This is a genomic window from Streptomyces sp. NPDC056452, from assembly GCF_042796085.1.
In the GTDB taxonomy this organism is placed as follows: domain Bacteria; phylum Actinomycetota; class Actinomycetes; order Streptomycetales; family Streptomycetaceae; genus Streptomyces.
This window is the reverse complement of record NZ_JBHTRI010000029.1, coordinates 1-57,671: the sequence shown is the minus strand read 5'-3', so window position 1 is coordinate 57,671 and position 57,671 is coordinate 1. Positions and strand designations below refer to the sequence as shown.

At 70.7% G+C, this 57,671-nt stretch carries 39 protein-coding genes (1 of these 39 running past the window's edge); 10 read left to right on the top strand and 29 right to left on the bottom strand.

Going from position 1 to position 57,671, the window contains the following annotated elements; all coding sequences use genetic code 11:
* From ACFQ6X_RS25975 to ACFQ6X_RS25965, 3 genes are all read left to right on the top strand, one after another.
* On the top strand, positions 1-2,758 hold the 3' portion of the coding sequence (locus ACFQ6X_RS25975; protein WP_383184797.1) for a BTAD domain-containing putative transcriptional regulator. Its footprint begins 239 nt before the window's first position; 2,758 of the gene's 2,997 nt are visible here — the last part of the coding sequence; the start codon falls outside the window, past its left edge; its stop codon occupies positions 2,756-2,758.
* A gap of 182 nt (positions 2,759-2,940) precedes the next feature.
* The gene (locus ACFQ6X_RS25970) at positions 2,941-3,123 is read left to right on the top strand and encodes a hypothetical protein (protein ID WP_383184795.1); all 183 of its coding nucleotides are present in this window, start codon (positions 2,941-2,943) and stop codon (positions 3,121-3,123) included.
* Positions 3,124-3,353: 230 nt separating this feature from the next.
* Positions 3,354-4,220 carry a 4'-phosphopantetheinyl transferase family protein gene (locus tag ACFQ6X_RS25965; protein ID WP_383184793.1) on the top strand — a complete coding sequence of 289 codons (867 nt, stop codon included), beginning with the start codon at positions 3,354-3,356 and terminating at the stop codon, positions 4,218-4,220.
* Between the two features lie 27 nt (positions 4,221-4,247).
* Here the strand turns inward: ACFQ6X_RS25965 and ACFQ6X_RS25960 are convergent, their stop codons facing one another.
* The 18 genes from ACFQ6X_RS25960 to fabG form a co-directional block, all read right to left on the bottom strand.
* Positions 4,248-6,104, bottom strand: coding sequence for a BTAD domain-containing putative transcriptional regulator (locus ACFQ6X_RS25960; RefSeq protein ID WP_383184792.1), 1,857 nt, complete (start codon positions 6,102-6,104; stop codon positions 4,248-4,250).
* A gap of 207 nt (positions 6,105-6,311) precedes the next feature.
* Positions 6,312-9,149: an amino acid adenylation domain-containing protein gene (locus ACFQ6X_RS25955; protein WP_383184791.1), complete on the bottom strand. Its 2,838-nt coding sequence runs from the start codon at positions 9,147-9,149 to the stop codon at positions 6,312-6,314.
* On the bottom strand, positions 9,146-20,077 hold the full coding sequence (locus ACFQ6X_RS25950) for an amino acid adenylation domain-containing protein (protein ID WP_383184790.1): 10,932 nt from the start codon (positions 20,075-20,077) through the stop codon (positions 9,146-9,148). Before ACFQ6X_RS25950 ends, ACFQ6X_RS25955 begins: the two co-directional genes overlap by 4 nt.
* Positions 20,078-20,163: 86 nt before the next feature.
* Positions 20,164-20,379: an MbtH family NRPS accessory protein gene (locus tag ACFQ6X_RS25945; protein WP_274553081.1), complete on the bottom strand. Its 216-nt coding sequence runs from the start codon at positions 20,377-20,379 to the stop codon at positions 20,164-20,166.
* 219 nt (positions 20,380-20,598) lie between these two features.
* A complete protein-coding gene (locus ACFQ6X_RS25940) occupies positions 20,599-23,088 on the bottom strand; it encodes an ABC transporter permease (RefSeq protein ID WP_383184789.1) in 2,490 nt (829 codons plus the stop codon).
* On the bottom strand, positions 23,085-23,864 hold the full coding sequence (locus ACFQ6X_RS25935; protein WP_329209914.1) for an ABC transporter ATP-binding protein: 780 nt from the start codon (positions 23,862-23,864) through the stop codon (positions 23,085-23,087). Before ACFQ6X_RS25935 ends, ACFQ6X_RS25940 begins: the two co-directional genes overlap by 4 nt.
* Positions 23,857-25,215, bottom strand: coding sequence for an MFS transporter (locus ACFQ6X_RS25930; protein ID WP_383184788.1), 1,359 nt, complete (start codon positions 25,213-25,215; stop codon positions 23,857-23,859). The genes ACFQ6X_RS25935 and ACFQ6X_RS25930 overlap by 8 nt, the downstream gene beginning before the upstream one ends.
* A complete protein-coding gene (locus tag ACFQ6X_RS25925) occupies positions 25,212-26,129 on the bottom strand; it encodes an ornithine carbamoyltransferase (protein ID WP_383184787.1) in 918 nt (305 codons plus the stop codon). Before ACFQ6X_RS25925 ends, ACFQ6X_RS25930 begins: the two co-directional genes overlap by 4 nt.
* Before the next feature lie 25 nt (positions 26,130-26,154).
* Positions 26,155-31,023: an amino acid adenylation domain-containing protein gene (locus tag ACFQ6X_RS25920; protein WP_383184786.1), complete on the bottom strand. Its 4,869-nt coding sequence runs from the start codon at positions 31,021-31,023 to the stop codon at positions 26,155-26,157.
* A gap of 65 nt (positions 31,024-31,088) precedes the next feature.
* Entirely contained in the window at positions 31,089-32,090 is a 1,002-nt protein-coding gene (gene sbnB / locus ACFQ6X_RS25915) for a 2,3-diaminopropionate biosynthesis protein SbnB (protein ID WP_383184785.1), read from the bottom strand.
* A complete protein-coding gene (gene sbnA / locus ACFQ6X_RS25910) occupies positions 32,084-33,097 on the bottom strand; it encodes a 2,3-diaminopropionate biosynthesis protein SbnA (RefSeq protein ID WP_329209906.1) in 1,014 nt (337 codons plus the stop codon). Before sbnA ends, sbnB begins: the two co-directional genes overlap by 7 nt.
* Positions 33,094-34,491 carry a condensation domain-containing protein gene (locus ACFQ6X_RS25905; RefSeq protein WP_383184783.1) on the bottom strand — a complete coding sequence of 466 codons (1,398 nt, stop codon included), beginning with the start codon at positions 34,489-34,491 and terminating at the stop codon, positions 33,094-33,096. The genes sbnA and ACFQ6X_RS25905 overlap by 4 nt, the downstream gene beginning before the upstream one ends.
* Before the next feature lie 3 nt (positions 34,492-34,494).
* Complete coding sequence (locus ACFQ6X_RS25900; protein WP_329209902.1) at positions 34,495-34,740, bottom strand: phosphopantetheine-binding protein; 246 nt, start codon at positions 34,738-34,740, stop codon at positions 34,495-34,497.
* Between the two features lie 82 nt (positions 34,741-34,822).
* The gene (locus tag ACFQ6X_RS25895; protein ID WP_329209900.1) at positions 34,823-35,785 is read right to left on the bottom strand and encodes a beta-ketoacyl-ACP synthase III; all 963 of its coding nucleotides are present in this window, start codon (positions 35,783-35,785) and stop codon (positions 34,823-34,825) included.
* Positions 35,786-35,818: 33 nt separating this feature from the next.
* The gene (locus ACFQ6X_RS25890; protein ID WP_383184872.1) at positions 35,819-36,733 is read right to left on the bottom strand and encodes a TauD/TfdA family dioxygenase; all 915 of its coding nucleotides are present in this window, start codon (positions 36,731-36,733) and stop codon (positions 35,819-35,821) included.
* Positions 36,734-36,846: 113 nt separating this feature from the next.
* The gene (locus ACFQ6X_RS25885; RefSeq protein ID WP_383184781.1) at positions 36,847-37,782 is read right to left on the bottom strand and encodes a TauD/TfdA family dioxygenase; all 936 of its coding nucleotides are present in this window, start codon (positions 37,780-37,782) and stop codon (positions 36,847-36,849) included.
* A gap of 37 nt (positions 37,783-37,819) precedes the next feature.
* Entirely contained in the window at positions 37,820-38,587 is a 768-nt protein-coding gene (locus tag ACFQ6X_RS25880; RefSeq protein ID WP_383184780.1) for a thioesterase II family protein, read from the bottom strand.
* The gene (gene fabG / locus ACFQ6X_RS25875) at positions 38,584-39,330 is read right to left on the bottom strand and encodes a 3-oxoacyl-[acyl-carrier-protein] reductase (protein WP_329209894.1); all 747 of its coding nucleotides are present in this window, start codon (positions 39,328-39,330) and stop codon (positions 38,584-38,586) included. The genes ACFQ6X_RS25880 and fabG overlap by 4 nt, the downstream gene beginning before the upstream one ends.
* 113 nt (positions 39,331-39,443) lie before the next feature.
* Between fabG and ACFQ6X_RS25870 the strand changes: the two genes are divergently transcribed.
* On the top strand, positions 39,444-40,160 hold the full coding sequence (locus ACFQ6X_RS25870; protein WP_383184778.1) for a 4'-phosphopantetheinyl transferase: 717 nt from the start codon (positions 39,444-39,446) through the stop codon (positions 40,158-40,160).
* Positions 40,161-40,186: 26 nt separating this feature from the next.
* On the opposite strand, the gene ACFQ6X_RS25865 is transcribed toward ACFQ6X_RS25870, so the two are convergent.
* On the bottom strand, positions 40,187-41,380 hold the full coding sequence (locus tag ACFQ6X_RS25865; protein ID WP_383184777.1) for a phosphatidylserine/phosphatidylglycerophosphate/cardiolipin synthase family protein: 1,194 nt from the start codon (positions 41,378-41,380) through the stop codon (positions 40,187-40,189).
* A 57-nt stretch (positions 41,381-41,437) separates the two neighbouring features.
* The gene (locus tag ACFQ6X_RS25860) at positions 41,438-42,751 is read right to left on the bottom strand and encodes a helix-turn-helix domain-containing protein (RefSeq protein ID WP_383184776.1); all 1,314 of its coding nucleotides are present in this window, start codon (positions 42,749-42,751) and stop codon (positions 41,438-41,440) included.
* A 378-nt stretch (positions 42,752-43,129) separates the two neighbouring features.
* Here ACFQ6X_RS25860 and ACFQ6X_RS25855 point away from each other — a divergent pair, with 378 nt between their 5' ends.
* Entirely contained in the window at positions 43,130-43,858 is a 729-nt protein-coding gene (locus tag ACFQ6X_RS25855; protein WP_383184774.1) for a DUF4232 domain-containing protein, read from the top strand.
* 90 nt (positions 43,859-43,948) lie between these two features.
* The gene (locus ACFQ6X_RS25850; protein ID WP_383184772.1) at positions 43,949-44,704 is read left to right on the top strand and encodes a DUF4253 domain-containing protein; all 756 of its coding nucleotides are present in this window, start codon (positions 43,949-43,951) and stop codon (positions 44,702-44,704) included.
* Positions 44,705-44,740: 36 nt separating this feature from the next.
* On the opposite strand, the gene ACFQ6X_RS25845 is transcribed toward ACFQ6X_RS25850, so the two are convergent.
* Together ACFQ6X_RS25845 and ACFQ6X_RS25840 are read right to left on the bottom strand one after the other, a co-directional pair.
* The gene (locus ACFQ6X_RS25845) at positions 44,741-44,863 is read right to left on the bottom strand and encodes a hypothetical protein (RefSeq protein WP_383184770.1); all 123 of its coding nucleotides are present in this window, start codon (positions 44,861-44,863) and stop codon (positions 44,741-44,743) included.
* A gap of 197 nt (positions 44,864-45,060) precedes the next feature.
* Positions 45,061-45,381: a hypothetical protein gene (locus tag ACFQ6X_RS25840; protein WP_383184769.1), complete on the bottom strand. Its 321-nt coding sequence runs from the start codon at positions 45,379-45,381 to the stop codon at positions 45,061-45,063.
* 124 nt (positions 45,382-45,505) lie between these two features.
* On the opposite strand from ACFQ6X_RS25840, the gene ACFQ6X_RS25835 reads away from it, so the two are divergent.
* A complete protein-coding gene (locus ACFQ6X_RS25835) occupies positions 45,506-45,865 on the top strand; it encodes a hypothetical protein (RefSeq protein ID WP_383184767.1) in 360 nt (119 codons plus the stop codon).
* A 59-nt stretch (positions 45,866-45,924) separates the two neighbouring features.
* On the opposite strand, the gene ACFQ6X_RS25830 is transcribed toward ACFQ6X_RS25835, so the two are convergent.
* The 7 genes from ACFQ6X_RS25830 to ACFQ6X_RS25800 all read right to left on the bottom strand — a co-directional run bounded on the left by ACFQ6X_RS25830 (position 45,925) and on the right by ACFQ6X_RS25800 (position 53,914).
* Complete coding sequence (locus ACFQ6X_RS25830; RefSeq protein WP_383184766.1) at positions 45,925-47,241, bottom strand: hypothetical protein; 1,317 nt, start codon at positions 47,239-47,241, stop codon at positions 45,925-45,927.
* 81 nt (positions 47,242-47,322) lie between these two features.
* On the bottom strand, positions 47,323-48,318 hold the full coding sequence (hemB, locus tag ACFQ6X_RS25825) for a porphobilinogen synthase (RefSeq protein ID WP_383184765.1): 996 nt from the start codon (positions 48,316-48,318) through the stop codon (positions 47,323-47,325).
* A gap of 125 nt (positions 48,319-48,443) precedes the next feature.
* Positions 48,444-50,111: a bifunctional uroporphyrinogen-III C-methyltransferase/uroporphyrinogen-III synthase gene (locus ACFQ6X_RS25820; protein WP_356429709.1), complete on the bottom strand. Its 1,668-nt coding sequence runs from the start codon at positions 50,109-50,111 to the stop codon at positions 48,444-48,446.
* Complete coding sequence (gene hemC / locus ACFQ6X_RS25815) at positions 50,108-51,094, bottom strand: hydroxymethylbilane synthase (protein ID WP_383184763.1); 987 nt, start codon at positions 51,092-51,094, stop codon at positions 50,108-50,110. The genes ACFQ6X_RS25820 and hemC overlap by 4 nt, the downstream gene beginning before the upstream one ends.
* On the bottom strand, positions 51,091-52,584 hold the full coding sequence (locus ACFQ6X_RS25810) for a glutamyl-tRNA reductase (protein ID WP_383184762.1): 1,494 nt from the start codon (positions 52,582-52,584) through the stop codon (positions 51,091-51,093). The genes hemC and ACFQ6X_RS25810 overlap by 4 nt, the downstream gene beginning before the upstream one ends.
* Entirely contained in the window at positions 52,581-53,366 is a 786-nt protein-coding gene (locus tag ACFQ6X_RS25805; protein ID WP_383184761.1) for a redox-sensing transcriptional repressor Rex, read from the bottom strand. Before ACFQ6X_RS25805 ends, ACFQ6X_RS25810 begins: the two co-directional genes overlap by 4 nt.
* A 272-nt stretch (positions 53,367-53,638) precedes the next feature.
* Entirely contained in the window at positions 53,639-53,914 is a 276-nt protein-coding gene (locus ACFQ6X_RS25800) for a glutaredoxin family protein (protein ID WP_383184760.1), read from the bottom strand.
* A 126-nt stretch (positions 53,915-54,040) separates the two neighbouring features.
* Here ACFQ6X_RS25800 and ACFQ6X_RS25795 point away from each other — a divergent pair, with 126 nt between their 5' ends.
* The 3 genes from ACFQ6X_RS25795 to ACFQ6X_RS25785 all read left to right on the top strand — a co-directional run bounded on the left by ACFQ6X_RS25795 (position 54,041) and on the right by ACFQ6X_RS25785 (position 57,609).
* Entirely contained in the window at positions 54,041-55,003 is a 963-nt protein-coding gene (locus ACFQ6X_RS25795; protein WP_383184759.1) for an HAD family hydrolase, read from the top strand.
* Between the two features lie 404 nt (positions 55,004-55,407).
* The gene (locus ACFQ6X_RS25790; protein WP_329209862.1) at positions 55,408-56,184 is read left to right on the top strand and encodes an ECF subfamily RNA polymerase sigma factor, BldN family; all 777 of its coding nucleotides are present in this window, start codon (positions 55,408-55,410) and stop codon (positions 56,182-56,184) included.
* 234 nt (positions 56,185-56,418) lie between these two features.
* Positions 56,419-57,609, top strand: a complete 1,191-nt coding sequence (locus ACFQ6X_RS25785; RefSeq protein WP_383184758.1) for a DUF5667 domain-containing protein — start codon at positions 56,419-56,421, stop codon at positions 57,607-57,609.
* Positions 57,610-57,671 lie beyond the last annotated feature (62 nt).

Below are 57,671 nucleotides of genomic sequence, written 5' to 3'. Positions count from 1 at the left end.
CGGTTTCCCCGGCGAGGTCATCGTCACCGCCCATCCCGGCTATCTCCTCCAGGTCGGCATGCACCAGCTCGACTCGGAGGAGTTCTCCGCACTGGTCTCGGCGGCCGAACTGGCCGTCAGGAACAACAGGCCCGCCGAGGCCGCCCGTTGCTATGCGGACGCCCTGAAACTGTGGCGCGGCCGGCCGCTGGCGGGTGTGACGGGACGGCTGGTGGAGGACGAGGCCCAGCGGCTCGAGGAACTGCGGCTCGACACCTACGAGAACGCCACGGCCGTGCACCTGCAGCTCGGCGACCACCAGAAGATCCTTCCCGATCTGGCGGCGATGGTCCGCGAGCATCCGCTGCGCGAGAGAGCCCGGCATCAGCTGATCACCGCCCAGTACCACTCGGGCCGGCGGGCCGAGGCCCTGGAGACCTTCCGGGACGGGCGCCGCTGGCTCATCGACGAACTCGGCCTGGAACCGGGCCCCGCCCTGTCCGAGCTGCACAACGCGATCCTGCAGGACGAACCCTCGCTGACCGCGCGCGGCCCCGAGGGCACGGGCGGCGAACCGCTCCTGCTGTCGAAGCCCGTCGGCGACCCGTTGGAGCTGCCTCCCGACGTATCGGGGCTGGCCGGCCGCAAGGAGGAGCTGGCCCAGCTCGACGAACTGCTCGAACTCGGCGCGGTGGCGCACGGCCCGGCCACGGGACTGATCACCGGGGTCGGCGGGGTCGGCAAGACGTGCCTCGCCGTCCGCTGGGCGCACAGCGTCTCCGACCACTTCCCCGACGGCCAGCTCTTCGCCGACCTCCGCGGCTACGACGAGCACCTGGAGCCCACCCCGGCGGGTGAGATCCTCGGCCGCTTCCTGCGTTCGCTCTCGGTGCCCATAGGCCAGATCCCGGCCGAGCCCGAGGAGCGCGCCGCCCTCTACCGCAGCCTGCTCGCCGACCGCCGGGTCCTGGTGGTGCTCGACAACGTGCGGACCTACGCCCAGGTGCGTCCGCTGCTGCCGAGCAGCGGAGGCTGCTGCGTCCTGGTCACCAGCCGGGAGCAGCTGTCCGAAATGGTCGCCTGGCCGCCGCAGGCCTGGGTGCGGCTCGGCCGGCTGTCACCGTACGAGGCGGTCGAGCTCCTCGGGAAGATCGTCGGCGAGGAGCGCATCGCCGCCGATCCGCCGTCCGCCGCCCGGCTCGTGGAGCTGTGCGACCTGTTGCCGCTCGCCCTGCGGATCGCCGGGGCGCGGCTCGCCTCCAAGCCGCACTGGACGGTGTCGCGCCTGGTGCGCCGGCTGAGCGACGAGCGGCTGCGGCTGGACGAGCTCAGCTCGGGGGAGTCGCAGGTACGCGCCAGTTTCACCCTGACGTACCGCGGTCTCTCCGCGCCGACGGCGCTGCTGTACCGGAGCCTGGGGCTTCTCGATGTGCCGGACTTCGGCGCCTGGGTCGCTGCGGCGCTCCTGGACACGGACCTGATGACCGGGGAGCAGCTCATCGAGCAGCTGGTCGACGCCCAGTTCCTGGACGTGGTCGGCCTGGACGCGACCGGGCATCCCCGCTACCGGTTCCAGAACCTGCTGCGGCTGTTCGCCCGTGAACGCGCCGAGGCGGAGGAGACCCCCGAGGAGCGTCAGGCCGCACGGCAACGCGCCTTCCGGGCCTATCTCTCGCTCGCCGAACAGGCCCACCGGCGTGCCTACGGGGGCGACTTCAGCATCATCCACAGTTCGGTGCCCCGCCATCCGCTGCCCGACGAGCTCGGTGCCGGGCTGCTCACCGCACCGCTCGACTGGCTGGAGACCGAGCGGCTCTCCCTGGTCGCGGTGGTCGACCAGGCCGCCGCCCTCGGTATGGACGAGCTCGCCTGGGATCTCACGATGTCCATCGTGGTGCTCTTCGAGACGCGCAACTACCTCGACAACTGGCGCGAGTGCAGCGAGCGGGCGCTCGCCGCGACGCGGGCGGCCGGCAACGCCCGTGGCCAGGCCGCCATGCTGCACAACCTCGGCGCCCTGGAGATGCGGCAGCGCAACTTCGGTGAGGCGTACACGTCGTTCACCGAGGCTCTCGCGCTCCACGACCGGGCGGGCGAGGAGCACGGCCACGCCCTCGTCCTGCGCAACATGGCCATGATCGACGAGATGCGGGGGGATCTGGAGACCGCCATGGACCGCAGTGCGCAGGCCCTGGCGACGTTCCGGGCGGTCGGCGACCTCTCCTCGGAGGCCCATGTGCTGAACAACATGGCGCAGATCGAGCTGGACCGTGGCCGTACGGATTCTGCGCAGCAGCTGAGCCTCGAGTCCCTGCGGGTCTCCACGGCGATCGGTGAGGGAGGGGCCCGCAGTCTGGCGCTCGGAACCCACCGGCTGGCCCGGGTGTACCTCGCGCAGAACGAGTACGGCCTGGCCGAGGAAGCGTTCCTGCGGATGATCCGGATCGTACGGGCCAAGGCCGACATGTTCGGTCTGGCCCATGGGCTCCTCGGGCTGGGCGAGGCCCGGCTGGGGGCGCGGAGCTGGGCGCAGGCCAGGGGAACCCTGCTGCATGCCCTGGAAATCGTCGGACTGGTCGACAGCGCCCTGGTTGAGGGGAAAATCAAACTGGCCCTCGGTGAGGCGTGCTGGAAATGCGGTGAGCACTCCGCTGCCCGGCAGTATTTCGCCGACGCCCGGGACGACTTCACCCGGATCGGTGTCGGGACGTGGGTGGAGCGGGCGCAACTGGCACTTGCCGGAACGCTTCCCCAGGAGGAGACGCCGGAAATCCCCTGACGGTTCCTCAATCCGCCACTTCATCGACCACTCGACCCCACCGCTCAAATCCGGCCGCCGGAATCCCGGAATCCCTTTCCCGCGATATCTGGTGTCCGGAAAACCGAAAGCGGAGCGATAATGAGCCGAAACCCTTGTGGCATACCGTTCATCGCATAGCAGGTTGACGACATGGGGGAAGAATGCAGAACGTCCGTAACACCATCGCCACCGTCGCGGTCACCACTGTTCTCGTGGGACTGTGCGCATTCGTGGGCGCCGGATCCGCGGCGGCCGCGCCGTCCGCCGGCAACGGGCTTGCCGTGTCGGCCGCCGGTGTCCCGGCCCAGGCTGCCGACGGCACGAATGACGAGAGCTGGCACTGAGCATCCGGGGCCGGAGCGGTACGCCCGGCCCGCGCAGGTGAACAGCGGGCGCCGGAGGACCGGCGCCCGCTCCGTGTGTCCGCTCCCGCAGACCACTCCCGCCGCCCTCCCCGCGCCCGCTTCCGGCGGCCGGGGCGGGGTCGTCCGGGCGGCGAAAAATATATCCGCGATATACGGGGACGGTACGGTCCGCGCCACGCAGTCAGCAGTCGAAATGACAGAGAGTGCCCATGGCGCCCCCTTACAACATGTTCGAGAACAGCGGCGGCCGCGGGGCTGAGGACAGCTCCGCGGCCGTGTTCCGCGCGCTCCGCGCCGGTGGTGACACGCATGTCTGGTGGTGGCGCCAGCCGTTGCGCACCGACCCCGCCGATCTCGCTCTGCTCAACACCGAGGAGTTCCGGCAGGCCCTGTGCCTCCACTCGGAGCGCGATGCCGCGGCGTACGTCCACACGAGGGCGACGGCCCGCAGGGCGATCGGGGAGCTCCTCGACGTCGCACCCGAGGACGTCGACATCGAGAAGCCGCTGTGTCCCGTCTGCGGGGACCCCGGGCACGGGCCCACGCGCCTGAGCCGCCCCGACGTGCCCCTGGCCATCAGCCTGGCCCGTACCGGCGGTCACACCGTTCTCGCGGTGGGGACCGGGGCAACGATCGGCGTGGCCGCGGAGCGCCTGCGGCCCGTGCGCCAGGACGTGCTGGCCGAGTCGTGGCTCACCGCGGACGAGGCGCTCCATCTGCTGGAGCTCCCGCGAGGTGCTGCCCGCGATGAGGTCTTCTACCGATGTTGGGCCCGGAAGGAGGCCGTCCTCAGAGCGCTGGGGCACGTACCGGACGGCGTCCGGCCGGACCAGATCGAGTCCTACCCGGCCACGACGGACACCGTGTTGATGCACTGTCCCGGCACCCCCGGCACCCCCGGCACCCCCGGCGAACCGCACCCCGACGGTCGGACCGCCTGGGTCGTACGGGATCTCGCGCTCTCCGGACGCGCGGCAGCGGCCGTCGCCCAGCCTGCCGGGACCGAGCCGGCCTGCGGCCCGGTACGGACGCACCTGCCCGGAGGCACGGCGCGCCCGTTTCCCGGCGCGCCGTGACACCGCACGTGCCGTGACACCGCACGCTCAGCGGGCGGCGGTGGCTTCGGGCTGTCCCCGGTGCGCCGTCTCCTTCAGCAACCCGGCGAGGAGCAGCACCAGTTCGTGGAAGCGGTAGAGCGGCCGGCCCTGGCGGTCGACGCCGCAGATGTCGAGCAGCGCCCCGTCCACCAGCTGTTCCAGGCGCTGCTCCGCGGCTGACTCCCGGGTCCCCAGATGCGCGGCCGCCCGCTGTGCGGGGAACGACCCCACTCCGATGTCCGCCAGCTGGATCAGCGTGGTCCGTGCCTGGTCCGATCCGGGCAGCTGCCGCAGCGCCGGCATCAGCGCGCCGACCACGTCGATCCCGCCGAAGGACAGCTCCCGGAGCCGGGTCTCCGGATCCGCCAGCCGGTCGGCGAGCCGTGCGACGGGCCAGTAGGGGCGTGCCGCGAGCCTGCTGCCGGTGATGCGCAGCGCGAGCGGCAGCCCCGCACAGTAGGCGAGCACATCGTCCGTGGCGTCGGGTTCGGCCAGCAGCCGTGCGCGACCCGCGGACGCGGCCAGCAGATCGAAGGCGGCGCCGTCGCCGAACGGGGCGAGCGCGGTCGTTCGCGCGCCGGTCACCTGGGTGAGCCGGGCGCGGCTCGTGATCAGGACGACGGCGTCCGGCGACCCGGACAGCAGAGGGTCGAGCCCGCGGCTGTCGACCGCACCGTCGAGGACCACCAGGAGCCGTCTGCCCGCCGTGCGCGCCCGGTAGAGGCGCACCAGCTCGTCCAGTTCGAGGCGCCCGTCCGCACCGCTGCCCGTGCCGCCTCTGCCGACATGTTCGCCCAGCCCCCGCAGGAGCGTCGTGAGGACCTCGGCGGGAGGTCTCGCCCGGCCGTCGGGCTGGGCGAGCTCGGCGAAGAGGAAGCCGCCGGGATAGTGCGCGGCGCTCGTGTGGGCGGCGTGCAGGGCCAGCGCGGTCTTGCCCACGCCCGCCATGCCGGTGACGAGCAGGTGGCGCGGTCCCCGCCCGGCCGCGGAGTCCGCCAGCTGGGTGCGCAGGGCGGCGAGTTCGGCCTGGCGCCCGATGAACTCCTCGGTGTCCGGCGGCAGCATCGCCGGGGCGTCGTCGTCCTCGTAGCCGGAGTGGTCGGGCTGCTGGATCCTGCTCCCGGGCCCGGGTCCGCGGTTGCCGGCGAGCACGGCCTCGTACGTCGATCCGAGGGCCTCGCCGGGGTCGATGCCCAGCTGGTCGGCGAGCAGGCTGCGGCCCTCGTAGTAGCTCTGCAGCGCGTCGCTCTGGCGCCCGCCCCGGTAGTACGCCGTCATCAGCTGCGCACGGAGCTTCTCCCGGAGGGGGAACTGCGCGACGAGCCCGGTGAGTTCGGCGGTCAGCTGCTCGTGCCTGCCGAGCGCGAGATCTGCCTCGATCCGGCTTTCGAGCGCGTGCATCCGCGCCTCCTCGAGCTGGGGAAGCTCGGCGTCCGCGAGGTGTTCGGTGACGTTGGAGAGCGCGCTTCCCCGCCAGTGACCCAGCGCCTCCGTGAGCAGCGCCCCGGCCTCGCCGAACCGCTTGCGGCGCAGCGCGGCACGCCCCAGCTTCTCCAGCCGCTCGAACTCCAGGAGGTCGACCCTGCAGTCCGGCGCCGCGAGCAGGTAGCCGGGCTGGCGGCGCTCGATCCTGACCTCGTCGCCGAGGAGTTTGCGCAGCCTGGACATGTACGTATAGATCTGTGCGCCGGACGTCGCCGGCGGCTCCCATCCCCACAGGAGCGTATTGAGTCGGGTGTCGGACACCACGCGGCCTCTGGCGAGCAGCAGAGTCGCGAGCACCGTGTGCACCTTGGAACCGGACAGCGCAACGCGTGTGCCGTCCTTGTGAGCTTCAACCGGGCCGAGGACTCGGAAGTCCATTCGGCACCCCCCGTCTGGCTAATACGAACGTGTGCTCGCTGCAGAAGCTATGCGGGGGCTTTATTCGCGGGTTATTCGTTCGGTAACGCCGTGGCCTTGGCCTTGTGACGAGGGGCTGGAAGCCTGCCCCCACGCCGGGTCCCCGGGCCGGGACGGGCCGCGCGGCAGAACCGGCGACCCGTCATCTCCACTGCTTCCACGTGCGGTTCAGCCCGCGGTGACCTCGACGTCACGGCCGAGGAGCGCCGCCACGACCTTGTGCACGTGCTTGCCGTTGTCGGAGTTCGTCATCACCACACAGCCGTTGCCGGACCGCAGTTGCAGCGAGGTCAGCGCACGGAACCCGGCGGTCTGACCGCCGTGCCCGAACTCCGGGTCGGCCATCGAGCCGTCGACGACGGTGCCCAGGCCGTAGAAGCTCCCGGGGAACGCCTCCGTGAGCATGACCCCGGCGGACTTGGCGGACAGCAGGTCCGAGAAGCCCAGATGGGCCTGCCGGATCTCCACCGCCAGCTGGGCCAGATCGGAGGGCGAGGACCACAGCCCGCTGCCCGCGAGCACCGGACGTACCCGGTAGCCGTCCAGGAGCGCACTGCCGTGCTGGTCGTGACCGTCGGCGATGTCCCGGCCGACGGCGTGCGGGTCCTCGGGAGCCAGGAAGGAACTGTCCCGCATGCCCAGGGGGCCGAACACCAGCTCCGCCGCCAGCTCCTGGAACTCCTGTGCGGTCACATCCGTCAGCAGCTGCTCGATCATGGCCCACTGGCTGCCCGCCTTGCGGAACAGCGCCCCGGGCTCGTGCTCGGCCTTCACCTCGTCCAGTACGGCGGTCAGCTTCGGCATGGCCTCACCCGGCCGCCACCAGGTGCCGGCGGTCTGGGACAGGCCGGCCGTGTTCGACAGCAGGTGGCGCAGCGTCAGCGGGCTGCCGCCCGCCGCCCTCGGTGCGCGGCGGCCGGTCAGATAGCCGTCGATGTCCGCGTCCAGGTCGAGCACGCCCCGGTCGACGAGACGCAGCGCGGCGAACGCCGTGACGTGCTTGCTGATCGAACCGGCCTGGAACCGGGTCCGCAGCGTCACCGGAGCACCGGTCCCGGTCGCCCTGATCCCGTAGGCCTGAACCCCGACCAGCTGGCCGTCCTTGAGGAGCGCGACCGCGGCCCCCGGCACTCCGTGGGCCTCCATCGCCCCGGCCACGTCGGACACGGCCTGCGGTCCTCCTGCGGTAGCAACCGTCATCGGCCTGCTCGCTCCCCCATCGGTCTCATCGGTCCCATCCGCCTTGGCGCCGTCGATCGTCAGCGCGAGGTCCTCGATCGTCTCGCTGTCCAGCAGCATGCGCAGGGTGAGGTCGAGCCCGGCCTTCCGCGCGGCGGCCATCACATGGACGATGCGCATCGAGTCGGCTCCCAGGTCCAGCAGCCGGTCCCGTACGCCCACTTCGGGCACCTGGAGCACCTCGGCGCACGTCTGCACCAGCAGCCGCTCGGTCCTGGTGCGCGGCGCCACGTACTCCCGGTCTGCGACCAGTGCGGTGCGGCCGGGTGCGGGCAGTGCCTTGCGGTCGACCTTGCCGGCCGCGTTCAACGGCATCGCGTCGAGCAGGACGAACGCGGCGGGCACCATGTACGAGGGCAGCGACGCCGCCAGATGCGCGCGCAACTGCGCCTGTTCGGCGGTCCCGCCGGTGACCGCGTAGGCGACGAGCAGCTTCTCGCCGTTGCCGTCCTCGCGTGCGATCACCGTCGCGTCCTCGACCTCGGGGTGGGCCAGGAGCACTTCCTCGATCTCGCCCAGCTCGATGCGGTAGCCCCGTATCTTCACCTGGTTGTCGATCCGGCCGAGGCACTCCAGCTCACCGTCCGCCCTGAACCGCGCCAGGTCGCCCGTCCGGTACATGCGCGAACCGGGCTGACCGCCGAACGGCTCCGGGAGGAACCGCCCGGCCGTCAGCCCCGGCCGGCCGACGTACCCGCGGGCCACACCGGCGCCCGCGATGTACAGCTCCCCGACCACACCCACCGGCACGGGCTGCTGAACGGCGTCCAGCACATACGCCCGGTAGTTGTGGATCGGGCGCCCGATCGGCACGCTGCCGGCGTCCGGCGCGACCTCCCAGGCCGTGGCCCAGACGGTCGCCTCGGTCGGACCGTACTGGTTGACCAGCCGGTCCACCCGGCCGCCCAGATCACGGGCCAGCGCGGGCGGGCAGTCCTCACCGCCGGTGATGGCGGTCAGCGGGACACGGCCGAGCCCGGCGGCGATGAGGAGCTTCCACCCCGCCGGGGTCGCCTGGGCATGGGTGACCCCGGCGGACTCGATCAGCCGCAGCTGCGCGGCCGCGTCGTGCACCTCGTCGTCATCGGCGAGGACCACCCTGCCGCCCGTGATCAGCGGCAGGTAGAGCTCGGTCGTCGAGATGTCGAAGGACAGCGACGTGGGCGCCAGCCAGACGTGGTCCGGGCCCGCCCCGTACCGCTCCCGCATCGAGAACAGGACGTTCAGCAGGGAGAAGTGCGCGATCTGCACACCCTTGGGGCGTCCGGTGGAGCCGGAGGTGAACAGCGTGTACGCGAGGCGGTGCCTGCGGGACGGGTCCTTCGGGTCCCGGTCCGCCGACGCGTCAGGACGGGTGTCGGGCCGGGCCGCGATCAGGGCACGGTCACGGTCGAGATCGATGACCTCACCGTCGTAACCTCCGCCGAGGCGCTCGTACAGGCCTCCCTGCGTGACGATCAGCCGGGCTCCCGCAGCGCCGAGCATGTAGGTCAGCCGGTCCGCCGGCAGCCCGGCGTCCAGCGGCAGATGTGAGCCGCCCGCCTTCCAGATCCCCAGCAGGCAGGGCAGGGTGTCCGGCCCCCGGTTCAGCAGGACACCGACCACGGACTCGGGCCCCACCCCGGCCTCGCGCAGCTGGTGCGCGATCCGGTTGGCCCGGGCGTCGAGCTCGCGGTAGGTGAGGGTCTCGGCGCCCACCTGCACGGCGACGGCATCGGGGGTGGCCGAGACGGTCGCCTCGATCACCTCGTGCACATATCTGCTCATCCCCACTCCACCTCGGTGTCGTTCCAGTCCTCGAGCACCTGGGTCAGCTCCGCCGTGGACAGGAGCGCTGCGTCCACGTCCCCGTCGGGGTCGGCCGCCATGGCCTCCAGCACCGCGCGGTACATGCCGGCGAGCCTCTCCGCGTTCGCCCGGTTCAGACCGGTGCTGACGGCCCGCAGGACCAGCCGCCCCGGCACGTTGGCGATCGACAGGGTGAACTCGTTGGAGCTGTCACCCGCCCCGCCCTGTACATCGACCGTCCCGGTGTCCACCTGATGGAAGTCCTGGTAGCGGTACATGATGTCGAACAGCCTTCGCCCACCGGCCAGGCGTTGCACCGCGGGAAGCGGATGGCGCCGGTGGTTGTACACCTCGGCCTCGCGGTCGAAGACCTGCCGGACCAGTTCGCTCCAGGTCCTTGCCGTGCGGTCGTGGGCGAACGGCAGCGTGTTGAGGTACATGCCGTAGACCCGCTCCGCCCCGGGAACCTCCGGGCGGGCGCTGTACAGCACCCCCGTGTGGAAGGCCGGCTCGTTGGTCACCGTGCTGAGCACCTTCAGGTGCGTGGCCAGCAGGACCGCCTTGAACGACGTGCCGCTGGACGTGGCCAGTGCGCGCAGGGCGGGCTCGATGTCGCGGAACTCCACCGACAGCTTGAAGTCCTCCCGCGGGGCGCCGTTGCCGTCGCCCCAGTCCGCGGGAAGTACACACATGGAGTGCCGGTCGACGATCCCCTGCCAGTAGTTCCGGTCCTCCTCCGACTTCAGGGACTCCTGTTCCGCGGCGATGAAGTCGGCGTAGCGCACGGCCGTCGGCTCCGGCTGTTCCGGCTCCTCACCCGCCGCGTACGCGTGGTAGACGTCGAGCACCTCCATCAGCAGCGACTGCTGGCTCCACCCCTCGGTGATGGCGTGGCAGTGCGTGAAGCCCAGGTGCCAGGCCTCGTCCGACTCGACGAGCGCGGCGATACGGAGCAGCGGAGGCCGCCCGAGCTCGAACAGCTCGGCACGTTCAGCCGCGATGTGTGCCCGGCGGGCGTCGGCGAACTGCTCGGCGTCCAGACCCCGCAGATCCTGCACGGTCACCGGAATGACGGCGCTCGCACGGACCAGCTGGAGGGGGATGTCGAACTCCTCGAGGGAGAACGACGTACGCAGCATCTCGTGGCGTTCCACGATCGTCTGCCCGGCCCGGCGCAGGGCGTCGGCGTCGAACGGACGGCCGTCCTTGATCCGGAACGTGGACGTGTTGTGGTACTTGTTCAGCCCGTCGTCGGCGAGCATCTCGACCAGCATGCCGAGCTGCACCTTGGAGATCGGGTACGCGTCGACCAGGCCGGCCGGGAGCGTCGCGCGGATCTCGTCCGACACCTGGGCGAACGGTGCGACCGCCACGTCCTCCTGACCGGGCTCCGTCCCGGCGAGCGCGGTGGCGAGTCCGGCGACCGTACGGTGCTGGAAGACGTCCCGTACCCCGGCTTCGAAACCCTCGGCGCGCAGGGCACCGACCAGGGCGATGGCCTTGATCGAGTGACCGCCCAGATCGAAGAAGTTGTCCTCCACCCCGACCCTCTCCAGCCCCAGAACACGGCGCCAGACAGCGGCGATGCGTTCCTCGGTGGGGTTACGGGGGGCGAGGTAGGTGTCCTCGGCAGACCCGTCGGGGTCGGGGAGGGCGCGTCGGTCGATCTTGCCGTTGGCGGTCAGCGGGAGAGCGTCGAGGCCGACGAAGACGGACGGGACCATGTACTCCGGCAGCGAAGCCCTGAGCCCTTCCGCCAGGTCTTCGGTGCTGCCGACGACGTAAGCGATGAGGCGCTGGTCCTCGGAGACCACGACGGTGGCGTCGGTGACCTGCGGATGAGCGACCAACGCGGCACGGATCTCACCCAGCTCGATGCGATACCCCCGCACCTTCACCTGGTCATCGATACGGCCCAGGAACTCAACCGCACCATCACTGCGCCAACGCACCAGGTCACCAGTGCGGTAGAGACGCGCACCCGCCGGCCCGAACGGGTCAGGCACGAACCGCTCAGCGGTGGCGCCTGGGCGGTAGGCGTAACCACGCGCCACACCCGTACCACCGACGAACAGCTCACCCACCGCACCCACCGGCACCGGCTGCAGACCCGCATCCAACACCCGCATGACCATGTTCGGCAGCGGACGCCCGATCGGCACCACACCCTCGAACGCCTCGACCAGCGGGAACACACACGTACCCACGGTCGCCTCGGTCGGACCGTACTCGTTGAGTACGCGGCCCTCGCCGAGCAGCACCCGCCAGCGCTCCACCAGACCACCGGGCAACGCCTCACCCGCAACCACCACACGAGACGTCAGGGACTGGATCTGCTCGTCCGACAACTGCCCGGACAGCACTTCCAGATGGCCGGGAGTCAGCTTCATGAAGGAGAACGGGCCCGCCGCCGCCAGGCTCTCACCCAGCTCCGTCAGCTCACCGTCCCACAACCACGCACGCTGACCCGCAGCAAGCGGAGCCCACACATTCGGCACCACCAGGTCGAACGCCACCGACGAGAACACCGGCGCACCACCCGAACCCGACGCCACCAACTCCCGCACCGCCCAGTCCACATGATTCACCAGACTGCGATGCGAAACCTGCACACCCTTCGGCCGCCCCGTCGAACCCGACGTGAACACCGTGTACGCCACCGAATCCAGATCAACAACCACATCCGGAGCCGACTCCGGGAACGACGACACACCGTCCTCATCGACCCGCACCGTCTCCACACCCGGGAAACGATCCGCATACATACCCGAGGTCAACGCCACACCCACCCTGGCGTCCTCGACCATCCCCGCGATACGACCCGCCGGCAGCACCGGGTCCATCGGAACGAACCCACCACCCGCACGCCACACCGCCAACAACGACACCACCAGATCGACCGAACGATCCAGCAACACCGCAACCGTCGACTCCGGACCCACACCCACCGCACGAAGACGATGCGCCAACCGATTCGCCCGCACATCCAACTCGGCGAACGACAACGACCCGTCACCGGCCTCCACAGCCACCGCACCCGGCGCCGCAGCAACCCAGTGGCCTATCAGCTCGGGCACCGAGATCTCCGGGACCACCACCGCCGAGTCGTTCCACCCGGTCAGCACCAGATCGCGCTCACCACCGGGCAGGAACACCTGACGGGCATCACCCTCCACATCCGCGGCCATCGACTCCAGAACCGACCGGTACATCGCCGCGATCCGCTGTGCGCCGGCGCCGCCGAGCACCTGGGGGTTGACCGTGAGAAGCAGACCGCTGCCCCGGGCGGCGACGGCGAGACCGAACTCCGTGGCACCTTCGCCGTCCCCGGAGTCGGTGTCGACGACGTCCGTCTCCGCCTGGGCGTCCGCCAGGTCGAGATAGCTGAAGCGCACGTCGAGGAGTCGCGTGCCGTCACTCAACTCGCGCTGCATCACCGGCATCGGGAAGCGCCGGTGCGGCCAGAGCGTGCCTTCCTGGTCGAAGACCTGGCGGATCAGCTCCCGCCAGGTCCGTGCGCCGCGCTCGTAGGCGAACGGCACGGTGTTGAGGTACATGCCGTAGACCCGCTCGGCGCCCACGACCTCGGGCCGGCCGCTGGAGACCAGGCCGGTGCAGAAGGAGTCCTCGGCGGTCAGCTGGCTCATCACCTTCAGGTGCGCCGCGTGCAGCACAGCCTTGAGTGACGTCCCGGTGCCGCTCGCGGCGGCTCGGAGCGCCGGGGTGAGGTCGCCGAGCGGTACGTGCACGGTGTTCGCACGGTGTCCCGGCTCGGGGTCGCCCCACCCGGAGGGCAGCTCGAACTTGGCGTGCGAGCCGAGTACGTCCCGCCAGTAGTTCCTGTCCTCGTCCGAGGCCAGCGACGCCAGCTCGGCGGCCACGAAGTCCGCGTACCGCACGGCGGGGACCGCAACCTCGGGCAGGGTCTCGCCGCCGCGCACCCGCAGGTAGCCCTCGACGATGTCGCTGAGCAGGGTGCGGTGGCTCCAGCCCTCCGTGATCGGGTGGCAGACGCTGACCGACAGCCACCAGGCCTCGTCGGACTCGACGAGTGCGGAGATGCGGAGCAGCGGGGCGCGGGACAGGTCGAACGTCTCGGCCCTCTCGGCGGTGATGTGCGCCCGGCGTGCTGCTGCCTGCTGCTCGGCGTCGAGTTCTCGCAGATCCTGCACGGTCACCGGGATGACGGTGCTCGCGTGGATGAGCTGGAGCGGAACGGCGAAGCCTTCGAGGTCGAAGGACGCGCGGAGCATCTCGTGGCGTTCCACCACGGCCTGCCCGGAGCGGCGCAGGGCCTCGACGTCGAACGGACGGCCGTCCTTGATCCGGAACGCGGTCGTGTTGTGGTACTTGTTCAGGCCCTCGTCGGCCAGCATCTCGACCAGCATGCCGAGCTGCACCTGCGCCAGCGGGAAGGCGTCCACGAGGCCCTCGGGCAGCTTCGCCCTGTCCTCGTCCCCGATCAGCGCGAACGGTGCGACGACGGCGGACTCGGTGACAGGTTCCGTTCCCGTGAGCGCGGTGGCGAGTCCGGCGACCGTACGGTGCTGGAAGACGTCCCGTACCCCGGCTTCGAAGCCCTCGGCGCGCAGGGCACCGACCAGGGCGATGGCCTTGATCGAGTGACCGCCCAGATCGAAGAAGTTGTCCTCGACGCCGACCCTTTCCAGCCCCAGAACGGCGCTCCACACCGCGGCGATGCGTTCCTCGGTGGGGTTACGGGGTGCCACGTAGGTGTCCTCGGCCGATCCTTCGGGATCGGGGAGCGCACGCCGGTCGATCTTGCCGTTGGCCGTCAGCGGCAGGGCGTCGAGGCCGACGAACACCGAGGGGACCATGTACTCCGGCAGCGAGCCGGCCAACCAGGCCGCCAGGTCTTCGGTGCTGCCGACGACGTAGGCGATGAGCCGCTGGTCCTCGGAGACCACGACGGTGGCGTCGGTGACCTGCGGATGAGCGACCAACGCGGCACGGATCTCACCCAGCTCGATGCGATAGCCGCGCACCTTCACCTGGTCATCGATACGGCCCAGGAACTCGACCGCACCATCACTGCGCCAACGGACCAGGTCACCGGTCCGGTAGAGACGCGCACCGGCCGGCCCGAAGGGGTCGGGCACGAACCGCTCTGCGGTGGCGCCTGGGCGGTATGCGTAGCCGCGTGCCACACCCGTACCACCGACGAACAGCTCACCCACCGCACCCACCGGCACCGGCTGCAGACCCGCGTCCAACACCCGCATGACCATGTTCGGCAGCGGACGCCCGATCGGCACCACACCCTCGAACGCCTCGACCAGCGGGAACACACACGTACCCACGGTCGCCTCAGTCGGACCGTACTCGTTGAGTACGCGGCCCTCGCCGAGCAGCACCCGCCAGCGCTCCACCAGACCACCCGGCAGCGCCTCACCCGCAACCACCACACGAGACGTCAAACCCTGGATCTGCTCGTCAGACAACTGCCCGGACAACACTTCCAGATGGCCGGGGGTCAGCTTCATGAAGGAGAACGGGCCGGCTTCCGCCAGGCTCTCACCCAGCTCCGTCAGCTCACCGTCCCACAACCACGCACGCTGACCCGCAGCCAGCGGAGCCCACACATTCGGCACCACCAGGTCGAACGCCACCGACGAGAACACCGGCGCACCACCCGAACCCGACGCCACCAACTCCCGCACCGCCCAGTCCACATGATTCACCAGACTGCGATGCGAAACCTGCACACCCTTCGGCCGCCCCGTCGAACCCGACGTGAACACCGTGTACGCCACCGAATCCAGATCAACAACCACATCCGGAGCCGACTCCGGGAACGACGACACACCGTCCTCGTCGACCCGCACCACGGCCACATCGAACCGGTCCGCGTACGCATCCGACGTCACAGCGACCGTCACCCGCGCATCGGCGACCATCCCCGCGATACGACCTGCCGGCAGCACCGGGTCCATCGGAACGAACCCACCACCCGCACGCCACACCGCCAGCAACGACACCACCAGATCAACCGAACGATCCAGCAACACCGCAACCGTCGACTCCGGACCCACACCCACCGCACGCAAACGATGCGCCAACCGATTCGCCCGCACATCCAACTCAGCGAACGACAACCGCTGACCACCGGCCTCCACAGCCACCGCACCCGGCGACTCGACCACCCGACGCGCCACCAGCTCCGGTACCGACACCTCCGGCACCACCACCGCCGAGTCGTTCCACCCGGTCAGCACCTGCTCGCGCTCACCACCGGGCAGGAACACCTGACGGGCGTCACCCTCCACGTCCGCGGCCATCGACTCCAGCACCGACCGGTACATCGCGGCGAGGCGGTCCGTGCCCTCCCTGCCGATGAGGTGCCGGTTCGCGGTGATCACCATGAATCCGGCGCGGGTGGAGACACCCAGCGGGAACTCGGTGGGACTGTCGTCGAGCGTGGCCGGGTAGTCGACGAGGTCCTGGTCGACCTGCCGGAAGTTCTGGTAGCTGAAGCGGACGTTGACGAGCCGGTCGCTCGTGCTGAGCTCCCGCTGCATCACGCCGAGCGGGTACCGGCGGTGCGGCCACACCTCGATCTCCTGGTCGAAGACCTGGCGCACCAGATCCCGCCAGGTTGCGGCGCCACGGGTGAAGGCGAAGGGCAGCGGGTTCAGGTAGACCCCGTACACCCGCTCGGCGCCCACGGCCTCCGGCCTGGCGTTGGTCACGAGGGCGGTGAAGAAGGACTCCTCCGGCGTGAGCTGGCTCATCACCTTGAGGTGCGCCGCGTGCAGGACGCTCTTGATCGGTACCTTCGCCTTGCTGGCCAGGGTCCGCAGTCCGGCGTCCAGGTCGTGGTATGGCACCCAGGCACGGTGCAGTCCGCGCGGTGTCTCCTCCGGGTCGTCGCCCCAGCCTGCGGGCAGTTCGAAGGAGGCGTTGTTCTCGAGGACCGTCCGCCAGTAGTCGCGGTCGTCGTCCCCGGCCAGGGAGACCAGCTCGGCGGCGACGAAGTCCGCGTACCGCACGGCGGCGGGTGCGGGTTCCTCGACCGGCGACCCGTCGCGCAGCGCGCGGTAGGTCGTGGCCAGTTCCATCAGCAGGGAGTGGTGGCTCCAGCCCTCCAGTACCGCGTGGCACTCGGTCAGGGTCAGCCACCAGGAGCCGTCGTCGCAGGCGTGTCCGGTGAAGCGGATGAGTGGGGCGCGGGTCAGGTCGAAGAGCTGGGTGCGCTCCTCGGCCATGAAAGCCCGCAGCGACGCCTCGACGGCGGCGCCGTCGAGCCCCCGCAGGTCCCGTGCGTCGACCGGCGAGGTGACGTCGGACGGGGCGTGGACGAGCTGGAGCGGTACGGAGTAGCCCTCGATCGCGAACGAGGAGCGCAGGATCTCGTGCCGGGCCAGCACCGTGTCCACGGCCTGCTGGAGGAGCTCGCGGTCGAAGAGCTGATCGTCGAGGATCCGGAAGCAGGTCGAGTTGTGGTAGTGGTTGCGGCCGTCGTCGGCGAGCATCTCGACGACCATGCCGAGCTGCACCTGCGCCAGCGGGTAGGCGTCGACGAGTCCGGCCGGCAGCCGGTCGAGGTCCTCCTGCGCGAGCAGGGCGAAGGGCTCGACGGCCGGTTCGGCCTTGGCGGGGGCGGGGCGTCCGGTGATGAACGCGACGAGTTCGGCGGGGGTGCGGTGCTCGAACACATCGCGGACCGTGACGTCGTACTCGCCGTCGCGGAGTGCGCCGACGAGGGCGACGGCGCGCAGCGAGTCGCCGCCCAGGTCGAAGAAGTTGTCCTCGACGCCGACCTGTTCGACCCCGAGCACCTCGCGCCAGACCGAGACCATCTCCTCCTCGGCCGCGGTGCGCGGCGCGACGTGGGCGGCCTCGACACCGAGTGCGCTGCGGTCGGGGGCGGGCAGTGCGGCCTGGTCCAGCTTGCCGTTGACGGTCAGCGGGATCTTCCCGACGACGAGGAAGGCCGTCGGGATCATGTAGTCGGGGAGTGATCCGGCCAGCAGGGTCCGCAGTTCGCTGGGTGCGGCCACGGCATCGCTGGTGGGTACGACGTACGCCACGAGCCTGCGGTCGCCGGGGGTGTCCTCCCGGGCGACGACGACGGCGTCCCGTACCCGCGGGTGGGTGGTCAACGCGGCCTTGATCTCGCCCAGTTCGATGCGGTGACCGCGGATCTTCACCTGGTGGTCGATGCGGCCCAGGTAGTCGAGGCTGCCGTCGGGCCGCCTGCTCGCCAGGTCACCGCTGCGGTAGAGCCGGGAGCCGGGCTTTCCGTACGGGTCGGGTACGAAGCGTTCGGCGGTCAGGGCCGGCCGGTTGAGGTACATGCGGGCGACGCCGGGGCCGCCGACGTGGATCTCGCCGGGCACTCCGACGGGCACCTGCTCGCCGTGCGGGCCGAAGAGGTGGACCTGCAGGTCGCGCAGCGGCACCCCGATCGCGTTCCCGGTGTCGGACTCCAGGTCGGACTCGGTGAGCAGGTGGTACGTCGTGTGGACGCAGGTCTCGGTGATGCCGTACAGGTTGGCAAGCGCGGTCTGTTCCAGGCTGCGGCGGGCGACCCAGGGCTTGAGGCCCGGGATGTCCAGCCGCTCCCCGCCGAACGAGACGACGCGCAACGAGAGTTCGTCGAGGAGCCGGTGTCCGTCGGCGGCGAGGGAGACCAGGCTGCGGAAGGCGGACGGGGTCTGGTTGAGGACCGTGACCCGCTGCTCGGTGAGGAGGCGCAGGAAGTCCTCGGGGGCGCGGGCCACGTCCGGCGGTACGACCACGAGGCGGCCGCCGTAGGCGAGGGCGCCCCAGATCTCCCAGACCGACATGTCGAAGGCGTAGGAGTGGAAGAGCGTCCATACGTCGTACTCGTCGAAGCCGAAGTGCTCCTCGGTCACGGTGAGCAGGCGCAGCACGTTCGTGTGGCTGAGGCCGACGCCCTTGGGGCGGCCGGTGGAGCCGGACGTGTAGATGGTGTAGATCAGGTCCTCGGGCACCACTCCGGACTCGGGGTTGCTGTCCGGGGCCGCGGCCAGGGCGGCGGTCTCCGCCTCGCCGTCCAGCACCACGAGCAGGCCGTCGACGACGCCGGTCAGGTGCGCGGCGTGCGCACCGGAGGTGACGACGATCCGGGCTCCCGCGTCCTTGAGCGTGTAGCCGATGCGGTCGGCCGGGTGCTCCGGGTCCAGGGGCAGGTAGCCGGCCCCCGTCTTGAGCACGGCGAGAAGGGTCGGCACCAGGTCGAGGTTGCGGTCCAGGCTGACGCCGACGAGTCCACCGGGGCGGGCGCCGTGGGCCCGCAGGTGGTGGGCGAGCCGGTTGGCCCGTGCGTTGAGTTCGGCGTAGCTGAGCTGCTGGTTGCCGAAGACGAGGGCGATCGCGTCGGGGGTGGCCGCGGCCCGGTCCTCGACGAGCTCGTGGATGCAGCGGTCGGGCGCCTCGAAGTGCTCGGGCTCGGGCAGCAGGACGGCCAGATCGGACTCGTCCAGCATGTCGAGGCGGGAGAGCCGCAGGTCCGGGTCGGCGGCTGCCGATTCGACCAGACGCACGAAGTGCCGGGCCATGCGCTCGGCGGTGGCCCGGTCGTAGAGGGCGGTGCTGTACTCCAGCGCGCCCCGGACGCTTCCGTCCGCGGACTCGCTCAGCTGGAGGGTGAGGTCGAAGCGCGAGACGCGCGAGGTCGCGTGCAGGGTCTCCGTCTCGACACCGGGCAGCCGGAAGTCGCGGGTGCGCTCCCGGTGCATGGTGAAGGCCACCTGGCACAGGGGGGTGCGGGACATGTCCCGCACCGGCACGAGTTCGTCCGCGATCCGCGCGAACGGGAACTCCTGGTTGTCGAAGGCGTCCAGCACGGTCTCGCGGGCGCCGACGAGCAGCTCCCGGAACGTCGGGTCGCCCTGCCACTGTCCGCGCAGGACGAGGGTGTTGATGCCGTAGCCGATGAGCTGTTCCAGTTCGGGGCGGCTCCGGCCCGACACCACGGTGCCGACCGCGATGTCGTCGCGACCGGTGTACCGGGAGAGCAGCGCCTGGTAGCCGGCGAGCAGGGTCTGGAACGGGGTGGCGCCGTGTGCGGAGCCGAGCGTGCGCAGCTTCTCCGCCAGCGGGGCCGGGATCTCGACGGGCACCGCGTCGCCGTCGTAGCTGCGGGAGGCGGGACGGCGCCGGTCGGTGGGCACCTCGAGCGGGGTGCTGCCGGCCAGCCGGCCGCGCCAGTAGTCGAGCTGCTTGGTCAGGCCGTCACCGGCGAGGCGGGTGTGCTGCCAGGCCGCGTAGTCGGCGTACTGGACGGCCATCGGCGCCAGCGGCGACGGCTTGCCCTCACTGAACGCCCCGTACACCTCGGAGAGTTCGGACATGAACAGGCCGACGGACCACTCGTCGCAGGCGACGTGGTGGAAGACCACGACCAGCAGGTGGTGGTCGTCGGCGATCCGGATGAGCCGGGCCCGCAGCGGCGAGCCGTTCTCCAGGTCGAAGGGGCGGCCGGGCTCGGCCTCGGCCAGTGCCAGGGCGCGCTGTTCCCGCTCGGCGATGTCCGCCGTGCCCGTGAGGTCGTCGACCGGAAGGCCGAACGGGGCGGGAGGGTCGATCAGCTGGACCGGCTCGGCACCTTCGAGGCGGTACCGGGTGCGCAGGATCTGGTGCCGCGCCACCAGTTCCTCGAAGCTGCGGCGCAGCACCGAGGTGTCGAGCGGCCCGTGCAGCCGCAGGGCGACCGGGACGCTGTACTCCCAGCTGTCCGGGTCGAGCCTGCTCAGGAACCACATCTGCTGCTGACCGTGGGAGAGCGCCAGCGGGCCGCTCCGCTCGACCGGCACCACTGCGGCACGCCGGCCGCTGCGGCCTCCGGCGAGTCGGGCGCGCACCAGTTCCTCGCGCCTCTCCTCGGCCTGTCCGCCCGTGCGAACTTCGCCAGTACTCATGCTGAGCGCCCCTCCCGACCTTCGTTCCGTACGTCTCACTGGGTTTCCTGCGTGGTGCTGCCGCCGGTCCTGCCGGCGGTTCCTGCTCAGGCGCCGGACGTCTCCATGCGGCGGCGCAGGCTCGCGGGCCGCATGTCCGTCCAGACCTCTTCGATCCGGTCGAGGCAGACCTGCCGGGCACCCTCGGTGCCCTCGGTGTGCCAGCCGGCCGGCAGCTCCCGGTCCGCGTCCCAGATCGAGTACTGCTCCTCGTCGTTCAGGACGACCCGGTAGACGCGGTTGTCGGTCTGCTCGTCAGCCATGTCGGTTTCCCTTCGGTGGTCGGATTCGCACTCAGCTTCGGACGCCCGCCTATATCGGCCCTCTACTGAACACATCCGTACACACGCGGCCACAACGCAGCACGCGGCCCGGTCCCGTCGGGGGAGGCGGGACCGGACCGCGTGGGTCTCGGGGTGCTGCGGGTGGGGGCGCCCAGGTGCCGGGAGGCTGTCGGGCACCCCTTGGGGGGTGTGGCCGGGCTACTCGCGCGAGCCGAGGAACTGGACGGTTCGCGCCCGCAGTGCCGCGCCGACGGGCAGCACCGTGCCGATCACGGCGAGGAGCGTGGAGACGAGGGCGACGGCGATGACGATCGTGTACGGCACGACGATCGGTGTCGTACCGAACAGCTGGAGCAGGGCACCCCACAGGCCGGTCAGGTTGACCGCGGTGGCCGCGAGTGCCAGGGCCACCCCGATGGCGGAGACCAGCAGGGACTCGGCGACGAAGAACTTGACGACCTGCTTGGGCGTGGCTCCTGCCATCCGCAGCACCGCCAGGTCGCGGCGCCGGTCGGCCGTCGCCATGAGGAGTGTGTTGAGGATCGCGATGAAGCAGAAGATCATGATGATCACCGCGGTGGAACGCTGCCGCACCTCCGTGAGGTGGCGTGCGTACGCGCTCTCGGAAGCGACCAGTTGGTCCCTCGTCATGAACTCGGCTCCGCCGCCGGCCACCGCCTTGCGGATCTGTGCGGTGACCGCGGCGTGATCGGCACCGGTGTCCAGGGTGATGTAGGCACGCCGAGCGAGTCCGTCCCGGGCGTAGACGGCCGACGGGGCGAACCGCTGCGGCAGGTACGCCACGTCCTCGCCCCGCAGCGCCTTGTACGTCGCCGCGACCCGCAGTTCGACGCGCTCGCCGTCGGGCATCTCCACGGCGAGCCGGGAGCCGACGTCCATGCCCCACAGGTCGGCCACGGCCGTGCTGTTCTCGTCGAGATCGTCGAGGGACCCGTCGATGACCTTCAGGTCCATCGTCTTCTTCAGCGCGACGGGATCGACGACGAGGCCGTCGTTCTCCTCGTACCGGTTCTCGTCCTTGGTGTAGACGGTGGTGAGGATCGGGGCCGCGATGTGCACACCGTCGATCGCCGCGACGCGCTCGATCACCTGCGGGCTGATGCCCGGGGTTCCGTCGGGTGCGAGCGCGTACTGCGAACTGACCCGGTTCTGCAGGCCGTTGTCACGTGCGGCGCCGAGCGAGTCGGTGGCCGCGAGCAGCGAGAAGGCCAGCCCGACGGTGAGCAGGACGGGGGCCGCGGTGGCGGCGGTACGCCGCCGCGAGGTCAGCGCGCTCTCGCGCACCAGCATCGCGGTGGGCCCCGAAGCGCCCCGGAAGGGCAGCATCAGCAGCTTGGTGAGCGGTCCGACGACCAGCGGCGCGAGCACCGCCGCGGCCAGGACCGGCACCATCAGCGACACGACGTAGACCGTGGGCGAGAGCACACTCGTCGGGGAGGCGACGGCGATCCACGCCGTCCACCCGACACCGCCCACGAGGGCGATGACACCGAGCAGCGCCCTGCCGGGCGTCACCCCCGTGTCATCGACGGAGGCCTCGCGCAGCGCCTCGATGGGACGGATGCTGCCGGCCCGGCGTGCCGCGGCTGCCGCACCGCCGACCGCCACCAGGAGGCCGACCAGGAAGGCGGCGGCGAGCGGTGCCAGAACGGTCCAGTGCAGCGAGGGCTCCACCGTGAACCACTCGGGCGAGATGTCCATCGCGATGAGCATGTCGGCGAGGAGCTGCGCGCCGAACAGCCCGAGGACCGTGCCCACCGCGGAGGCGACGACGCCGACGAGCAGCGCCTCGTTGCGGACCATCTTGCGCACCTGCTTGGGGGTGGCGCCGACGGTACGCAGCAGGGCGACCTCACGGCGGCGCTGGACCACCGCGAAGGCGAAGGTGGACGCCACCACGAAGATCGCGGTGGTGCCCGCCACGCTGGCCATCACCGGCACGAGCGTGATGGTGTTGTCGAGCGTCTCGCGGTCGGCTGCCTCGCTGGCGTCCGCCTTGTGCCGGTCCTGTCCGGTGAGCACCGCGGCACTGTCGCCGACGGCGGCCCGCACGTCCGCGACCGGGCCGAGCGCCACCAGGGACTCGATGCGCGGGGAGAGCCGGGCGGCCTCCGCGTCGGTGAAGAAGACGGCGTCCTCCCAGCCGACCGGGGAGACCGTGCCGCTGACCGTGTACCGCTCGACGCCGGCGGCGGTCAGGACCGTCACCTTGTCGCCGGTGCGAGCCTGGTCCGACGGGACCACGACTTCCTTGGCGCCGGACGGCTCCTTGCCGTCGGACAGGTCGTAGCCGCCGAACCGCGCCACCGGCCAGGGGTGGCCCACCTGATCGGCGGGGCCGCCCTCGATCTGGGCGTAGAAGGCACGGTCGACCACGGTCTCGCCGGTGGCGGCGACCTTCTCGCTCAGCTCGGCCGAGATCCCCTGGGCGGCCGCGAGCGACCGGATCCCGAGGTCGTGATGGGCCGGGTCCCAGTCCGGGTCGGACGCCTGCACCACGGCGGGCGCCTCGGCGAACCGTTCCACCGGCCGGTCCGGCAGGTCGAGCATGGTCATGATGAGTACGCCCATGGCCGCGACCTGCGCGACCCCGAGCACCAGCGCCACGACGGTGCCGAGGAACGACACCCACCGTGCCCGCAGGGTCTGGAAAGCAACCCTGATCACCGCGACACCGCCAGGTCCGTCATCCGCGCGGCGACCGCCTCGGCGGTGGGCGAGCGCAGCTCGCCGACGAGGCTCCCGTCGGCGAGGAACAGCACCCTGTCCGCGTACGCGGCCACGTTCGGGTCGTGCGTGACCATCACGATCGTCGTCGTCACCCGCTCGCCGTGACCGGGGGCGGGCACGACACCGGGATCCGGCACGGGCGCGCCGGCCAGCTGCCGCAACGTGTCCAGCAGTTCGCGTCCGGTGGTGAGGTCGAGCGCGCCGGTGGGTTCGTCGGCGAAGAGCACGGCCGGCCGGGCCACGAGGGCACGGGCGATGGCGACACGCTGCTGCTGGCCGCCGGACAGCTGGCTCGGCCGGCTGCCCGCCTTCTTCTCCAGTCCCACCTGGGCGAGGGCCTGCTGCACGGTCCGGCGCTTGGGCTTGCGCCCGGCCAGCCGCATCGGCAGCGCCACGTTCTGCTCGGCGGTGAGCGAGGGCAGCAGGTTGAAGGCCTGGAAGATGAACCCCGTCGTCTCGCGGCGGAGTTCGGTGAGCTGGGTCTCGTTCAGCCCGACGATGTCCTTGCCGTCGATGAACACCCGCCCCGATGTGGGCTTGTCGAGTCCCGCGGCACACTGCAGGAGGGTCGACTTGCCGGAGCCCGACGGGCCCATGATGGCGGTGAAGCTCCCGCGGGGAAAGGACAGACCGATCTCGCGCAGCGCCGTCACCGCGCTGTCCCCGGATCCATAGGTCTTGGTCAGCGACTCGAGCCGCACTGCGTCATCCATCGATTCTCCGCAATTCCAGGGTGGTGAGGGGATCGGCCGTCGACCCGTCCGCGATGGCAACCGGCTCGGGCTGTGGGGGCGGTGCGCTGTCCTGCCGGTCCTCGAGCGCCGCACCCGGCCTGGTGAAGACCGCGGTGGCGACCAGGGCGAGCACCACCATCACTCCCGACACGACCATGAGCGTGTGCCGGGTGCCGACTGCCTCCAGCAGGTACCCGGTTCCGAGCGCGCCGAGTGAACTCGCCCCCGACACAAGGAGCATGACGACACTGCCGACCCGCCCCTGCATGTTGTTGGGGGTGATGCGCACCTGGTAGGACATGCCGGAGACAGTAACAGCGGCTCCTATATGAGACGTTATGAAGAAGAGCACACCGAGTGCCACGGGTTGTCTGAAAAATACCGCTGCGGGCATGACCAGCGCCCAGGTCACATGCGCCAGGATCATGATCTGGCGCATCGCCAGCCGCTTGTTCAGCCAGCCGCCGACCAAGGCCCCGAACAGCCCTCCCATACCGCCGGACGCCATGATCAGCCCGATGGTGCCCGCGGCGCCGCCGTCCTCCCTGACCACGACCGCCACGGTGAGGATGAGCCCCTGGAAGACCAGATTGCTTCCCGCGATGATCAACAGCGCCGTTCGGAAAAAGGCGCGATCCCATACCCACCGCAGTCCGACCGCGATGTCGGCCCGCATGTTGCGGCGCTTGTTGCCCGGCCTGGGAGGCGGCTCCTTCTCCCCCCGCAGCCGCACGAGCGTGATCAGCGAGAGCAGGTACAGCCCGACGCTCGACATGAACGGCATCCACGCCGAGAGACCGAACATGGCACCGCTCACCGGATGTCCGACGAAGTTGACGCCCCGTGAACGTGCCTCGTTCGTCGCCATCGCCGCCCCCAGCTGCCTGGGCGGCACCACACCGCGGACCATGGCCCGCTCGGACAGTTGGTAGAAGACCGTCATGCTGCTCTGGATGAACGCCACCGTCGCGATGTGCCAGACCCAGACGGTGTCCCCCAGCAGCGACACAGCCACCGTGGCGACCGCGACCATGCGCACGATGACGCACGTCATCATGACCCGCCGGCGGTTCAGCCGGTCCACCATGACACCGGCCGGCAGCTGGACCAGCAGCGCCGGCAACAGCCCCGCGAAGCCCACGAGTCCGGCCGCGCTCTCCGACCCGGTGTCCCACAGCACGAGCAGCGTGAACGCCATGCCCGAGCAGCGCTCCGCCATGACGGACATGGCGGAGCCGGTCCACAGCAGCCGGAAGTCGCGGTAGCTGCGGAGCGTCGGAAGCGCGTGCTTGCTTCTTCGCCGTACTCGATACCCCCCCTCGTCACTCATGGCCGATCGGCCCAGCACCATTCCAGGACAGCCATCGCGCTGTGCAGCTTGTGCGTGGCCTGGGTGAAGGCGATGCTCGCCGGCCCGTCCAGCACCTCGGCGGTGACCTCCTGGCCGCGGTGGGCGGGGAGGTCGTGCAGGAAGACCGCGTCCGGGCTCTCCTCCCACAGCTCACGGGTGACCTGGAACGGTGCGAAGACCTCCCGCCAGTCGGCGGTCGGCTTGCTGGTCCCGGTGGTCTGCCAGCGCGTGGTGTAGACGGCGTCGAGACCCGAGGGCAGGGCATCCATGTCGTGCTGCTCGGACACCTTCGATCCGCTGCGCGCCGCCTGTTCGGTGGCGGTGGCGAGAATCTCCGGCGCCAGCCCGTAGCCGGGCGGTGTCCGAAGCTCGAGCTCCGTCCCGGGGAACCGGGTCAGGGCGAGGGCCAGGGCCGCGGCGCTGTTGTTGCCCTCGCCGACGTACAGGACCCGCAGGCCCTCGACGCGGCCGAAGTGGTGCTGCAGCGTGGTGAGGTCGGTGAGCCCCTGGGTGGGGTGCTCCTCCGCGCTCATCGCGTTGATGACGGACATCTGCCCGCCGGCCGCCCAGGTCCGCAGCTCCTCGGTGGCGTCCGCGGTACGGGCCACCAGCAGGTCGAGCATGCCGGAGAGCACCCGGCCGGTGTCCTCGGTGGTCTCCCCCGTGTTCAGCTGCAGGTCGTCGGGGCCGAAGGTCACCGCCTTCGCCCCGAGCCGCAGGGCACCGCTGGTGAACGCGGTACGGGTACGGGTGGACGTCCGCCGGAAGTAGATGCCGACGATCGCGTCCTCCAGGGACTTCGCCCGGGCCCCGGCGGCGAATTCCGCCCCCCGCTCGACCAGGCCCCGCAGGTCGTCGTCGGTGAGGTCGCTGATGGAGATGAGGTGGCGCATGAGCACGTCCTTCGTCTCGACGGAATCAGTGGGACTCGGTGAGTACGGCGTCGATCTCGGCCCGGATCCGGTCCTCGATCTCCACCGCGAGCTGCGCGATCGTCGGGCTCTCGAAGGCGACGCGCATCGGCAGGTCCAGGTCGAACTCGTTCTGCAGGCGCGAGACCAGCCGGACGGCGAGGATGGAGTGGCCGCCCAGGTCGAAGAAGCTGTCCTGGGTGCTCGCTTCCTTGCCCAGCAGGTCGCGCCAGATGGCCGCGACACGTTCCTCGGTGGGCGTACCGGGAGCGATGAAAGCGTCCGCGGCCGTGGCCTCGGGGTCGGGGAGGGCGCGTCGGTCGATCTTGCCGTTGGCGGTCAGCGGGAGAGCGTCGAGCCCGACGAACACGGACGGGACCATGTACTCCGGCAGCGAAGCCCCGAGCCCTTCCGCAAGACCGTCGGTGCTACCGACGACGTAAGCGATGAGGCGCTGGTCCTCGGACACCACGACGGTGGCGTCGGTGACCTGCGGATGAGCGACCAACGCGGCACGGATCTCACCCAGCTCGATGCGATACCCCCGCACCTTCACCTGGTCATCGATACGGCCCAGGAACTCAACCGCACCATCACTGCGCCAACGCACCAGGTCACCAGTGCGGTAGAGACGCGCACCCGCCGGCCCGAAGGGGTCGGGCACGAACCGCTCAGCCGTTGCTGCGGGACGGAACGCGTAGCCGCGTGCCACACCCGTACCACCGACGAAGAGTTCACCCACCGCACCGACCGGCACCGGCTGCAGACCCGCGTCCAACACCCGCATGGTCATGTTCGGCAGCGGACGCCCGATCGGCACCACACCCTCGAACGCCTCGACCAGCGGGAACACACACGTACCCACGGTCGCCTCGGTCGGACCGTACTCGTTGAGCACACGGCCCTCGCCGAGCAGCACCCGCCAGCGCTCCACCAGACCACCGGGCAACGCCTCACCCGCAACCACCACACGAGAGGTCAGGGACTGGATCTGCTCGTCAGACAACTGCCCGGACAGCACTTCCAGATGGCCGGGAGTCAGCTTCATGAAGGAGAACGGGCCCGCCGCCGCCAGGCTCTCACCCAGCTCCGTCAGCTCACCGTCCCACAACCACGCACGCTGACCCGCAGCAAGCGGAGCCCACACATTCGGCACCACCAGGTCGAACGCCACCGACGAGAACACCGGCGCACCACCCGAACCCGACGCCACCAACTCCCGCACCGCCCAGTCCACATGATTCACCAGACTGCGATGCGAAACCTGCACACCCTTCGGCCGCCCCGTCGAACCCGACGTGAACACCGTGTACGCCACCGAATCCAGATCCAGCACACCCGAAGGCACCGACGCCGGGAACGACGACACATCACCATCGGCCAGCACCGTCTCCACACCCGGGAAACGATCCGCATACCGGGCCGACGTCAACGCCACACCCACCCTGGCGTCCTCGACCATGCCCGCGATACGACCCGCCGGCAGCACCGGGTCCATCGGAACGAACCCACCACCCGCACGCCACACCGCCAACAACGACACCACCAGATCAACCGAACGATCCAGCAGCACCGCAACCGTCGACTCCGGACCCACACCCACCGCACGCAAACGATGCGCCAACCGATTCGCCCGCACATCCAACTCGGCGAACGACAACGACCCGTCACCAGCCTCCACAGCCACCGCACCCGGCGCCGCAGCAACCCAGTGGCCTATCAGCTCGGGCACCGAGATCTCCGGCACCACCACCGCCGAGTCGTTCCAGACCCGCAGGAGCCGGTGCTCGTGCACCGAGGTGATGTCGATGGCCGACAGTGCCGCCTCGGGCGCCGCCACCACGCCCTCGACGAGCCTCACGAAGTGGTCGGCCATGCGCTCCACGGTGGGCCGGTCGAACAGCGAGGTCGCGTACTCCAGCGCACCGTTCAGCGAGCCGTCGGCCTGGCGCCACACGAACATCGTCAGGTCGGTCTTGGCCACCCGCCAGGCGCCCTGGAAGGCATCCATCAGCACCCCGTCGGCGGCCACCGACGTGGCGCCCTCGTCCTGCAGGTCGAAGGCGACCTGGTAGAGCGGGGTGCGGGACAGGTCGCGGACCGGCTGCAGTTCGTCCACCAGCCGTTCGAACGGCAGCTCCTGGTGCGCGAAGCCGGCCATGGCCGTGTCCTTCGTACGTCCCAGCAGCTCGCCGAAGGTCGGGTCGCCGGTCAGGTCGCAGCGCATGACGAGCGAGTTGAGGAAGAAGCCGACCGTGCCCTGGGTCTCGGGCCTCAGCCGTCCGGTGACCGGGCTCCCGACGCCGAAGTCGTCCTGTCCGCTGTGCCGTGAGAGCAGTGCCGCGAAGACGGCCAGCAGGGTCGCGTACTGGGTCGCGCCGTGCTTCCGCCCGATACCGCTGAGAGCGTCGGCGAGACCGGCCGGCACCGAGAAGCGCACGCCCTCGCCCCGCCCGTCGCGCCGGGCCGGGCGCAGCCGGTCCGTGTGGAGCTGCAGTTCGGGCATGCCGCGCAGCGCGCTCTTCCAGTAGTCGAGTTCGCGGTCGAGGACCGTGTCGTCGGACCGGGCGGCCTGCCAGGCCGCGTAGTCCGCGTACTGCACCGGGAGGTCGGCGAGTTCCGGTGTCCGGCCCTCCGAGGCGGCGGCGCACAGCTCGCGGATCTCCCGGTCCATCAGCACCGTCGACCAGCCGTCGCTGGCGATGTGGTGGGTCGTGACCAGCAGCACGGGGCCGCCGACGGGAACCCGTACGAGCAGAGCCCGCCACAGCGGCCCGTCGCTCAGGTCGAAGCCCCGGGCGAACTGCTCCCCGAACAGCCTCTCGATCTCCGCCTCGCTCGCGTCCACCACGCGCAGTTCGACCGGCTGGGGGCCGGCCACCACCTGGCGGGGCTCCTCGCCCTCGAGGACGTACCGGGTGCGCAGGGACTCGTGCCGGGTCTCCAGCGTGTCCAGTGCGGACTGCACCGTTTCGGCGGCCGTCCCGGCGGGGAGCCGGAGGAACAGCGGCGCCACCCATTCCGCGCTGCCCGGGTGCATGCGGTCCAGGAACCACAGCCGGTGCTGTCCGAAGGAGAGCGGCAGCGGGGTGTCGCGTCCCACCGGTACCACCTCGGGTACGGCGGGCCGCGCCTCCTCCAGGAGCTTGGCCTGGGCCTCGACCGTGGAGGCCGCGAAGAGCCCGCGCAGCTGGATGCTGTCTCCGGAGGCCCTGCCCAGGGCGTCGGCCAGCCGGGTCAGGACCAGGGAGGAGCCGCCGAGGGAGAAGAAGTCGTCGTGCACACCGACCCGTTCCACCTGGAGCAGCTGCTCCCACACCTCGGCGACGAGGCGTTCGGCGACGGTGCGGGGCGCGGTGTACTGCGGCCCCTCCCCCGCGGTCCGCGTGCCGGGCTGCTCGGGGTCGGGCAGGGCCTTGCGGTCGATCTTGCCGTTGCCGGTCAGCGGGAAGGCGTCCACGGGCACGAACAGGGCGGGGACCATCGGCTCGGGGAGCCGCTTGCGCAGGAAGCTGCGCAGTTCGTCCCGGGGTATGCGGCGTGCGGTCACCAGGTGGGCGACGAGTCGCTTTCCGCCGCCGACGGTGTACGCGCCGACCACGGCGCCCCGGATGTCGGGGTGCGCGTTGAGCGCGGCCTCCACCTCGGCGGGCTCGATGCGGACGCCGTTCACCTTGACCTGGTGGTCCACGCGGCCGAGGTAGGCGAGTGCGCCGTCGGAGCGCCAGCGGGCGAGGTCGCCGGTGCGGTACATGCGGCTGCCTGCCGGGCCGTGCGGGTCCGGCACGAACCTCTCCGCGGTCTGCGCCGCGTTGCCGACGTAGCCGCGTGCCACGCCGATGCCCCCGGCGTACAGCTCGCCGACGACACCGATCGGGACCGGGTCGAGCTCCTCGTCGAGCACGTACACGCGCATGTTGTCGACCGGCCGGCCGATCGGCACGGCCTCGGTGTGCAGCTCCGGGTCGAACTCCTGGCCCGTGACGTCGATGGAGCACTCCGTGGGGCCGTAGGTGTTCCACACCTTGGCACCGGTGGGTTCGCCGAGCCTGCGGCACAGTTCGGCGTCGAGCGCCTCACCCGCGGACAGGACGAGCCGCAGCCCGGTGCACTCGGACCAGGCGGGCTCCTCGGCGAGCAGGCGCAGCACGGAGGGCACGCCCTGCAGGACGGTGATGTGCCGGTCGGCCACCGTCCGGACGAGGAGCGCGGGGTCCGATTCGGCGCCCTCGGGGGCCATCACCACGGTGCCGCCCGCGACCAGCGGCGCGAAGAGCTCCAGGGCCGCGGCGTCGAACGTGAGGACGGTCTTCTGCAACACCCGGTCGTCCGGGCCGAGTTCCTGGCGGGCGACCGACCACGACACACGGTTGGCGATCCCGCCGTGCTCGACGAGCACGCCCTTGGGGCGGCCCGTCGAGCCCGAGGTGTACGTGATGTAGGCGGCGTGCTGCGGGCCCGTTTCCACCGGTTCGGCGTCGGCCTCGCCGCCGGCCGCGTCCAGGAGCACGACACCGTCGGGTACGACACCGTCCAGAGCCCCGGCCGACTCGCCGACGGTCAGGACCGTCCGCGCGCCGCTGTCCGCGACCATCCAGGCGATGCGCTCGGCCGGGTGGCCGGCGTCCAGCGGCACGTAGGCCGCGCCGGCCTTCCAGACGCCCAGGAGAGCCGCGACGAGCTCACGCCCGCGCGGCAGGCAGACGGCCACCCTCGACTCGGGGAGGACACCGCGCCCGCGCAGCAGCCGCGCGATTCCGTTCGCGCGGCGGTCCAGCTGCGCGTACGTCATCGACCCTTGTGCGTCGTCGACCGCGATGGCGTGGGGGGTACGGACGGTCTGCTGGGCGATCAGTTCGTGCAGCGGGACAGACATCTCTTCTCCAGAGGTGTTGATCAGTTGCAGCGTTCAGTGGCGGTGACCCGGGTTCGGGAGCCTTCCTAGGGCGTCGGCGCGGGAACGAACCCGTCGATACGGGTGCCGATGCCACCCCTTCGCGCCTCGTCCCGGACAAAGCCGGCCAGCGCCAGGTCCAGGACGCCGAGGCCGAACGGGGAGTACACGAGCGGCTTTCCGGCTTCCGGTTCCAGCCGGGCGGTGCCGCGCAGCAGTGCGCCGATGGAGGCGTCGACGAAGTCGCGCCCCCCGGTGTGCTGCTCCGCGAGGTGCGGTGAGGTCTGCTCACGGCACACGTGGTCGGCGTCGTCGACGATGTTGTGCGCGCCGAGTACGGCGGGCACGGTGAGGTCGCGCAGCGAGATGTGGAGCACGACGGTGCCGGGCGGGCAGGCGTCCAGGCCGGTGTACGGCGAGGCCGACGTCGTCGCGAAGGACACCAGGTCGTGGGCGGCCAGCGCCTCGTCGAGCGTGGCGCAGTGGCGGATCTTCGCGCCCGGCAGCAGCCTTGCGTGGTCCGCGGTGAAGCGCTTGGCCCGCTCCATGTCCGTGTCGTGGACGGCGAGGGAGTCGAGCTCGGGCCGCTCGGCGGCCAGGAAGCGCAGCACCTCGCGGTTGATGACACCGGTGCCGATGAGCGTGATCCCGGACGGCCTGCGGTCGCCGAGGAGCATCCGTGCGCCGAGCGCGGCCGATGCCGCGGTGCGCATGGCGGAGATCAGGGAGCCCTCGATGAGCGCCTCGGGGTGTCCGGTCTCCAGCGAGTTCAGCAGGACGGCGGCGCTGGCCCGCTGCAGCCCGGCGGCGACGTTGCCGGGGAAGGAGGAGATCCACTTCATTCCGGCGACTTCGGTGTCGCCCCCGAGGTAGCCGGGGAGGCCGATGATCCGGTCCCTGGGACGGTCGGGGAAACGCAGGAAGACGGAGTGCGGGAGGACCGTGCGGCCCTCGTCGTGGCGCTTGTACGCCTCGGCGACGAGGTCGATGACCTCCTTCTCGCGTCCGGCCAGCAGCCCGGCCACTTCACCGTGCTTGATGATCAGCATGCGCCCACCGCCAATGTGTGTTCGGGTTCGTTCCACAGATGTGAGACCTCTCCGAAGTGGGCGCGCACCCAGTCGTCGGAGTAGATGGTGTCGAGATAGCGGTCGCCGCGGTCGGGGAAGATCATCACGCAGTTGCTGCCGGCCGGAATGCGGTCGGCCATCTTCCCGAGTGCGGCGGTCACCGCCCCCGACGAGCCGCCCGCGAGGATCGCCTCACGGTGCGTCAGGGTCCGGCAGGCGACGACGCAGTCGAGGTCGTTGACGAGCACGACCTCGTCGGCCAGCGTCGGGTCGAACAGCGGGGGCTTGATCGCCGCCCCGTGTCCGGGCAGCAGCCGCGGGCCCGAAGGGCCGCCGAACAGCACGCTGCCCATGGCGTCGACCCCGACCAGCGTGGTGGAGAGTCCGCGCTCCCGGATGTACTGGGCGCAGCCCGTCATGGTGCCGCCGGTACCGGTCGAACAGAACAGGTAGTCCACCCGGTCGTCCAGCGCTTCGGCGATCTCCCGCATGGTCTGCACATGGGCCCGGGGGTTGAGCGGGTTGGCGTACTGGTTGGGCCAGTACGCGCCGGGTGTCGCGGCCACCAGTTCGCGTACCCGCGCCAGGCGCATGGGCAGATAGGCGCGGGTGTCCGGGTCGACCTCGGTCACCATCTCGACCGTGACCCGGTAGGCGCGCAGGATCGCCAGGTTCTGCTGGGTGGTCTTGGGGTCGACGACGCAGATGAAGTCGATTCCGAAGTACCGGCAGATCTGCGCGATGCCGATCGCCAGGTTTCCGGAGCTCGATTCCACGACCGTGGACCTGCCGGGTACCAGTTCCCCGCTGCGGATCCTGCCGAGCAGCATCGACAGCGCCGACCTGTCCTTGACGCTGCCGCCGGGGTTGAAGGCTTCGAGCTTCGCGAAGACGCGGGACCCGAAGCGGGGCAGCAGCCCGCCGAGTTCGACGAGGTGCGTGTTGCCCACACCGTCGAGAATGCCGCGGAGCACGGGTTGCTTCATGATCCGTCGCCGGCGTTGCTGCCCAGGGCGAGCAGTGAACGCTTCTGGGCGGCGTCCGTCAGCGGGATCCGGGAGACCGGGCGCTCGGGTGTGTCCCCGGCGGCGGTCATGAAGCGGATGAGCTGGTCGAACAGCCGGTCCATGGTGTCCCGTTCGAAGAGCGCCGTGTCGTAGCGCAGGGCGATGGTGAGCCCCTGCACGTCACGGGTGACTTCGAAGGTGATGTCGCACTGGCCCTCGAGGTGCGGGATCTCCAGGTACGTGGTGGTCAGACCGGCCACGTCGAGGGGTACGCCGGCGACCGCACCGGCCAGCTCGGAACCGAAGCGGTCCGTGGTGACCATGGTCATGGAGATACGGAACAGCGGTCCGGACGCCGCGGCGGCCTGTGCGACCAGCGGGAACGGGTACGTGGCCCGCGCGGTCGCCTGCCTGAGGCGGTCGTTGGCCGCGGCCGTCACCTCGCCCAGCGGGGTGTTCCTGTCGAACACGGCCCTGATGAGCACCGGGTTGACGTAGTAGCCGACGACGTCCTTGGCGGCCGAGCGGCGCACCGAGGCCGGGCAGGCGATGAGGAAGTCGGTCTGGCCGGTCCAGCGGTTCAGCAGGGCCTGCAGGGAGCCGAGCGCCAGGGCGAACTGCGAGATCTCCTGTTCGGCGGCGGCACGCTTGAGCCGCTCCGCGAGTTCGTCGGGCAGCCGGCGTACGAGGCTGGCACCGGTGAACGACGCGACGGCCGGCCGGGGCTTGTCGGTCAGCAGCTCCGCGGGTGCGGAACCCTCGACCTGCTCCTGCCAGAACTCCGCCTGCCGTTGACCGCGCGAGGATTCGAGCAGGGCCCGCTCGCTCTCGACGAAATGGCCGTAGTCGACGGCGACGGGAGCCCAGCCGGGCTCCTTGCCCTCGGCGAACGCCTCGTACGCGGCGAGCAGGTCGCGCCACAGCATCCACTGGGAGATGGCGTCGGTCGCGATGTGGTGGGTGAGCGCCAGCAGAACGGCGTCGGTACGGCGGCGCCACAGCGCCACCCGGAACGGTCCCTCCTCCGAGAGCCGGAAGGGGGTGCCCGCCTCCGCGGCGACGAGCCGCCGCAGCTCGTCGTCGTCCGCGTCCGGTACGTCACGCACGACGAGTTCGCCGACGTCTCCGGGGTTCTTCACCAGCCGGCGGGGACTGCCGTCGGCCTCGACGTACACCGAACGCAGCATCGGGTGCCGTTCGGTGAGCGCCCGGGCCGCCCGCGCCAGGACCTCCGGGTCCGGCGCGGGCTCCATCCGGACACCACCCGCGAGGTTGTAGGTCGCGCTGTCGGGAGCCAGTTTGTGGAGCAGCCATAGCCCCTCCTGGCCCACCGACAGGGGCATCGCCCCGCCTATGGGGTCCGTGTGGCCCATGGGTCAGACTCCTGCCTTGTTTGCTGTCAGGAAGTCCGCGACGTCACTGACGCGCAGCAGGTCGCCGACCCGCTCGTCGGGCACTGTTTGGTTGAAGGCCTTCTCCACGGCGGCCAGCAGGTCGATGCGGGTGAGGGAGTCCATGCCGAGCTCGTCGAAGCTGGAATCGGCGGTGACCTCGCCCTCCAGGTCCGGCGCCGTACGCAGCGTGAGGTTGATGATCTCGACAATCAGTTCGTCTCTGGTCATGGCCTTCGTCTCTCGATAGGTGTGTGCGCGTGGATGTGCGTGCGGGGGGAGTGCGGGGGTCTTGGGGGTTCGCCGGAGCCGGTCACGGCATCCGGACGACCTGGCCGGCGTACGTCAGGCCGGCACCGAAGCCGAGCAGCAGGACGTTCTCGCCGGGGGTGCTGCGGCCGCTCTCCTTGAGCCTGCTCAGCGCCAGCGGCACGGAGGCCGCGGAGGTGTTCCCGGTCTCGACGACGTCGTTGACGACGCGCTCCGGCGGGAGGTCCAGGTTCGCGGCGAGCGTCTTGATGATCCGGTTGTTGGCCTGGTGCGGCACGAACCAGTCGATGTCCTGCATCGTGATCCCGGCGGCGGCGCACGCCCGGTGGGCGACGTCCGGCATGGTGGCCGTGGACCACTTGTAGACGAGCGGGCCGTTCATGGTGACGTACTCCCGGCCGTCCGCCTTCTCGGTGATGCCGAGCACGTCGTGCCGTGCGCCGTCGCTGCCCCAGACCGCCGGGCCGATGCCGGGCTGGTCCGAGCGGGAGACCACCGCGGCTCCGGCACCGTCACCGAAGATGACGAAGGTGTCGGGGTCGGCGGGGTCGATCCACTCGCTGGTCCGCTCGGCGCCGACGACCAGGACGTTGCGCGCCTCGCCCAGACGCACGGCGTTGGACGCCATGGCCAGCGAGTACGTGAAGCCGGCACAGACCGCGTTGAGGTCGTACGCACCCGAGTTGGGCAGTCCGATACGGCTCGCCACCTCGGGGGCGATGCCGGGCATACGGCGACGGCGGGTGGCGCTCGCGACGATCGTCAGGTCCACCTCGCCCGGGTCGATGTCGGCCGAGACGACGGCCTTCTCGCCCGCGGCCGCCGACATCGTGACCAGGTCCTCCTCGTCGGAGGCGTGGTGACGGGTCTTGATGCCGGTCCGGCTCTCCATCCACTGCGGCGAGACCGTCGTCAGCGGTGCCAGTTCCTCGTTGGACACCAGCCTGGCCGGCCGGTACACGGCCAGTCCGGAGATCCGTGATCCGTACGTCTCGAACTCGAACATGTCTCCCTCAACTCCCCATAGATCCGTCAGCCGTCAGGCGTCGGACGGCTCTGCCATGGCCACGGCGATGCGCCGCGGTCCGGTGAACGGCTCGCGCGCGTGCGCGGCGAGCATGTTGTCGACGACCAGGACGTCGTCGCGCTGCCAGTCGAAGCGGACCGCAGCCGACCGGTAGGCGGCGCGCAGGTGGTCCGTCACCTCGTCGGGGATGACCCCGCCGTCCCCGTAGAAGGTGTTCGTGGGCAGGTCCTCATCGGCGAAGATCGCGCGCAGACCGGCACCGACCTCCGGGGCCAGGGTGCTGACGTGGAAGAACGTCGCGTGGTTGAACCACACTTCCTCGCCGGTGACCGGATGGCGGTGCACCGCCTGCCGTACCGCGGTCGTGCGCAGACCGCCGTCGGGCCGCCACTCCGCCTCGATCCTGCGTTCCTTGCAGTACGCCACGACGGCGTCCTTGTCCGAGGTGTTGAAGGCCTCCTGCCACGGCACTCCGAACCCGGCGTGGAAGTTGCGCACGACCTGCCAGCCGCGCGCCTCGAACTCCACGCGCACCTGCGGGTCGACGGACCTGAGCACCTGGCGGATGTCGGCGAGCGGGGTGGCGCCCTGCGTGACGGGCGGCTCGACGCAGAAGAAGTACAGCGTCCGCGGCCAGACCGCCTGGTAGGAGTTCTCGTTGTGGAGGAAGATCTCCTCGTTCTGCGGATAGTCGGTCGAGGTGTAGACCTGCCCCTTGATGGTGCTGCGGGGCGAGGAGCGCTCGGCGTACGCCAGCGGCGGCGTGCCGGAGAACGCCCGGACGGTGCCGTCGAAGCCGTCGACACCGCCGACCTCGAATCCGCGCAGCAGCAGTGCGCCGCGCTGGGTGAGCAGCTCGCGCAGCTCCGCCCGGTTCTCGGTGATGTAGCCGTGGATGCCGGTGCCGGGGGCCGCGGGACGTCGCATCCCGGGCACGGTCCCGCTCCCCACCCAGCCGGCGGGTGTCTCTTCCGAGGTGATGGTCATGGTCAGCTCGCTCCGTGGTCGAAGAAGTCGGGGCAGCCCTTGGGGCCGGGGCGTCAGTCGGACATCGCCACGAGGACGCGGCGGTCCCCGGTGAACGGCCGCCGGCCGTGGGCCAGCAGGACGTTGTCGATGAGCAGCAGATCGCCCGTGCGCCAGTCGACGTCCACGGCCGCCTCCAGCCCGCGGTCGCGGACCTGGGCGACGTACTCGGGGGGAATCGGGCTGCCGTCGGCGAACCGCACCGACTGCGGCAGCTCGTCCTCGGACAGGATCTGCGCGAGCTCGGCCGCGGTGTCGTCACCGAGACCGGCCGGGTGCCACTGGTCGGCCTGGTTGAACCACACCTCGGCGCCGGTGACGGGGTGCCTGGTCGTGGACGGGCGGTGGGACTCCACGCGCAGACTCCCGTCGCGCCGCCAGTCCCACTCGGCTCCGGCGTTCTTCAGGAACGCCTCCACGTCGGCCCGTTCGTCGGTCTCGAAGGTGTCCTGCCAGCTCTTTCCGAGTCCGTAGCCGTCGTGCAGGTTCTGCACGTAGCGCACGCCGCCGGCGAAGGCCTCACGGACCTCCGGGTCCAGGACGGCGAGCCAGCGCTCGGCGTCCAGCACCGGGGTGGCGCCGCCGGAGCCCGGCTGCACCTGGCAGAAGAAGGCCAGGCGGGACGGCCAGGCGTGGGCGTAACTCATCTCGTTGTGCATCGAGATGGTGAATTCCTGCGGGTACTCCGTCGAGGTGTAGACGTTGCCGCCGACCTTGGTGCGCGGCGAGTTGCCGTGCACGTACGCCAGCCGGTTCGGCAGCAGCCGGTCCAGGGCCGTGTCCAGCGTCTGCGGGGTGATCCCGAAGCCGCGGAAGACGAGCGCCTTCTCCTTGACCAGGGTCCCGGCCAGGCCGAGTTCCAGTTCCTCCAGGCGGCTCAGCAGTTCGCCGGTCCCGCCCTCATCCTTCGCTTCGATCTCCAGTGGTGCCCAGGACGTCGGACTCGTCACGGCGCCGCTCCTCTCGCTGTTGTGGTGAAGCCTTCGGCTATCCGGCCCGCAGGCCGGACGGGATCCGAGCCAGCCGCCCCGCGATGTCCGCGGTCAGCTCCGCCTCCCGGGGGGCAAGGTAGAAGTGGTCCCCGGGGAACGACCGCACCGCGAAGGCGCCGGTCGTCAACTCCCCCCAGGCCAGCAACTGTTCGTAGGAGATGCCCGGATCCCTGTCGCCCTGGTACGCGACGATCGGAGCGCGCAGCGCCACCGGGCTGTGCGGGTGGTAGGTCTCGATGAGCTTGTAGTCGGAGCGCAGCACGGGCAGCAGCAGCTCACGCAGTTCCGGGACCGCGTACGGGTCGCCGCCCAGGGTGCCCAGCCGGGACACCCCGGCGACCAGGACGTCGTCGGCGGCCCGGTGCAGGGTCGTGGGAGACGTCCGGTGCGGGGCGTTGCGCCCCGAGAGCAGGACCCGGACCGGGCCCTCGCCCGCACCGGCCTCCTGACGCACCGCCACCTCGTAGGCCACCGCGGCGCCCATGCTGTGGCCGAAGAAGGCCATCGGCAGGTCGCCGTAGGGGACGAGCGCCTCGGAGATCCGGCCGGCCAGCTCGTCCATCGACTCGATGCACGGCTCGCCCATCCGCTCCTGCCTGCCCGGGTACCGGACGGCGAGGACCTCGATGTCGGCGGGAAGCCGCGAGGGCCAGCCGTGGAACAGCTGGGCGTTGCCGCCGGCGTGCGGGAAGCAGACCAGCCGCAGCCGCGGTTCGCCCGTCCGCGCATACCTGCGGAACCAGGTCTCCGAGGAGGCACTCACAGCGCCATGCCCCCGTCGATCCGGACCACCTGGCCGGTGATGTACTCGGCCTGCGGGGAAGCCAGGAAGGAGACCAGCGAGGCCACTTGCTCGGGGGTGCCGAAGCAGCCCATCGGGATGCGGGTCAGGGCGTCCTTGGCGACGGCCTCCGGCACACCGGCGACCATCTCCGTGTCGATGAACCCCGGTGCGACTGCGTTGGCACGCACTCCGTAGCGGCCGAACTCCTTGGCCAGCGCCTGCGTCAGACCGATGATCCCGGCCTTCGAGGCCGAGTAGTTCGTCTGTCCGGCGTTGCCGACGACCCCGGCCACGGAGGAGAGGGTGACGACCGTGCCCGCACGGCGCCGGATCATCGAACGGACCACGGAGCGCAGCAGGTTGTACGTTCCGTCGAGGTTGGTGCGCAGCACCGAGTCCCACTCGTCGTCCGACATCAGCGCCAGCGGCCTGTCGCGGGTGATCCCCGCGGAGGTGACGACCGCCGACACCGGTCCCAGCCCCGCCTCGACGTCCGCGACGAACGACCGGACGCCGACCCGGTCGGCGACGTCGACGCGGCGGATCAGTGCCCGCCTGCCCGCCGCCAGGATCTCCTTCTCGACCTGTTCCGCCGCCGCGTCGTCGGAGCGGTAGCAGATGGCCACGTCGAACCCGTCCCGTGCGAGCCGGGTGGCCACCGCCCGCCCGATCCCGCGCGACCCCCCGGTCACCAGTGCCACCTGTGCCTCTTGGTCCGGCATGCTGCCCCCATCCGTTCGAATGAGTCGAGCGTGCGTTCACTGGCTATATCTGGCCTATACGGCATCCAGCGCCGCTCGAGGGCGCGCGCCGGAGCCCGGTACCGTGACCGTTCATGACCTTGCTTCCGACCGGTGGTCCTGCTCTCGCGGGCCTACTGGCCCCGCTGCTTCCCCCGCTGGTCACCGCCGTCGACACCTTCCTCGACAGCCCCGACCCCTTCCTGTTCCCCGAGGAGGAGGCCCTGGTGGCCAGGGCCGTGGCCAAGCGGAAGCACGAATTCACCACGGTCCGCCACTGTGCCCGCACCGCTCTGGCCAGTTATGGCTTGCCTCCCGCACCGATCCTCCCGGGCACCGGGGGCGCGCCGCGCTGGCCCGACGGCATGGTCGGCAGCCTCACGCACTGCGACGGATACCGGGCGGCTGCCGTCGCCGAGAACACGACGCTGGCCTCCCTCGGCATCGACGCCGAACCGGCCGAACCACTGAGCGACGAGGGATCGCTGAACCTCGTCACCCTCCCCGCCGAACGCACCGCGCTGCGCGAACTGGCCGCCCACCGGCCGGGAATCCCCTGGGACAGGCTGCTGTTCAGCGCCAAGGAGTCCGTCTACAAGGCCTGGTCCCCGCTCACCGGCCGCTGGCTCGGTTTCCAGGACGCGCACATCACCCTGCGCCCGGACGGCACCTTCGCAGCCACCCTGCTCGTCCCGGGCACCACGACGGCCGGCCCCCCGCTCACCGGCTTCGACGGCCGCTGGCAGGTACGCGGCGGCCTCGCGCTCACCGTCGTCACCGTCCCCCCGCGCGGCAAAACCGGCACGGCGTAACCACTCCGGCGCCGAGGCGCCTCAGTTCACAGCCAGCGGCGGATCGGCAGGACCGCCGCTTCCCGAATCCGCTGCACCGGTGAGCGGCGCCTCCACCGGGTGCCGTCGATCAGCACGCTGTCGGCGCGGTCGTCCTCGAAGTGCTTGTCCAGAGTCGCGGTGAACGCCGGGTCCAGGACGGCGAGCATCACTTCCTCGTCGTGGTCCAGCGAGCGGCGGTTGAAGTTGGTCGAGCCGATCAGCGAGGCGACCCGGTCCACGGTCACCGCTTTGGTGTGCATCATCGTCGGCTGGTACTGGTAGATCTTCACACCGCAGGCGACGAGATCCTCGTAGTGGTGCTGGCCCGCCAGCTGGCAGACCCGCTTGTCCGTGTGCGGTCCGGGCAGCAGGATCTCCACGGTGACGCCCCGCGCCGCCGCGGCGCAGAGCAGCTCGACGAAGTACGTGTCGGGCGCGAAGTACGCCGTGGTGAGCCGCACCCGCTCCTCGGCGGACTCCAGGACGACCCGGAGCAGGGTCTGCATGTCCTGCCAGCCGAAGCTGGCCGAACCCCGCACCACCTGCACGATCGCGTCGCCCTGCGGCCGGAGCTCCACGAAGCGGTCGCGCTCGGTGAACAGCTCGTCGTGGCACTCCGCCCAGTTCTGGGCGAACGCGGCGGCGAGACCGTCCACCGCGGGGCCGCGCAGCTGTACATGGGTGTCGCGCCACTCGCGCTCGTTACGGGCGTCGCCGCACCACTCCTCCGCGATGCCGACGCCACCGGTGAACGCCGTCTCCTCGTCCGTCACGAGGACCTTGCGGTGGCAGCGGTGGTTCTGCTTGAGCGGCGACAGGTACAGCGGCTTGCGGAACCAGGCCACCTCCACCCCTGCCTCGTCCATCATCGCCAGCTGGTCCTTCTCGATGAGCCGGCTGCCGAAGCCGTCCAGGAGCAGCCGCACCCGCACTCCGGCGCGGGCACGCTCCGACAGCGCCTCCGCGAAGTCACGGGCTATGTCACCGCGCCAGTACACGAACGTCATCATGTCCACGGTGTGCTCAGCATCACGTATCGCGCCCAGCATCGCGGCGAATATCTCGTCGCCGTTGTGGAGGGGGACGAGGGCATTGCCCTCGGTGGCGGCGATGCCGATCAGCCGCTCCAGCCGTCGCCGCAGCCGCAGGATGCGCTCCGGGTACCCGGTGGCAGGTCTGTCGTCTGTATCGGTGGACATGGAACACCTGACCGAATCGAGGGGGCGGGGACCCGCCGACTGTACTCCGCGCCCGGATCAGTGGTCAGGCACCACCCACTGGGCCGTATCCGCCCGGTAGCGGTACTCCGGCCGCCCCGTGATGCTGCTCGTACGGAACGGCTTGCCGTTGTCGTCGATGCGCAGGGACCCGCTCCGGCTGCCGCTGCTCCACTCCAGCTCCAGGTACCAGGTCACATCGTGTCCCTCCACATGCGCGTCGAGGTTGAACACCTCCACGTCGGTGGAGCTCACCCGGTACGGGAAGTCCTTCGCCGGGACGACGGACCCGCCGTCCTGCCCCGCGACCGGCTGCGTCCAGGGTTGGCCGTCGTCCAGGTCGATGTCGAAGGACTGCGGGGTGATACCGCTCCCGCAGCCCTCCCCCATCGAGTACGCGGTCCAGGCGAGCGCCGGTTCGCGCCCCACGACCCGCACGTGCAGCCCCTTGAGCACCACCGCTTCCTTCGATGCCCCCTGGAGGGTCAGTTCGAGCATCATGTCGCCCCCGTCCACACCACCGAGGGCCCTCGCCCAGCTGCGGGCTTCCTGGGGGTCGGTCGGCGGCGGTGGCACGGTGCCCGGCTCACTGTCGAGCAGGTAGTACTGCCCGCAGGGCGACTCCCAGTTGTACGAGCTGATGACGGCGCTCACAGGGGCACCGCGGTCCTCCGCCCCGCCGCCCTGCCGCGCCGGTGAACCGGGAGGAGCGGAGGCAGAGGCGGTGGCGCTGCCTCCGGCCGACGGAGAGGCCTTCCCGCTCGGCGTCGCGGACGCGCTGCCCGTGCCTGTGCCGCTCCCGCTGCCCCGCGGCGTGACCGGGGCCGTTCCGGTGGCCGCCTCGGTGCCTTTGCCGTCGCCCGCGTCGCCGTCCGTGAGGCCACGGAACGCCAGGGCGGCGGGCACGGTGAGCGCGACGACGGCGGTCGCCGCGAGCAGGACGCGCAGCCGCCGGGACGGCCGCCGGCCGGGGGCGGGGGTGGTGGTGCCGGACGCCTCGGGTGGCGTCACGTCCTCGGCCTCCGGTCCTGATTCCGGTTCCGCGCTCTCCTGCGGAGCGGGGCGGGGCTCCGCCGTGCCGGCCGCCTCCGCCTTCCGCGCCCCCCGCCGCTTCGCGTCGTCGGCCAGGATCCACTTCCGGTGCAGACCGACCAGCTCGTCCGCCGACGCCCGGCACACCCGGGCGAAGCGTTCGACCGGCGCGTAGTCCTGTGGAACGGCGTCGCCGTTGCAGTACCGGTGAACTGTCGACGTGCTCATGTGCAGCTTCTGGGCGAGTGCTCCGTAGCTCAGCCCGGAACGCTCCTTGAGGCCACTGAGCTCTGCCGCGAAATCTTGGATCTCCGTACCCACGCCGACCGTTCCTCCCACTGATCCATCCCGGAACCGCGTTCCAGGGAGGCCTCGTTCCCCCAGGCCAGAGGGCATTCAACCGTTCCAACGTCCCGAACCACCCGGCAGCCGTTGCCACCGGGATCAGGCCCCGCACAAGATGTGGACACACCGCCGGACCGACCTTCGTCCACACCGGGAGACGCAGTGCGTACCCGCTTCGAACCGAGCCTGACCGACGCGGTCGCCGCAGGGGTACTGATCGCCGCCACGGCGACCGTCATCACACTCCTGTGGCACCTCTGACCACACGTCATTCTCCAGCACCGCCAGTACCACCCGGCGTGCCCCGAGCGGCGCCCGGACACGACAGACCTTCTGAACGGGGAGAACCACCTCATGCGCAACCGTAACTTCCGTCGCACCGCCCGCTCCTCCGCCCTCGGCACCGCCGCACTGCTGGCCGCGCTGTCGCTGACCGCCTGTCAGGAGGACGGCCAGGCAGCAGCGGACACCTCCACCCCGGCGACCGCCTCCCCGTCCGAGCAGCCTTCGGACAGCACGAAGGCGCCTGCGGACAAGGGCAACGGCAAGGACAAGGGGACCGACGGCTCGGGTGCGGAGTCCGGTTCGGGTTCCGGTTCGACCGACACCGAGCCCGCCGCGAAGCAGCCGCAGGACACGGGCGACGACAACGGACCTGTCACCCTCGCCTGCGACGGCGGCAACTCCAAGGTGACGCTCACGGCCGTGCCCCGGCCCGTCAACCACATGCTTCTCACCGTGACGAACACCGGCTCGAAGGCCTGCAACGCCTACTACTACCCGTTCCTGAAGTTCGGCGAGGCGCAGGCCGTCCCGCGGACCTTCGAGGAGAGCAAGCCGCAGGCCGTCGTCACTCTCGGCCCCGGAGAGTCCGCCTACGCCGGCGTCATGACCGCGTCCGCCGACGGAAGCGGCACGGGCGGCTACTCCACCAAGGAACTGACGGTCAGTTTCCAGGGTCGCGAAGGTTCCGGCTCCAGCGGCCCGTCCTCTGACGTACCGCTCACCAAGGCCGTCTTCGTCGACAGCACGCTGGCCGTCACGTACTGGCAGACGGGCCTGGACGACGCCCTCATGTACTGACCGCGCCGAGGGCGCACGGGTGGCACCCCCGCCGGGTGCCACCCGGAGCCGAACGGGGCGTTGTCAGTGGCGGATCCTAGAGTCACCTGCATGGCGACGCTCCCGAATCCCCTGCCCCTGCTGGACCTTCCGCCGGGCACACTCGTGGACACCACGATCGACGACCCCTGGCACGAGCCCCTGCTCTGGTACGCCGACGAGCCGGCGCAGCCGGGCGACTGGGCCCGGCTGCGGGCGACCGGCAGGCCGCTCGGCCTGCTCCCGGTGCTGGTGGACGGCGGGCGCCGCGCCCAGTGGCCCGAGGACTGGGACCTCAACCCGGCCCGGACCTCGTATCCGGGAGACCACGACGCGGAGGACGTCCTCGGCGAGTTCTGGGAGGAGTACGCCTCCGACGAACTGGAGGACGGGGCGGAGTGGCCGGGCCTGGCGCCCACCCCGTCCGCGAGCGCGTCCGAGACCCCCGACGAACTGGCCGCCGAGATAGCGGACCAGCTCACGGAGGGCGCGCGGACGGCGCTCGTGCCCGCCCGGCGCAGCGCGGACATACCAGCGGCGATCGGCTGGTCGGGCCCGCTCAACTACGAGAACGACGTGGCCCGGCTCTGCGCGGTGCTGCGCTCCTGGGAGGACCGCTTCGACATCCGGGTCGTGGTGCTCGGCTTCGACACCCTGACCGTGTCCGTGGGACGGCCTCCCACGACTCCTGCGGAGGCCAGGGCGCTGGCAGCCGAGCACTTCGCGTTCTGCCCGGACAACATCGACGCGGCCCCTCCGAACGGCCTGGACGCCTACGCCGAGAAGTACCTCCTGGGTCAGGAGACGTGGTCGTTCTGGTGGGACTGAAGCACGTTCCGCATATCGGGGACCAGGGGCGGCGGGTCAGCAGAACCAGCCGTTCTGGACCCAGCCCCGGCGGTTGATGTCGCCGTAGGCGAAGCCGTAGACCCAGTCCCCGCCGGCTTCCTCGACGAGGAAGGTCTGCCCGCGGTACAGCGTGCCCATCCAGGCCCCGTGGGGGGGCGGTGACCCGGACGAAGAGGTCCTGGGCGCAGACGGTTTCACGTTGCCCCACGGTGCCGTTCGCGGCGGTGGCGGGATTGACGGTCAGGACGGCCGTCGCGGCGGTCAGGGCCAGGACGAGGGTGGTGCGCCTGCTGGTGCGGGTCATGGGCGGTCCTTCGCGGGTGTGAGGTGTGGGGTCACCAGGATCCGAAGCCACCCAGGCATTCCTGCCTGACGAAGCCCCAGTCGTTGGGGCCGAAGTCGAAGGTGGCCGCCCATCCGTTGTAGACGGGGTGGGCGCCGCGGGTGTGTCCGACCTTGTCACCGCGCAGCAGGGTCCGTTTGAGTCCGGCCGGTCCGGAGGAACTGTCGTAGTTCGCGTAGAAGCTGGCGCTGTCGCAGACGATGACGGCGTGATCCGGCACCGTCGGATCCGCGTGCGCGGATCCGGTGGAGATCAGGGCAAGGACAAGGGCAGCGGTCAGGGACAGGGCAGGACCCAGTCGTGTCGTGGCCATGACAGTCATGATGGGGCGTGGCCGCCGTCCCGTCGAGAGGGCCCGGTAGTGCGTCCCGCGCACGGGCCGGCCTTGAGTAGGAGCACTCATGTGCCGGGGCCGGCTGCCGCGTTGAATCGGGTGCATGCCCGATGACACGCCCGATCCGCTCGGCACCCGCGCCCCGAAGGCCTGGACAGCTCCTCTGGTCTCCACGGTCGTCACTCTGCCGGGAGCCGCTCTCGCCCTGTTCTTCGGCGGACTCTCCCCCATGGCCTGCGACTCGTGCGAAGGCGCCCAGGAAGACCGGTTCACCCGCAGCTTCGACTCCGGATGGGCGGTGCTGTGCACGGGACTCGTACTCGCCCTGGCCGTTCTGGTGGCGAGCTGGGCCCTGCCGTGGCACCGACGGCATGCGGCGAACCGCGTGGTGCTCGCGATGACCGCGCCTGCCGTCGTGCTCTGCGCCTTCATCGCGTTCGTGGCCCTCGTCGACTGGCCCTGACGCGATGCGCTCAAGGCGCTCGGAGCCTGAGGTCCGAACACCGGGCAGGCGTCCGGACCTCAGAGGAACCGTGAACTGGCCACGGGACCCGGTGACCGCAGTCGGGCCCGATCGCCCTGGAGCCACGTGGCGCGCACGGCCGAGACGAAGTCCGTGAGCTTCTCGACGGGATCGGCGGGCGCCGACCCGTCCCCACCGTCGGGCGTCGGATCGGCCCCCACGATGTCCGCGGCGATCTCCGCCTCCGGCCTCCCGTCGGCCTCCCCGCGCTCCGCTGCGCCGTCGTCGCCCAGCCGAAGGACCTCCCCCCACGGAGGCACGACCGACTGGTGGAGCAGCGAGACGCTGTCGGCGGAGACGACGGGCGGGTCGGTCCAGCAGCTCGCGTGCTCGTGCAGCACCTGCCCCGGCACCCGGCTGAAGAGCTGCCCGAGCAGTTCGGGGCCCTGGTCCACTCCCGCGGTGTCGTTGAGGTCGTAGGCGATCACGACGGTGTCCTCCCGTCCGGCCTCGAATGGCTCCGCCGGGAGGCCCAGTACCCCGGCGGCGGCCAGACCCAGGATGCGGCTCCCCCGGTCCGGCAGCAGGGACACCGAACGAGGCCGTACCCCGGCTGCTGCGAGCACCGACTTCAACCGCAACAAGCCCTGCAGGCACTGGTCGTGGGAGTCCTGGAACCACGCGTACCGGCCGGTCATCCCCGCGTCGTACCCGTGCGGGGACAGCGTGCCCAGCATGGTGCCGCCCATGACGTACTGCCAGCCGCGGAGGTCCGAGTGGTCCAGCGGGCTCACCGGCCCGGCGGTCGCGGCACGCCCCAGGACACGGTTCTGCCGGTCCCACGCACCCCGCCAGGTGTCGTCGGCAGGGGCGGGCAGACGCGCGTGCTGACGGCGGGCCAGCTCCAGGTCACCTGCCAGAACGGCGTTGAAGACCAGGAGATAGCGATCGGGCCAGTCACCGAGGCCGTCCTCCTGCGCGAGCAGTGCGTCGACGGCATCACGGTGCCGGCCCTCGTCCTCGTACGCGGAGACCAGCTCACGCAGCATGCCGGAGGAACCCGGCGCCAGGCGCAGCGCCTCCTGCAGCGCGGGTATCGCCAGGTAGGACACACCGCGTTCGACGCAGGCGTACCCGTAGTCGTAGAGCGGGCGCACCCGGCCGGGGTTCGCGGCCAGAGCCGTCGCGGCCTTGCGGAGGTCGTCGAACCCGGCCGCCTCGGCGGCCCGGCCGACCACGGTCGCGACCTCCTCCAGCGGCGCCGAGGGTGCCTGCCGCAGCCTGCGCAGCGCACCCGGGACGTCACCTCCGTCGAGGCAGGCCCGGGCCTCGGCCAGTTCGGGGGACGTGGGACGGCGATTCCTGCGCGAGAACATGCGGGCGATCCTCCCCGTAACCGGGGGCACCCTCAACCGAATTGATCACCGGCGAGGGTTCCGCCCCGGCACGGGACCGGGTCAGCGCCGCAGCCGCTGCGCGACCTCCGTCGCCCAGTACGTCAGGATCATCTGCGCACCCGCACGCCGGATCCCCGTCAGGCTCTCCAGGATCGCCGCGTCCCGGTCGATCCAGCCCTTCTCCGCGGCGGCCTCGATCATCGCGTACTCACCGCTGATCTGGTACGCGGCCACCGGCACGTCCACCGCGTCGGCGACCCTCGCGAGGACGTCCAGGTACGGTCCGGCGGGCTTGACCATGACCATGTCGGCGCCCTCCTCCAGGTCGAGCGCCAGCTCGCGCATCGACTCACGGATGTTCGCCGGGTCCTGCTGGTACGTCTTACGGTCACCCTTGAGCGAGGAGCCCACCGCCTCACGGAACGGCCCGTAGAACGCGGAGGAGTACTTCGCGGTGTAGGCGAGGATCGACACGTCCTCGTACCCGGTCTGGTCCAGCGCGTCGCGGACCACTCCGACCTGGCCGTCCATCATGCCGCTGGGACCCACCACATGGGCGCCCGCGTCCGCCTGCACCTGGGCCATCTCGGCGTACCGCTCCAGCGTGGCGTCGTTGTCGACGCGGCCGTCCTCGGTCAGCACGCCGCAGTGGCCGTGGTCGGTGTACTCGTCCAGGCAGAGGTCGGACATGACCACGAGGTCGTCGCCCACCTCTTCCCGCACCGCCCGCAGAGCGACCTGGAGGATGCCGTCCGGGTCGGTGCCCGCGGTGCCGCGGGCGTCCTTCTTCTCGTCCAGCGGGACACCGAAGAGCATGATCCCGGAGACACCGGCCGCGACCGCGTCGACCGCGGCCTTCCGCAGGGTGTCCAGGGTGTGCTGCTGCACGCCTGGCATGGCCGAGATGGCAACCGGGGCGTCGATGCCCTCGCGCACGAACGCGGGAAGGATCAGATTCGCGGGGTCCAGCCGGGTCTCGGCGACCATGCGCCGCATGACGGGCGTCGTCCGCAGCCGCCGGGGCCGCGAGCCGGGGAAGTTTCCGTAATCGGTCATCCTCCGAGACTAGACCCGCACACATCACCGGTTTACCGACAGCCGAGCCGGAAAAACGGACCCACGAAAAAGGGCCCGGCCGCTTCACGAGGAAGCAGCCGGGCCCGCACATCCGGTACCGATACTCAGGTGGTCGTCCGACGGCGTCTCGCACCCGGGCGCCGCTCGCTCGGACGCGTCACCGGGTCACCGGCCTCCTTTGCCGCGTCCCGGCGCTGCGCGCCGAAGTCCGCCAGCGCCTGGGCCAGCTTGTGGACCGACGGCTCCGGAGACAGGACGTCGACCCGCAGGCCGTGCTCCTCGGCGGTCTTCGCCGTGGCGGGACCGATGCACGCGATCACCGTCACGTTGTGCGGCTTGCCCGCGATACCGACCAGGTTGCGGACCGTCGAGGACGAGGTGAAGAGCACCGCGTCGAAGCCGCCGCCCTTGATCGCCTCACGGGTGTCGGCCGGCGGCGGCGAAGCGCGGACCGTGCGGTACGCGGTGACGTCGTCGACCTCCCAGCCGAGCTCGATCAGCCCGGCCACCAGCGTCTCCGTGGCGATGTCGGCACGCGGCAGGAACACCCGGTCGATCGGGTCGAAGACCGGGTCGTACGGCGGCCAGTCCTCCAGCAGACCGGCGGCGGACTGCTCGCCGGAGGGCACCAGATCCGGCTTCACACCGAAGTCGATCAGCGCGGCGGCAGTCTGCTCGCCGACGGCCGCGACCTTGATCCCCGCGAAGGCACGGGCATCGAGCCCGTACTCCTCGAACTTCTCCCGTACGGCCTTCACCGCGTTCACCGAGGTGAAGGCGATCCACTCGTACCGGCCGGTGACCAGACCCTTGACCGCACGCTCCATCTGCTGGGGCGTACGCGGCGGCTCGACGGCGATCGTCGGGACCTCGTGCGGTACGGCACCGTACGAACGCAGCTGGTCGGAGAGCGACGCCGCCTGCTCCTTCGTACGCGGCACGAGCACCTTCCAGCCGAACAGCGGCTTGGACTCGAACCACGACAGCTGGTCACGCTGGGCGGCAGAGCTTCGCTCCCCGACCACGGCTATGACGGGCTGGTGCCCGTCCGGCGAGGGGAGGACCTTGGCCTGCTTGAGGACCTGGGCGATCGTCCCGAGCGTCGCCGTCCAGGTGCGCTGGCGCGTCGTCGTTCCCGCGATCGTCACCGTCAGCGGGGTGTCGGGCTTGCGGCCCGCCGAGACCAGCTCCCCGGCGGCCGCGGCCACCGAGTCGAGCGACGTGGACACGACGGCCGTCGCATCGCTCGCGCCGACCTCGGACCAGCAGCGGTCCGAGGCGGTACGGGCGTCGACGAAGCGCACATCGGCGCCCTGCGCGTCACGCAGCGGCACACCGGCGTACGCGGACACGCCGACGGCGTTCGCCACACCCGGCACGACCTCGAAAGGCACGCCCGCGGCGGCGCAGGCGAGCATCTCCACGCCCGTGTTCCCGTCCAGACCGGGGTCGCCGGCGACGGCACGGACAACCCGCCTGCCACCCTTCGCGGCCTCCATGACAAGATTGGCGGCGTCCCTGAGAACGGGTACCCCGACGGCTGTTGACGACATGTCAACAACCGTCAGCTCAGGGGTGCTTACCCCTGCCCGCGCATGGCAGCGAACGACGTCGAGGACGTCGGGTTCGGCCACAAGGACGTCCGCGCTCGCGAGCGCCTCGACGGCGCGCAGAGTCAGCAGTCCCGGGTCGCCGGGACCGGCGCCGAGGAAGGTGACGTGCCCTGCGGACAGGACCGGAAAATCGGATGCGGCGGGGCCGTTGGGGCTCAAAGTGCTCGCTCCCCCATAAGACCGGCCGCACCCTTGGCGAGCATCTCGGCCGCGAGCTCGCGACCGAGGGCCGCCGCGTCGTCGTGCGACGTGGGGACGGGACCGGTGATGGACAGCTGCACCAGGGAGGCGCCGTCGGTGGAACCGACGACACCGCGCAGGCGCAGTTCGTTGACAGTCTGCCCGTCGACCAGGAGGTCGGCCAGCGCACCCACAGGTGCGGAACAGCCGGCCTCCAGGGCGGCGAGCAGGGCGCGCTCGGCGGTCACGGCGACCCGGGTGTACGGGTCGTCGAGCTCGGCGAGCGCCGCGGCGAGGTCCGCGCTGGTTGCAGCGCATTCGATCGCCAGTGCTCCCTGACCGGGAGCGGGCAGGACGGTGTCGACCGGCAGGAAGTCGGTCACCTCACCGGTCCGGCCGAGGCGGCTGAGCCCTGCGGCGGCGAGTACCACCGCGTCCAGCTCCCCGCTTCGTACAAAACCGATACGCGTATCGACGTTGCCCCGGATCGCCACGGTCTCGATGTCGAGGCCGTGCGACCGGGCGTACGCGTTGAGCTGCGCCATGCGGCGCGGCGAGCCGGTGCCGATACGGGCACCGGACGGCAGTTGCGCGAAGGTCAGCCCGTCCCGGGCCACCAGTACGTCGCGCGGATCCTCGCGCTCCGGTACGGCGGCCAGGACGAGGCCCTCCGGCTGTGCGGTCGGCAGGTCCTTGAGCGAGTGGACGGCGAAGTCCACCTCGCCGCGCAGCAGCGCCTCGCGCAGCGCGACGACGAACACGCCGGTCCCGCCGATCTGCGCCAGGTGCTCCCGGGACGTGTCTCCGTACGTGGTGATCTCGACGAGCTCGACGGCGCGCCCGGTCACCTCACGGACCGCATCAGCGACCATGCCGGACTGCGCCATGGCTAGCTTGCTGCGCCGGGTGCCGAGCCGGAGCGGCTTCGTGGTCTCCCCACCCAGGGGTGAGTTGTCGGTCATGACCGCCCTCTATTCGGGTCGTTCAGGTCTGCCCGGGAGACGGCGGCCACCGTCTGCGGGTCGAGGTCGAAGAGTTCGCGCAGCGCATCGGCGTACCCGGCGCCACCGGGCTCGCTGGCGAGCTGCTTGACCCGCACGGTGGGCGCGTGCAGGAGCTTGTCGACGACGCGGCGCACGGTCTGCGTGATCTCGGCGCGCTGCTTCTCGTCCAGGTCGGGAAGGCGTCCGTCGAGCCGCGCGATCTCGCCGGCCACCACATCGGCGGCCATGGTGCGCAGGGCGACGACGGTCGGGGTGATGTGGGCGGCACGCTGGGCGGCGCCGAAGGCAGCCACCTCGTCGGCGACGATGGTGCGCACCTGGTCCACATCGGCGGCCATCGGGGCGTCCGCGGACGCCTCCGCGAGCGACTCGATGTCGACGAGGCGCACACCGTCGATGCGGTGGGCCGCCCCGTCGATGTCCCTCGGCATGGCGAGGTCGAGCAGGGCGAGCCGCGCGGTCCCGGAGGCCGGGGCCTGCACGGGTACCCGGCGCACGGCCCGGTCCTGCGCGGCGGCGGTGGCGGAACCGTTCTCCACCCACGCGGCATGCTGGTCCAGGTCCGCGGGGGCGGCCGCGGCGCGGGCCGCGGACGGCTCCGCGGCGGTGTCGAAGTCGACGCCGAGCGCCCCGGCGACGGCCTCGGCGGTCAGGACGAGCCCGGTCGCGCCGGTACAGGAGACGACCACGTCGGCACGTGTCAGTTCGTCCGGCACTGCGGTCATCTCCACAGCCCGTGCCGTCGCCCCGCCGCTCTGGGCGAGGATCTCGACGAGCCGGTCGGCACGGCCCCGGGTCCGGTTGGCGACGACGATCTCGGCGACACCGGTACGGACGAGGGTCGCGGCGGCCAGGGAGGACATCGAGCCCGCGCCGATCACCAGGGCGCGCTTGCCCGCGGCCCATTCGGTGACCTCGGTACCGTCCGCGAGCTGCTCGAGGCCGAACGTGACGAGCGACTGCCCGGCCCGGTCGATCCCGGTCTCGCTGTGGGCGCGCTTACCGACCCGCAGCGCCTGCTGGAACAGGTCGTTCAGCAGCCGTCCCGCGGTGTGGAGCTCCTGGCCCAGCGCGAGCGCGTCCTTGATCTGGCCGAGGATCTGGCCCTCGCCGACGACCATCGAGTCCAGCCCGCACGCCACCGAGAAGAGGTGGTGGACGGCGCGGTCCTCGTAGTGCACATAGAGATAGGGAGTGAGCTCGTCCAGGCCGACGCCGCTGTGCTGCGCGAGCAGCGTGGACAGCTCGGCGACACCCGCGTGGAACTTGTCCACGTCCGCGTACAGCTCGATGCGGTTGCAGGTGGCAAGCACCGCTCCCTCGGTCGCGGGTTCCGCGGCGAGGGTGTCCTGGAGCAGCTTCGTCTGCGCCTCGGGCGACAGCGACGCCCGCTCCAGCACGGAGACGGGGGCGCTGCGGTGGCTCAGTCCTACGACAAGGAGGCTCATGCCGGCATCACGGCGGGCATGTCCCCGTCGGGTCCCTTCCGGCTCACGGGAGTGGCGCGCATCGGAGGCGCCTCGTCGGCGTCGTCGTCCGCGGCCGCGTTGCCTTCGGCGGCGGCTCCCTCGCCGGCCTTGCGCTGCTCGTGGAAGGCGAGGATCTGCAGCTCGATCGAGAGGTCGACCTTGCGCACGTCGACGCCTTCGGGCACGGAGAGCACGGTCGGCGCGAAGTTCAGGATGGAGGTCACACCCGCGGCGACGAGCCGGTCGCAGACCTGCTGGGCCGCGCCGGGCGGGGTGGTGATGACGCCGATGGACACACCGTTGTCGCTGATGATCCGGTCCAGGTCGTCGGTGTGCTGGACGGCGATACCGGCGACGGGCGTACCCGCCATGGCCGGGTCGGCGTCGATCAGCGCGGCGACCCGGAAACCACGGGAGGCGAAGCCGCCGTAGTTGGCGAGCGCGGCGCCGAGGTTACCGATACCGACGATGGCGACCGGCCAGTCCTGGGTGAGCCCGAGTTCACGGGAGATCTGGTAGACGAGATACTCGACGTCGTACCCGACTCCACGCGTGCCGTAGGACCCCAGGTAGCTGAAGTCCTTGCGCAGCTTGGCGGAGTTGACCCCCGCCGCCGCGGCGAGCTCCTCGGAGGAGACCGTGGGCACCGAGCGCTCGGAGAGCGCGGTCAGTGCGCGGAGGTACAGCGGAAGCCGGGCGACGGTGGCCTCGGGAATTCCTCGGCTACGGGTCGCCGGTCGGTGAGTTCGGCCAGTTGCCACGGTGCTCCTGCGGGATGAGCGGGGCTGCAGGCGGCCGTATGTCCCAAGACCGCCCCGTCGAATGCAGGCTATGTCTTTGTGAACGCGTGCACAAAGATAGTGTCCGTTTTGTCTGGTCAAAGTGACCGGGGTCACGCATATTCCTCGCGCGGTCCCGGAACCCGGGACCGCATCAGCCCGTTGCAGGCCCGAAGGGGGCAAAGCGGTACACACTCCTCATGTCCACGCCCCCGAGACCACTCAAAACGCCCATGATGTTAACCGGGTTTCGTCTAGGTACCCAGTGCCGTGCGCAACCTCGCCGGGTCCACCCGCCAGAACGTGTGCTGTTCGTCATCGATCAGGACCACCGGAATCTGCTCCCAGTACTCCTTGTACAGCTCCTCGTCCTCGGTGATGTCCTTCTCCACCCAGGACGCGCCGGTCTCCTCACAGACGGCGCGCACCACGAGTCGCGCATCGTCACAGAGGTGACAGCCGGGCTTCCCCACGAGGGTCACCACCCGGTCGGCAGGCTTCTTCTTCGTACGCCGCAACAAGGCACTCATGCCTCCATTCTGCGCCGCTCCGCACCACTCCCGGGGTCACCCGTTTAACGCGGCGGTCCCGGAGAGTTCACACGGTCGCATCCCGCCAGGTCGGGAAGGACCGAACAGAATCGCTATGCTCACGACATGGCCGCTCTTGGATGGCTCACCCCCCGCAGGCGCCCCGCGACAGCACGGAGCGTGCTGGCAGGCGAGGCAGCAGCCGAGGCAGCGCGGAAGTCGACACTTCCCGCCGACGAGTCCCTTCTCCCCGCAGACGCCGCGGATCTGCTGACCGCGGCCGAAGGCGACGGGGAGCCCGTGTTCCCGGTGGCCGGGGACGACCGGGCCGCCGCCTTCTTCGACCTCGACAACACCGTGATGCAGGGCGCCGCGATCTTCCACTTCGGCCGCGGCCTCTACAAGCGGAAGTTCTTCCAGCGCCGCGAACTGACACGGTTCGCCTGGCAGCAGGCCTGGTTCAGGCTGGCCGGCGTCGAGGACCCCGAACACATGCAGGACGCCCGCGACAGCGCCCTGTCCATCGTCAAGGGCCACCGTGTCGCCGAGCTGATGTCCATCGGCGAGGAGATCTACGACGAGTACATGGCCGACCGCATCTGGCCCGGCACGCGCGCCCTCGCCCAGGCACACCTCGACGCGGGGCAGAAGGTCTGGCTGGTCACGGCCGCCCCGGTGGAGACCGCCACGATCATCGCCCGCCGCCTCGGCCTGACCGGCGCACTGGGCACCGTCGCCGAATCGGTGGACGGCGTCTACACCGGCCGCCTGGTCGGTGAACCCCTGCACGGCCCGGCCAAGGCCGAGGCGGTACGCGCACTGGCTGCGGCCGAGGGCCTGGACCTCGACCGCTGCGCCGCGTACAGCGACTCGCACAACGACATCCCCATGCTGTCGCTGGTCGGCCACCCGTACGCGATCAACCCGGACACCAAGCTCCGCAAGCACGCCCGCGCCCTGGACTGGCGCCTGCGCGACTACCGCACCGGCCGCAAGGCCGCCAAGGTCGGCATCCCGGCCGCCGCCGGTGTGGGCGCCCTGGCCGGTGGCACCGCGGCCGCGGTCGCGCTCCACCGCCGCCGCCGCTGACCCCTCCGCCGGCCCGCCTCCACCACTGACCTGCGCCGCCGCCGGCCCATGCCCCGAGGCTGCGGGCCGGCGGGCCACGCCCGGGGACGTACGGCCAATCGGGAGGGCGGAGCCGCCCGCACCCGCTCACCCCTCCGGCCAGTCGGATTGACGTCGAGCGACCACAACCCGTCGCGCCCGCAGGCAGATCACGAAGCATTTCGATCAATAAGCGGTCACGATGTGCGACTTACTCCGTCACTTAGAGGTTACAGAAGCGACGGAATCGATGATTTGAGCAACTGGGTGTAGCCCGGCCTGTACGAAGCGTTATTCTCCTCAGACGCACAAGGAGCCCGCCACCCGCTACCACGAGTGACGGTTTTCGAACTGCACGTGATGGAAGCTCTGCCTCTGGGAGTCCCGTGTACCCACACGTCGGGGTTGACACCTCGGGCCTGGCTACGCTGCGCGCAACGGTCCTCGACCACTTGCGCGGCTTCGTCCCCACCGCGTACGCCGTCCCCGCATTTGCCACCCCTGCACCTGCCGGCCCTTGCTACGCGCTGGCCGAACGCAGCGCGGCGGTCGGAAGACGCAGCAACCGCGGCGCCACGACCACGTCAGCCGTTCGCCGGCCCACAGCCGACAGCGACAGCGCGCGCATGATGGATCTTGTCGAGCGCGCACAGGCCGGTGAGGCCGAGGCCTTCGGCCGCCTGTACGACCAGTACAGCGACACCGTGTACCGGTACATCTACTACCGCGTGGGAGGGAAGGCGACAGCGGAGGACCTCACCAGCGAGACGTTCCTGCGCGCTCTCCGCCGCATCTCCACCTTTACCTGGCAGGGCCGCGACTTCGGTGCCTGGCTGGTCACGATCGCCCGGAACCTGGTCGCCGACCACTTCAAATCCAGTCGTTTCCGACTGGAAGTGACCACCGGCGAAATGCTCGACGCGAACGAGGTCGCGCGCAGCCCCGAGGACTCCGTCCTGGAGTCCCTCTCCAACGCCGCACTGCTGCAAGCCGTGCGACGACTCAATCCTCAACAGCAGGAGTGCGTCACCCTCCGCTTCCTGCAAGGGCTCTCGGTCGCCGAAACGGCCCGTGTCATGGGCAAGAACGAGGGCGCGATCAAAACCCTGCAGTACCGCGCCGTCCGAACACTCGCCCGACTCCTGCCCGACGACGCCCGTTGAGATCACCACGGGTGACGGACCGCTACACCATGGGTGACGGGTACGTGACACACTGGTCCGATCATCCTTCGTCCGTAACCCAAACGCCGCGCCACTCGTTGTGCCGGATGCAGGCCCCCTGTCGTCGCACCGCGACCCGCAGTCCACTCGCTCGATCGTGTGGAAACGCGTCCGGTGCGCAACCTTCCGGACGCTCAGGGGAGTCGACCGTCATGACGAGAGGAGGTGCCGCCAGTGATCGCAAACGTTTCGGCACACCGGCGGGCGAACGCCTTCGCCCAGGCCCTGGAGGAGCAGTCGCCCCAGGGTGCGGCGGCCGTACAGCCCGAGGAACCGGCCGAACCGGCCGACCACGGAACGCTGTTGGCCCTGGCGAACGGCCTCGGTGAGCTACCGAAGCCGCAATTGGATCCCGAGGTCAAAGTGGTGCAGCGAGCCCAGCTCGTCGCCGCCATGGAGACCATGTTCGCCGAGGGCGGTGCGTCCACGGGCCCTACCGTGCCCGAACAACGGGGCAGGGGGGCCCACCGGGCCTCCCCGCTCCGGAAATTGCGCCCTCGCTCCCGCTGGGCGAAGGGCCTCACCGCGGGGGGACTCACCGTCGGTGTGGCCGCAGGAGCTTTCGGCGGAGTGGCCGCTGCCAGTTCCGACGCCCTGCCGGGTGATTCCCTGTACGGGCTGAAGCGCGGCATGGAGGACATCAATCTCACCATGGCCAACGGCGATGCCGACCGGGGCGAGGTCTACCTCGACCAGGCATCGACCCGCCTCAGCGAAGCCCGCCGCCTCATGGAGCGGGCCCGCTCGGGCGAGATGGACCACGAGTCCCTGGGGGAGGTCAGACGCACGCTCAACGGCATGACCCACGACGCCACCGAGGGACACCGGCTGCTCCACTCCGCCTACCAGCGGGACGGCGCCATCGGGCCGATCCAGACACTGGACTCCTTCTCCCGCTCGCACCGCGCGAGCTGGAGCAGTCTCCGTGACCGGCTGCCCGTGCAACTGACCGACATCGGCGACAAGGTCAGCTCCGTCTTCGACGCCATGGACCAGGAGGTCGCACCGCTCCAGGCCCTGCTCCCCCGTACCCCGGGCACGAGCGAGGAAGGGACGCAGCCCGAATCCCCGGACGGCACCGGCCCCTCCGGCGCGGACCGCCCGGCACCCTCGTCCACGGCCCCGGACGGCGGCCCGGCCGGCAGCACCACGCCCAAGCCGTCCGGATCCGGCAGCACTCCGGCCGACGGCCTGATCAACGGCGGTACGGACGGCCTGCTCGACGACCTCCCGACGGACGACGGCACCCCGTCGTCCCCGGGCGGCGAGGACGGCGCGTCCGAAGCACCGGATGTGACCCTGCCTCCGCTGCTCCCCGGCCTGCTCCCAGGCCTGGGTATCGACGGCGAGGACCTCAAGCCGTAGGCGAAGCGCGGAAGAACGCATGTGAAGGGGGGCCGTCCGGATCCGGACGGCCCCCCTTCACA

What these genes read in the sequence shown, in the direction of transcription:
- ACFQ6X_RS25970 (WP_383184795.1), top strand. Translation starts at nt 2,941, where the DNA reads ATGCAGAACGTCCGTAACACCATCGCCACCGTCGCGGTCACCACTGTT.
- ACFQ6X_RS25965 (WP_383184793.1), top strand. Translation starts at nt 3,354, where the DNA reads ATGGCGCCCCCTTACAACATGTTCGAGAACAGCGGCGGCCGCGGGGCT.
- ACFQ6X_RS25960 (WP_383184792.1), bottom strand. Translation starts at nt 6,104, where the DNA reads ATGGACTTCCGAGTCCTCGGCCCGGTTGAAGCTCACAAGGACGGCACA.
- ACFQ6X_RS25955 (WP_383184791.1), bottom strand. Translation starts at nt 9,149, where the DNA reads ATGAGCAGATATGTGCACGAGGTGATCGAGGCGACCGTCTCGGCCACC.
- ACFQ6X_RS25950 (WP_383184790.1), bottom strand. Translation starts at nt 20,077, where the DNA reads ATGAGTACTGGCGAAGTTCGCACGGGCGGACAGGCCGAGGAGAGGCGC.
- ACFQ6X_RS25945 (WP_274553081.1), bottom strand. Translation starts at nt 20,379, where the DNA reads ATGGCTGACGAGCAGACCGACAACCGCGTCTACCGGGTCGTCCTGAAC.
- ACFQ6X_RS25935 (WP_329209914.1), bottom strand. Translation starts at nt 23,864, where the DNA reads ATGGATGACGCAGTGCGGCTCGAGTCGCTGACCAAGACCTATGGATCC.
- ACFQ6X_RS25930 (WP_383184788.1), bottom strand. Translation starts at nt 25,215, where the DNA reads ATGAGTGACGAGGGGGGGTATCGAGTACGGCGAAGAAGCAAGCACGCG.
- ACFQ6X_RS25925 (WP_383184787.1), bottom strand. Translation starts at nt 26,129, where the DNA reads ATGCGCCACCTCATCTCCATCAGCGACCTCACCGACGACGACCTGCGG.
- ACFQ6X_RS25920 (WP_383184786.1), bottom strand. Translation starts at nt 31,023, where the DNA reads ATGTCTGTCCCGCTGCACGAACTGATCGCCCAGCAGACCGTCCGTACC.
- sbnB (WP_383184785.1), bottom strand. Translation starts at nt 32,090, where the DNA reads ATGCTGATCATCAAGCACGGTGAAGTGGCCGGGCTGCTGGCCGGACGC.
- sbnA (WP_329209906.1), bottom strand. Translation starts at nt 33,097, where the DNA reads ATGAAGCAACCCGTGCTCCGCGGCATTCTCGACGGTGTGGGCAACACG.
- ACFQ6X_RS25905 (WP_383184783.1), bottom strand. Translation starts at nt 34,491, where the DNA reads ATGGGCCACACGGACCCCATAGGCGGGGCGATGCCCCTGTCGGTGGGC.
- ACFQ6X_RS25900 (WP_329209902.1), bottom strand. Translation starts at nt 34,740, where the DNA reads ATGACCAGAGACGAACTGATTGTCGAGATCATCAACCTCACGCTGCGT.
- ACFQ6X_RS25895 (WP_329209900.1), bottom strand. Translation starts at nt 35,785, where the DNA reads ATGTTCGAGTTCGAGACGTACGGATCACGGATCTCCGGACTGGCCGTG.
- ACFQ6X_RS25890 (WP_383184872.1), bottom strand. Translation starts at nt 36,733, where the DNA reads ATGCGACGTCCCGCGGCCCCCGGCACCGGCATCCACGGCTACATCACC.
- fabG (WP_329209894.1), bottom strand. Translation starts at nt 39,330, where the DNA reads ATGCCGGACCAAGAGGCACAGGTGGCACTGGTGACCGGGGGGTCGCGC.
- ACFQ6X_RS25870 (WP_383184778.1), top strand. Translation starts at nt 39,444, where the DNA reads ATGACCTTGCTTCCGACCGGTGGTCCTGCTCTCGCGGGCCTACTGGCC.
- ACFQ6X_RS25865 (WP_383184777.1), bottom strand. Translation starts at nt 41,380, where the DNA reads ATGTCCACCGATACAGACGACAGACCTGCCACCGGGTACCCGGAGCGC.
- ACFQ6X_RS25855 (WP_383184774.1), top strand. Translation starts at nt 43,130, where the DNA reads ATGCGCAACCGTAACTTCCGTCGCACCGCCCGCTCCTCCGCCCTCGGC.
- ACFQ6X_RS25850 (WP_383184772.1), top strand. Translation starts at nt 43,949, where the DNA reads ATGGCGACGCTCCCGAATCCCCTGCCCCTGCTGGACCTTCCGCCGGGC.
- ACFQ6X_RS25845 (WP_383184770.1), bottom strand. Translation starts at nt 44,863, where the DNA reads ATGGGCACGCTGTACCGCGGGCAGACCTTCCTCGTCGAGGAAGCCGGC.
- ACFQ6X_RS25840 (WP_383184769.1), bottom strand. Translation starts at nt 45,381, where the DNA reads ATGGCCACGACACGACTGGGTCCTGCCCTGTCCCTGACCGCTGCCCTT.
- ACFQ6X_RS25835 (WP_383184767.1), top strand. Translation starts at nt 45,506, where the DNA reads ATGCCCGATGACACGCCCGATCCGCTCGGCACCCGCGCCCCGAAGGCC.
- ACFQ6X_RS25830 (WP_383184766.1), bottom strand. Translation starts at nt 47,241, where the DNA reads ATGTTCTCGCGCAGGAATCGCCGTCCCACGTCCCCCGAACTGGCCGAG.
- hemB (WP_383184765.1), bottom strand. Translation starts at nt 48,318, where the DNA reads ATGACCGATTACGGAAACTTCCCCGGCTCGCGGCCCCGGCGGCTGCGG.
- hemC (WP_383184763.1), bottom strand. Translation starts at nt 51,094, where the DNA reads ATGACCGACAACTCACCCCTGGGTGGGGAGACCACGAAGCCGCTCCGG.
- ACFQ6X_RS25810 (WP_383184762.1), bottom strand. Translation starts at nt 52,584, where the DNA reads ATGAGCCTCCTTGTCGTAGGACTGAGCCACCGCAGCGCCCCCGTCTCC.
- ACFQ6X_RS25800 (WP_383184760.1), bottom strand. Translation starts at nt 53,914, where the DNA reads ATGAGTGCCTTGTTGCGGCGTACGAAGAAGAAGCCTGCCGACCGGGTG.
- ACFQ6X_RS25795 (WP_383184759.1), top strand. Translation starts at nt 54,041, where the DNA reads ATGGCCGCTCTTGGATGGCTCACCCCCCGCAGGCGCCCCGCGACAGCA.